Source organism: Nonomuraea sp. IBHARD001, from assembly GCF_056106265.1.
Genome location: NZ_JBWBBW010000002.1, coordinates 8985402 through 9035473 on the forward strand (window position 1 = coordinate 8985402; position 50072 = coordinate 9035473).

The following is a 50072-nucleotide window of genomic DNA, read 5'->3' on the forward strand; positions in this document are numbered from 1 at the left end:
GCCGACCATCTGGCCGCCCCTGCTGCCGATGGCCTCCAGCTCGTCGAGCGCGCCGGGCATGATGTCGGCCAGCGGCGCGTAGTCCTCGGACGTGCGGCGCTCGGTGACCTTGTAGATCTCGGCCTGTGCCCTGTCGACGAGGTCGTCGACCTCTTCGCTCTGCCCGCCGTAGCCGAAGCCGACGATCCTGGTGCCGGCCTCGATGAGGCGGCGCAGGATGGCCTGCTCCCTGACGATCTTGGCGTAGTAACCGGCGTTGGCCGCGGTGGGGACGACGGCGGTCAGCGTGTGCAGGTAGGCGCCGCCGCCAACGCGTGCCGCCTCGCCCCGCTTCTGCAGCTCGTCGAAGACCGTGACGGCGTCGGCGGGCTCGCCCCTGCCGTAGAGATCGGTGATGATCTCGAAGACGATCTGATGGGCGGGCCGGTAGAAGTCGTCGGAGCGAATGAGCTCCACGACGTCGGCGATGGCGTCCTTGGACAGCAGCATGCCGCCCAGCACCGACTGCTCCGCCTCGATGTTGTTGGGCGGTGTGCGCTCGAACCCCGGGCCCGCGCCCGACTCGTCATCCATGCTCACGCCGCACCTCTCACCTAGCAGGCGGTCGCATACCCCCGTTTGTAGTCGACCGGGCTGACAGTTTCCCCGGTATCCCGCCCGAACGGCAACGCGGCCTGAGGACAAGGCTGTGGACAAGCTGTGCAGGAACCCCCCGAACATGTGGGGAGCCTGGGGACGAAGCTGTGGACAACTCCTGTGCACAACTTACGATCATGGCTTGACCTGCGGAAACTTCATCCACTGCCTGTGGAAGAAAGAAAGTTCGGGCGACACGCCGAAGGACCCCCACGTAAGTAGCAAAATAGACCTGTGCCACTTACCATCCAAGACCGGGAGATTCTGCGGCTGGCCGTGCCCGCTTTCGGGGCCTTGGTCGCCGAGCCGCTGTTCCTGCTGGCCGACTACGCGATCGTCGGACACGGCCTGGGGACCGACGCCGTCGGGGCGCTGGGGGTGGCGGGAGCCGTACTCGGCACGGTGATCAGCCTGTGTGTGTTCCTCGCCTACGGCACCACGGCGTCGGTGGCCAGGCAGATCGGCGCGGGCAACGCCGAGCGGGCCATGCGCAGCGGCGTGGACGGCATGTGGCTGGCCGCCGGGCTCGGCGTGCTGCTGATCGTGTGCTGCTGGCCGTTCGCGCCGATGATCGTGGAGTGGTTCGGCGCCACTCCGGCCCTGAGCGCCGAGGCCGTGACGTATCTGCGGATCAGTCTGGTCGGCACGCCCGCGATGCTGGTCGTGCTGGCGGGCACGGGAGTGCTGCGCGGGCTGCAGGACACCGCGACGCCGCTGCTGGTCGCGGTCGGGTCGTTCGCTCTCAACGCGGTGCTGAACGCCTGGTTCGTCCTCGGGCTGGACTTCGGCATCGCCGGGTCGGCATGGGGCACCGTACTGGCCCAGACGCTCGGCGCGGCCGTCTACCTCGCGGTCGTGGTCAGGGGGGCGCGCAGGCTCGGCGTCGGGCTCGGGCCGGATCTGGCCGGGGTCAGGAGCGCGGGCACGGCGGGCCTGGCCCTGCTCGTGCGGACGTTGTCGATGCGCGTGGTGCTGATCGTGGCGACGGTGGCGGCCACCAGGATGGGCTCGGCGCAGCTCGCCGCGTTCGCCATCGCCACCCAGGTATGGTCGTTGCTGGCCTTCGCGCTCGACGCCATCGCGATCGCCGGACAGGCCATCACCGGGCGTGCGCTCGGCGCCGGAGAGGTCGAGGCGGCCCGCTCGGCGACCCGGCGGATGGTGTGGTGGGGTGTGTGGTCCGGCGTGGTGCTCGGATTGGCCGTGCTGGCGAGCCGGCCATATCTTCCCGGCATTTTCGGCGCGGATACCCTGGTTTCGGAGCACTTGGTGGCGGTGTTGTGGCCGGTCGCCTTGCTCCAACCGCTGTCCGGTGTCGTGTTCGTGCTCGACGGCGTGCTGATCGGCGCGGGCGATCAGAAGTACCTCGCGTGGGCGTCGGTGCTGGCCACGCTCGCCTACCTGCCCGCGGCGGCCCTGGCCACCGGGTTCGGCCTGGTGGCGCTGTGGTGGGCGCTCGGCGTGTGGATGCTCGCACGCATGATCACCTTGGTGCTGCGGGCCCGGGGTTCGGCCTGGTTGGTCACCGGCGCATGACACCCATAACACCGAGACGCATGATCAGCGTCATGCCCGCGTGATCAGGTCTTAACGGCGGCGTGCTTGTCGGGATTGCCGGTGTTCATGCACTGTGGGGTCCCCTCCAGCGATTGGTACACCGTCGTGTCGATCCTGCGCCGCTTACCCCCCGAAGCCACAGGTCCACCCATCGGAGCTCGTCACCGCCTGGCACAGGTCTACCGTCCCGCCGATCTCATCGTCCTGGGTCTGGGCGTGATGATCGGGGCGGGCATCTTCACCGTCGCGGGCCGTCAGGCCGCGACGACGGCAGGACCCGGCGTCATCCTGTCGTTCATGATCGCCGGAATCGCGTGCCTGCTGGCCGCACTCTGCTACGGCGAACTGTCCTCGCTGATGCCGACCGCGGGAAGCGCCTACACGTTCGCGTACGTCATCTTCGGCGAGGTCTGGGCCTGGATCATCGGCTGGGCGCTGATCCTGGAGATGCAGCTGGCCGCGGCCGTGGTGTCCAGGGCCTGGTCGCTCTACGCCCAGCAGGCGCTCACCGACTTCGGCGTGCACGTGCCGATGCTGTCGGACCCGCTCACCCTGGCCATCCTCGTCCTGGTGACCGGCGTGGTCGCGATGGGGGCGCGGGTCGGCCTCCGCGTGCTGTGGGTCATCGTGGTGGCCAAGGTCCTGGCCATCGGCGCGGTGATCGTGGTCGGCGCCGGGCACTTCAACGAGGCCTACGTACGCGACCTGCCGCCGCCGCGCCCGCCCGCCGCCTCCGACGGCGGCGACACCGTGCTCGGGCTGTTCATCGGGCAGAGCGACGTGTTCGGCTGGTTCGGCGTGTTCGCGGCGGCGCCCGCGATCGCGTTCGCCTACATCGGCTTCGACATCCTGGCCACGGCGGCTGAGGAGACCGTCGACGCCCAGCGCAACGTGCCCCGGGGCATGATCAGGAGCCTGGTCATCGCCACCGTGCTCTACATCGCCGCCGCCGTCGTCATGGTGGGCATGGTCAGCTACACCGAGATCTCGCTCGACGCCCCCCTGGCCAGCGCGTTCAGGGCGGCGGGCGAAGGGGTCATGGTGCACGTCGTCAACATCGGCGCCGTGCTCGGCCTGACCACGGTCATCCTCGTGCTGGTCGTCGGCCAGACGCGCGTGCTGTTCTCCATGGCCAGGGACGGCCTGCTGCCGCGTTCGCTGGCCCACATCAGCCGCAGGTACGACAGCCCGACCCGGGTCACGCTGGTGATCGGCGTGGTCGGCGTGCTGCTGGCCGAGTTCGTGCCGGTGTTCACGCTGGAGCCGCTCGTGGTGATCGGGACGCTGTTCGCGTTCGTGTTCGTCGCGGCCGGGGTCATCGTGCTGCGCCGATCGCGTCCCGACCTGCCGCGTGGCTTCCGGGTGCCGCTCTCGCCCTCGGTGCCGCTGCTGTCGATCGTCGCCACGCTGTGGCTCATGGTCAACCTCAAGGTCGAGACCTGGGCGTACTTCGCCCTGTGGATGGTGGCGGGCCTGGCCGTCTACCTCGTGTACGGCAGGCGGCACAGCCTGCTGGCCGCCTCCGAGTCCGCCCCCATGACCGGCAGGGGCCGCCACCGCCGCTGAGCGCCCGCTACGGCCGCAGCCCCAGGTACGGGAAGGCCGAGGTGACAGGCACCGAGGGCCCCGTCACCTTGTCCTGCTGCCCTGCGACCAGCGCGGGCGCGCCCGGACCTGCGGGCTCGCCCATCAGCATCCTGAGCTGGATCGTGTGGATGTCGTCACCCAGCCTGCGACCGTTCGGATACCCCTGCGGATCGCCGCCGAGCAGGCCGAACCTGCTGGGCACGCGGGAGGGCGCGATGTCCATGTTCAGCCGCAGCTCGTCGCTCGGCACGACGGCCGCGGGATCGGCGTCCCTGTTCAGCACATGCGCGTTGAGGTCGTCGCGCACCGTGCCCCTGATCGGGCCCGTGGCCTTGGCGATGCCGGTGAAGTACACCTGCCACAGGTCCGCACGCGGGACGGGCGGCACCCGGAACGCCCAGTTCTGCAGCTTGATCAGCGCCGGGGCCGTCGGATAGCGCACGGCGCCCGTCAGCCAGATGTTGCCCCTGTCCTCGGTCGGCGTGCTCGTGTTCAGCCGCTCGCCCAGGGTGAACGACGTCAGCACGTCCATCGCCGGACCGGCCAGCCTCGACATCTGCGGATAGGAGGAGCCGAAGAGCGATTTACGGCCCGCCGTGGCCCAGATGCCGACGACCGGGTTGCGCACGGCGTCGCCGTTCAGGGCCAGCGCGCTCTTCGGCACCTGCAGCACGGTCGCGCTGACCTGGCCGTTGAGCACCTTGACCAGCTCGATCGGCGGAATGATCGGACTGCCGGTGAGCGTCATGCCGACGATCCTGGCGTTGCTGTAGAACGGGTCGGCAGCCTTCGTCACGAGGGTACGGCCGCCGCCCGGCAGTGCGGCCGTGGCCCGGACGCGCTCCTGGGCGAGTCCGGCGCGCGACAGCGCCGCCACGCCGTCCTTGACCAGCACCTTGCCCGCCACACCCGGACGCAGCTCCTCCAGCACGTACCTCTGCACGCCCGCCGCGTCCGGCCTGGCGAACGTCCAGCGGTAGGTGAGGTCCGGCGTGCCGGTGCCGCGCTGGTCGACGTGGATCTCGTACCTGGCGTCATGGGCGAAGCCCTTGCCCGCCGCGAGCAGGGTCGGCGCGTAGTCGGCGATCAGGCAGACCAGGGCCGGGTCGTCCGGGCAGACGAAGGCGTAGAGGTCGGAGCCGTCCATCTGGGGGTCGAGGATCAGCCTCGGCGCGTCGACATGGCTGGCGGCGCGTACCGTGCCCGTCGTGGGACCGGCCAGCAGTCCCGTGGTCAGCAGCCCGGCCGTCACGACAGCCGTCGAGGCGGCCAGGACGGCCGTCCTACGCGGAACTCTCATCTCTCCCCGATTCTTCACAACTCGACCATGGCCGTTCGGGCCTGGGCGACTCTGAGGGGGGAGAAATACGGATTGGCGGCCAGCGCCGCCGTCATGCGCGTGCGGAAGGCCGCCTCCCTGCCGAGCGAGCGTTCGATCTGCGCCCGGTGGAACTCGCGCAACGCGTCGACACCGCCCAGGCGTGCCGCCCTGCGCGCATAGACCAGGGCCTCGGCCGATCGGCCGGTCCGGTGCAGGGCCCAGGCCAGGGCGTCGGCCACCTCCACGCTCGATCGCGAACGCCACTCGGCCCGCAGCAGCCCGAGGCCCTTCGCGGGGTCGCCGTGGTCGCTTTCGTAGCGGCCGACCGCCAGGCGGTCGCCTGTGGCCTTGAGCAGGTCGAAGCTGGCACGGGCGGCCTGGCGCTCGCCGAGGTACAGCTGCAGCTCGCCCAGCTCCAGGATCGTCTGCGGCATGGGCAGTCTGGCGATCGCCGTCGCGTAGCGGGCCTTGGCCTCGCCGTACCTGCCGAGTGCGGCCTCGGCCCGGGCCAGGCCCGCCAGGGCGGGAACGTAGCCGCCGTCGGCCGCGAGGGCGCGTTCGAAGGCGTCGAGCGCCTCCTGAGGGTGGCCCGCCTGCCAGTGCGACTCGCCCATGCGGTGGTGGCAGTACGCCAGGTCGGCGGGGTCGGCGGCGGCGTCGGCCGCCCTGCGCAGGGCGTGCTCGGCCGCCTGACGGTTGCCGCGCAGCTCCAGCAGGTGTGCCGCTCGGGTGAAGGAGGCCACGTCGGGACGCATCGCCAGCATCCGGGCGAGCGCGCGGTCGGCCGTGCGGTAGTCGCCCAGCTCGACGGCGGCGTCGACCTGCATGCCGTACCCGGACGAGCGGTAGGGGTCGGCGCGCAGGGCGCGGCCCGCCCAGCGCAGGGCGTCGGCGAACTCGTGTCTGAGATTGGCCAGGGCGGCCAGGCCGAGCAGGGCGTCGGCATTGGCCTCGGGCCGCTCGGCCAGCGAGCGTTCGAGCGCGCCCTGCGCCTTGAGCTGGTAGGCGGGGTCGCCGGTGCGGCGCGCACGCTCGACATACGTGTTGCCGAGCGCGGCCCAGGCGCGGGCGTCCCTGGGGAAGGCGGTGACCGCCGTCGCCGGGGTCGGCCACTCCTCGGCCAGACCGCCGGGACCCGACAACGCCAGCACCAGCGCGGCTGTGGCGCCGAACGCCAGAACATGGACCTGCCTCACCGGTCGATCATGATCGTCTCGATCATGCCGATGCAATCGACACAGGTCAGCAAGGGGTAATAAGTACACAGCCCGGGGCACGTCGCTCGGCTTTCGGCTGCGGCTCGGTGCCAGGATCCTGGCGGTGAAGGTTCTCGTACTGGCCCTGCTGATGTTCCATCCGCTGGGCGACTTCTCGGTCAATCACTACCACGGGCTGGCCTTCCATCCCGATCGCCTCGAAGACACCGCGATCGTGGAGAGCGCCGAGATACCCACGCTTCAGGAACGGCCGCTCGCCGACACCGACGGCGACGGCGCCATCACCCCCGCCGAGGCCGCCGCCAGGAGCACCGCACGCTGCGGCGAACTCGTCTCGGGCATGCGCGCCCAGGCTGGCCGCTCGCCCCTGGAGTGGCAGGTCAAGGCCAGCACCCTGGAGTACGGCACCGGCAACGCTGGCCTGGCCACCAGCAGGCTCACCTGCCGCCTGGCCGCCGCGCTGCGCGTCGAAGGGCCGGTGTCCATCACGTTCGCCGACCACAACGCCGCTCAGCGCATCGGCTGGCGTGAGATCACCGCGACCGGCCACGGGGTACGGCTCACGCGCTCGGACGTGCCGTCCGCCAGTGTGTCCAAGCAGCTCACCGCCTACCCGGACGACCTGCTCACCTCGCCTCTCGACCAGCGCAGCGCCACCATCGAGGCGGCGCCGGGCGAAGGCACCGCGATAGGGTCGGCCCTGGCCAGGCTGCCGCTGCCCACGTCGTGGCTGACCGGTCTGGAGTCCACGCTCGGCGGCCTGGCCACCTCGGCGACGCTCACGCTGCCCGTCGGTCTGCTGGCCGTCCTGCTCGCCCTGGTCCTGGGCGCGGCGCACGCGGCACTGCCCGGGCACGGCAAGACGGTGATGGCCGCCTACCTCGCCGGACGGCAGGGCGACGCCCGCGACGCCGTACTGGTCGGCGCGACCGTCACGCTGACGCACACCGCCGGGGTGCTGGCGCTCGGCCTGCTGCTGACCGTGTCGTCGTCACTGGCCGGTGAGACGGCGATGGGGTGGCTCGGGGTGGCCAGCGGGGTCCTCGTGACCGGCATCGGGGTATGGCTGCTGGTACGCCGCGCCCGCACCGGAGCTGCTTCCGCCTCTGTTGGTCATGGTCACGGGCATGGTCACGGGCATGGTCACGGGCATGGTCACGGACATGGGCACGGACATGGGCACGGGCACGGACATGGGCACGGGCACGTGTTCGGGCGGCGGGGGCTGGTGGGGCTTGGGGTGGCCGGGGGGTTGGTGCCCAGTCCTTCGGCGCTGGTGGTGCTGCTGGGAGCCGTCGCGCTCGGGCGTACCGCCTATGGCGTGGCGCTCGTCGTCTGCTACGGGCTCGGGATGGCCGCGGCCCTGACCGTCGCCGGACTCCTCCTGGTACGGCTCGGGCATCGCGTCACGTTGCCGCGCTGGACCGATCGGGTGCGCCCCTGGGTACCGGTGCTCACCGCCACGCTCATCGCCGGGGTCGGCGTACTGCTGATGCTCCGCGGGGTGACCCAGCTCGGGTGAGTCACGCGTCGTGGGATCTCACGCGGTCAGAGGCGGCCCGCCTGGAGGACGCTGTGGAGGAAGGCCTGGGTTCTGGGGTGCTGGGGGTCGGTGAAGATCTGTTCGGGGGTGCCCTTCTCCAGGAGGACGCCGCCGTCGAGGAAGCACACCGTGTCGGCGATGTCGCGGCAGAAGCCCATCTCGTGCGTGGTGAGGATCATCGTCATCCCGCTCTCCTTGAGCTCCCTGATGACGCCGAGCACCTCGGTGACGAGGGCGGGATCCAGTGCCGACGTCACCTCGTCGAGCAGCATCAGCCTCGGCTGGGTGGCCATCGCCCTGATGATCGCCACCCGCTGCTGCTGGCCGCCGGACAGCTGGTCGGGATAGGCCTTCGCCTTGTCCGACAGGCCGAACCTGGCCAGCAGTTCCCTCGCGTGCGCCTCGGCCTTCGCCTTGCCGACCTTGTGCACCTGGCGAGGGGCGAGGGTGATGTTGTCCAGCACGCTCATGTGCGGGAACAGATTGAACGCCTGGAACACGATGCCGAGCCGCTTGCGTACGTCGTCGACGTCGGCACGCGGGTCGGTGATCTCCCTGCCGTCCAGGTGGATGGCGCCGTCGTCGACCGTCTCCAGCAGGTTCACGCAGCGCAGCAGGGTGGACTTGCCCGAGCCCGATGCGCCGATCAGGCAGACCACCTCGTGCGAGGACACCTCCAGGTCGATGCCGCGCAGGACATGATGACCGTGGAAGTTCTTCCACACGCCGTCGATCGTCAGCACGCTCATCGCGTCTCCTCCCGCCGTCATGCCCCGCGCCGCCGCTGCGACCGTGCGGCCAGGTAGTCGGTGAACCTGGCCATGGGAATCGTCAGCAGGATGAACAGCAGCGCCGCCACCAGGTACGGCGTGTAGTTGAACGTGCTGGTCGCATGGATCTGCGCCTGGCGCAACGCCTCCAGCGGCCCGATCGTCGCCACCAGGGCCGTGTCCTTCTGCAGCGAGACGAAGTCGTTCAGCAACGGCGGTACGACCCTGCGGGTGGCCTGCGGCAGGACGACGAACCTCATCGTCTTGCCGTGGCTCAGCCCGAGCGACCTGGCCGCCGCCACCTGACTGGGATGCACCGACTCGATCCCCGACCTGAACACCTCGGCCACGTACGCGCCGTACGACAGCGTCAGGGCGATGATGCCCAGGGTCGCGAGGTCGGTCGGCATGCCCTGCAACTCCAGCGCCGGAAGGCCGAACCCGATCAGGTAGATCACCAGGATGGTGGGGACGCCGCGGAAGATGTCGGTGTACAGCGTCGCGAGCGCCCTGACCGGGAAGAAGATCGGCGCCTTCAGTCCCCTGGCCAACGCGACCAGCAGCCCGACGATCAGGATGAGCGGCTCCGCGATCAGGAAGATCTTGACATTGAGCAGGAAGCCGTTCAGCACGTCGGGCAGCGCCGCCATGAACTGCTCAGGGTCGAAGAACGTCTCCTGCACCCGGTCCCAGCCCGGGGAGCTCGTCACCCCCCAGACCAGCAACACCAGGAACACGACCGTCGACGCCGTCGCGATCGAGGCGGCCCGAGTGCCCCGAGACCTCCGCACCTTCTCCCGATCGAGCTGCCGCTTGCTCTTCACCCAGCCGTCGGCGGCGGGCACCCCCTCCGGAAAGGCCACGAAATGGGTGCTGGGCCGCGCTTCGGGGGTGGTGGTTTCACGGGAAACGGAGGTGGTGGCGTCCGGCGCGGCGGGTGGCCCGTCGTGCTCGTTCGGCATGGGGGTGGCCTACTTCAGCTCGGGCGCGCCCGCGGCCGAGCCGAGCCACTGCGTCTCGATCTTCGCCAGTTCGCCGTTGGACTTCAGGGCCTCGACGGCCTTGTCCACACACGTCTTCAGCGGGCTGTCCTTCTGCAGGACGAGTCCGAACTCCTCGGGCGTGTCGCCCGTCGCGGCGAACTGTCCGACAATCTTGGAGCCTTCGACCTGCGCGGCGGTGACGTAGAAGGCCGTCGGCAGGTCCACGACCAGGGCGTCGACCTGCTTGTTCTTGAGGGCGTTGACCGCGTCGATCTGCTCGTTGTAGACGTTCAGCTCCTGCGTGGGCTGGATGACGCTCTTGACCGCGCTGAGCGCCGTCGTGCCGACCTGGACGCCGATCTTGGCATCCTTGAGCCCGGCCAGGTCGGTGGCGCTTGCGATCTTGGAGCCGTTCAGCGCGACGACGGCCTGCTTGACCGTGTAGTAGCCCTTGCTGAAGTCGACGGCCTTTTCCCTGGCGGGCGTGATCGAGACCTGGTTGATGTCGAAGTCGAACTGCTTGGCGCCCGGCGCGAAGGCCGAGTCGAACTTGACGACGTTCCAGGCGACCTCACTGCGGTCGAAGCCCATCTCGCCCGCCACGGCGAACGCCACCGCGCTCTCGAATCCCTGCCCATTGCTCGGGTCGTCGTCCTTGAACCAGGGCTCGTAGGCCGGCTTGTCGGTGCCGATGGTCAGCTTGCCCGCCGTCGTGAGCTTGAGCTGGTCCTTCGTGCAGGCCGTTGTGGCACCTGCGGCAGGCGTGGCGGAGGACGTCGTCTCGGACTCCGGCGCACACGCCACCGTAGCCGTCGCCAGCACCCCAAGCGCGAGCAGCACAGCGGGACGAACCATGACCAAGCCTCCAGCCAAACAACGAGAGCAGAACGTCCAAATTCTACGCGTCCGAAAAGACGAATAGATCCCGGCCCAATGAGGGAGGCGGGAGGGGCGACGGGGGCGGCGTTTCGGGGCTGGGGCGGGGCGGGCGAGCGGGCGGGATGGGAGGGCAGGGGCCGAGCGGGCGAGTGGGGTGGGTGGAGAGGGCAGGGGGCCAAGCGGGCGAGTGGGGGGAGCGCCTCCCGACTCCGCCTCCCGACCAGCCCACCCGCCCCTTCCTGCCCGTCCTGCCTGCCCGCCTTCTCGCCCGCGCGGCCCTCGGCGGGAGGCAGAAGGTGGGAGACGGTGCCGGGAGGGCTGCGAGGGAGGCGGGAGTGGGAGGGCCTTGAGGGGCGATCGAGCTGACGTTCCAACACGATCGAAGACACCGCCCGCGAAACGCTCAAGGACGACTCGCGACACGATCACGGGCGTCCTGTGGCGTTGCGATGGCGGCGCGGAGATGCTCCGCACGCCGTCGCACGCTTTGGTCGCCGGTACGTTGCGGCGGGCAGGCGAAGTCCTGCTATGGACGCGTGAGTGATGGAGCCCGGCCACGTGCGGACGGAGGCGCCAAGGAGGCTTGCCGTAAGGGAAGGCGAAAGAGGCTTGCCGCATAGGAAGCACGGGCGGGCTTGCGCAAGGAGCAGGCTTGCCGCGAGCGAAGCAAGGGGCTTGACCTATGGGGCTTGTCGTCGAAGACGAAAGCGCGGGCCTGTCCTTGCGGAAATCCCCCGGGGAAGCCGAAAGCCCCCCAGAGCCGGAGCTCCAGGGGGCCGAAGACGAACGGAGGGGTCGCCTAGCTGGCGATGACCTCCACGTCGACCGAGGCCGAGACCTCGGGGTGCAGCTTGACGCTGACCTTGTGGCTGCCGACGCTCTTGATCGCGTTGACGATCTCGATGCGGCGGCGGTCGAGGACGGGGCCGCCGGCGGCCTTGACCGCGTCGGCGATGTCGCCCGTCGTGATGGAGCCGAACAGGCGGCCGGTGTCACCGGCGCGCGTCTTCAGCTTGACCTTGAGTGCGCCGAGCTGGCCGGCGACCTCCTTGGCCGTGCCCAGGTCGCGGATCTCGCGGGCGTCGCGCGCCTTCTTGATCGAGGCGATCTGCTTCTCGCCGCCGCGCGTCCAGAGGATCGCGTAGCCGCGGGGCAGGAGGTAGTTACGGCCGTAGCCGTCCTTGACCTCGACGACGTCGCCAGGAGCGCCGAGGCCCGAGACCTCGGTGGTGAGGATGATCTTCATATCGCCAGGCTCCTTAGCGCGCGGTGCTCGTGTAGGGCAGCAGAGCCACCTCACGGGCATTCTTGATCGCGGTCGCAACGTCGCGCTGGTGCTGGGTGCAGTTGCCCGTCACCCGGCGGGCACGGATCTTGCCGCGGTCGGAAATGAACTTCCGCAGCAGCGCCGTGTCCTTGTAGTCGACGTAGGAGATCTTGTCGTGGCAGAACAGGCAAACCTTCTTCTTGGGCTTGCGCAGTGCCGGCTTAGCCATCGTGGTGCTCCTTTCAGAGCCCCGCAGTGATGCGGGAATGGACTCGGGCTATGGACAGATGGATCGGAAGACTAGAAGGGGGGCTCGTCGCTGAAGTCGCCGCCGCCGCCGAAGCCGCCGCCGCCACCCTGCTGCTGCTGGCCGCCACCGTAGTTGCCGCCACCACCGCCGCCGCCGCCGAAGTTGCCGCCGCCACCACCGCCGCCGTAGTTGCCGCCGCCGCCCTGGGAAGGGGCGGGCGAGGCAGAGGCCCACGGGTCGTCGGCGGGGCCGCCGCCGAAGCCGCCGCCACCACCGCCGCCCTGACGGGAGGTGCGGTTGACCTTGGCGGTCGCGTTGCGCAGAGACGGGCCGATCTCATCGACCTCGACCTCGTAGACGGTCCGCTTCTCGCCTTCCTTGGTCTCGTAAGACCTTTGCTTGAGCCGCCCCTGCACGATGACCCGCATGCCGCGCTGCAGGCTCTCGGCGACGTTCTCGGCCGCCTGACGCCATACGTTGCAGGTCAGGAAGAGGCTTTCGCCGTCCTTCCACTCATTGGTCTGGCGGTCCATGAACCGCGGAGTGGAAGCGATACGGAACTGGGCCACGGCTTGCCCCGTTGGGGTGAAGCGCAGCTCCGGGTCGTTGACGAGGTTGCCAACGACGGTGATTACGGTGTCGCCTGCTGCCATGGCTAACGATCGCCTTCCTGCACGTCTTCGCTTGGGTTACGGCTCAGCGTACGGCTCGCCCCCGACAGAACGCCGGGGATCGGCCTAGTGCGCGTCGGGACGCAGGACCTTGGTGCGCAGGATGCCCTCGTTGAGGTTCATCTGGCGGTCGAGCTCCTTGACCGTCGCGGGCTCCGCGGCCAGGTCGATGACGGCGTAGATGCCTTCCGACTTCTTGTCGATGTCGTAGGCGAGGCGACGGCGGCCCCAGACGTCGACCTTCTCCACAGTGCCGCCGTCGTTGCGCACGACGGTGAGGAACTGGTCGAGGGACGGCGCCACAGTGCGCTCATCGAGCGAAGGGTCCAGAATGACCATTACTTCGTAACGACGCATGCGGACTCCAACCTCCTCTGGACTCTTGCGGTCACGACGATCTGCCGTGACAGGAGGACGCTGACGTGTCGAATGGAGCCACCCCTGATCGGCGCTCCACCCGCGCCATCGGTGAGATGGTCACAACGCAGCTGTGCCAGGTTACCAGCCGCCCGAGGATGGGAACGCCTGAAGGAAACGAGGGGGTGGTTGTAGTGCCACACGTACTTCGTCCCACCGGCGACCAGACGTCCCCGTGGGCGCTCAACGGAGACGGCAGATCCCATCCGCTGCAGAACGCCCTGGCCATCGGCACGCTGGTCTGCGGCGTCGTGGCCTTCGTCGCGGCGTACTTCTTCGCGCCCGAAGGCCACGTCGTCGCCTCATGGGTGGGTGCGCTCGGCTTCGGCGGCGGGCTCTACTCGCAGTTCGTCTCCGACACCACGGGCGAGCGCGTTTTCAACATCGTGGGCATCGTGGCGTCCTTCGTCGGCGTCGCACTCGGCATCGCCCAGGGCGGCTTCCTGCCCTGAAGCCATGCCGACCCGCTGGCGGGAGGCTCGTTTTAGCCGCCCAGGCGCAGGTCGACGCCCAGCAGGATCAGGAACCAGAGGAAGACCGCCAGCAACGCCTCGGCGATGTCCTTGAGCAGCGCCGGGGTGATGTACTCGTGCACCCAGGCGACGTAGATACCGATCAGGATGTAGATCAGGAAGACCAGGCTGATACCACGGCGGTAGTAGGCCATCGTATTCTCCTCGTATCGGGGGGCACCCCGCGACTGCCCTTCTGCCCTGCCGCCAAACAAAAGCGAGGCGAGCACCCCGAAGCCCCGATGCGTCTAGGCTCGACGGCATGGTTCGCATCGGAGCACACGTCGACCAGGACGACCCCGCGGCCCACGCCGCCGCACGTGACGCGGAGGTGGTGCAGTTCTTCCTCGGCGACCCCCAGGGCTGGAAGGGCCCGGTCCTGCCCGGCAAGCCGATAGAAGGCGTCGACGTCTACATCCACGCCCCTTACGTGATCAATGTGGCGACGGCCAACAACCGCGTCCGCATCCCGAGCAGGAAGCTGCTCACCCAGCACCTCCAGGCAGCCGCCGGCCTCGGCGCCAAGGGCCTGGTCGTGCACGGCGGCCACGTCGGCAAGGACGACGACCCGCAGCTCGGCTTCGACAACTGGCGCAAGGTGTTCGAGCGCATGGAGCAGCCGATCCCCGTGCTGATCGAGAACACCGCGGGCGGCGGCAACGCGATGGCCCGCAAGCTGGAGCGCATCGCCAGGCTGTGGGACGCGGTGGGCGAGTTCGGCGTCGGCTTCTGCCTGGACACCTGCCACGCCCACGCGGGCGGCGAGGAGCTCGCCGACGTCGTGGAGCGCGTCCTGGCCATCACCGGCAGGATCGACCTGGTGCACTGCAACGACTCGCGCGATTCCTTCGACTCGGGCGCCGACCGGCATGCCAACATCGGCCAGGGCCAGATCGACGCCGAGCTCATCCTGGGTGTCTGCCGGGCCGCTGGAGCCCCGATCGTGGTCGAAACACCGTTCGAAGGCCAGGCCGAGGACATCGCCTACCTGCGCAAACACCTCTGACCCCAGTTACACACAGCCTGTGGATAACTTTTCTGGATTACGCAGACGAAAAGCCGGGTAGAGAGTTCTACCCGGCTTTTCCGATGAAGGATGAAGCTAGACCGCGGGAGCAGGCAGCGGCTCGTCGTCGGTCTTGGCGACGGGCTCGGTCCGGTTGAGCATCTTCAGCGGCAACCGGTCGGGCGCGTCGGCGAACACACCGCCCGAAGGATCGTCGGCCCCGCCCTTGCGCACGACGTCCTTGTCCGGCTTGAGGATGTCGCGTACGACGAGTGCCATGAGCAGCAGCACGGTCAGCGCCCGCGCCCACACGGCGGCGAAGTAGGCCCCGTCGCCGATCCCCAGATGCTTGGTCTCCTCCGAGATGCCGACCAGATAGAGCCAGATCGCGAAGAAGTACCACACCTCCGCGGCCTGCCACAGCGCCAGCGCCTTCCAGTTCGGCCTGGCCAGCACCGCGAACGGCACCAGCCACAGCACGAACTGCGGCGACCACACCTTGTTGGTCAGCATGAACGCGGCCAGGGCCAGGAACATCAGCTGCACCAGCCTCGGCCGCCTGGGCGCCAGCCACGTCAGCAACGCGATCCCCAGGCACAGCAGCGCGAGCACGGCCACGCCGAGGAAGCTGAGCTGCTCGGCGTCACCCAGGATCGGCACCTGCTTGACCTGGAAGAAGAACCAGAGCGACCCCCAGTCGGCGCCGCGCTCCTGACTGAAGACGTAGAAACGGCTCCAGCCCTCGAACGCGCCGATCATCACCGGCAGGTTCACCGCGACCCAGGCGATGACGGTGGCCGCCATCGTGACGCCGAAGGCCCGCCACTTGGCCGTACGGACGGTCAGCAGGAACAGCGCCCCGACGAACATCAGCGGATAGAACTTCGTCGCGATCGCCAGCCCGAGCAGCAAACCGGCCCAGATGTGGCGACCACGCGACCAGGCCAGCAACATGCCGAGCGACAGCGCGCCCGCCACCAGGTCCCAGTTGATGTAGGCGGCCAGGATGACCCCGGGGGCCAGCGCGTACCAGAGCGCGTCCCACCTGCGCCCGGGACCGGCCAGCATGCCCATGAGCACCACACCGGCGATCAGCGAGAGTGCCATCAGCACGACGGTCAGGTCGTAGAAGCTCTCGGGCGGCAGGCCGAACGTCCTGGTCACCCACGAGATGAAGTTCATCACCTCGCCGAGCACCACCGGGTACTCGACCTGCTTGTCGTAGGGCACGTCCGCGAAGTACGGGATCATGCCCTCGTTGAGCCTGCGGTCGAAGTACAGCGGATAGATGTCGGTGTAGCAGAAGTTGGTGAACTGGGCGGTGCCGCTGTTCCACGCTCCGCCGAACCGGCACGGCCACTTCCACAGATAGGCCAGCACCGCCCCCAGCCAGGCCAGCAGGGCCAGGGGCAGGTAGACCTGGACGCGCAGCGCGCGCCGGTGGTCGAGCCCGGTCATCGCTCGTCGCGCTTCGTGGCGTCGGGAGCCGGGACGGAGGCCCCGCCCGAGCCCGGCCCACCGGCGGGGATGTCGCCGAGCTGGTCGGTCTCGGTGGGCTCCTGCGCCGGGTCGCAGTTCTCCAGCAGCGGCTGGCACTCGCCGTCGTCGTCGGGAATGCCGTCGTCGATGGTGCCGTCGTCGTCGAACGGATCGCTCGGGTCGTACGGCGTGGTCGGGTCGACGCTGTCGGTCGCGGTGGGCGACGGGGTCGGCTTCGGCGCGAGGTTCTCGGGCGTGCCCGCGTCGGCCTTGGCCGGGAACTGCTCGACGTCCTTGTTGGCCATGGCCGCCGCCATGAAGTCGTGCCAGACCTCGGTCGGCTTGCCGCCACCGCCGATCTCGCCGGGCAGCGACTCCTCCTTCCACAGGACCGGGTACTTGGGGTCCTTCTCGAGGATGGCCAGCGTGCCCGCCTTGTTGTACTTCAGCGGCTTGGTGCCGTCCTTGTTGTAGGCGACTTCCTTGTACATGCCGACCGCCGTGGACAGCTGCGGGGTGAAGCCGACGAACCAGGCGTCCTTGGAGTCGTTGTTCGTGCCGGTCTTGCCGGCGACGGGACGGCCGAAGTTGGCCGCGCCGCCGGTGCCGCCCTTGACCACGGCCTGCATGGCGAACGTGGCGTCGGCGGCGGCCTCCTCGCTGATCACCTGGCGCTCGATCTTCTGCTCGGGCAGCACCTCGAGGCCGTCGAACTCCTTGACGGAGATGACGGTGTGCCAGTCGGTGTGCTTGCCGGCGTTGGCGAAGATGGAGTACCCGGCCGCCTGCTCGACGGCGGTGACGGTGGCCGAGCCGATCGTGACGGCGTACTTGTGCTCGTCGATCGCCCAGTCGACCGAGTTCTTGCCGAGGTCGCGCGAGGCCTGCTCGCCGACTCCCGCCTCCTTGGCGATCCTGGCCACCTCTTCGAGGCCGACCTTCTCCCCCATCTGCACGAAGACCGTGTTGACGGAGCTCGCGGTGGCCTTGACGAGGTTGATCGCACCGAAGGGCTGCATGCCCGCGTTGCTGATCGGCTTGGTGCCCGGCGCCTCGTAGGTCTTCTTGCCCTCGATGTAGCTGTTGAGCGACCAGCCCTTCTCCAGCCAGGCGGCCAGCACGTAGGGCTTGAACGCCGATGCGGCCTGCTTGGCCGCGTGGAAGGCGCGGTTGTTGAAGTCCTTGAGGTAGTCGTCACCGCTGTAGAAGGCGACGACCCGGCCGTTCTTCGGGTTCACGGCTGCGAGGCTGGTGTGCACCTGCTTGCCGTACTGGGCGGTTCTGCCGTTGACGGCCTTCTTGGCGGCGAGCATCAGGTCGCGGTTGAAGGTGGTGATCACCTTGAGGCCGCGGCTGTTGAGGTCGGCCTCGCTGATGCCGCGCTTGGCCAGTTCGAGCTCGACGATATTGAGCATGTAGCCGCGCAGGCCCTGGTACTTGTCACGGCTCTTGGTCGGGGCGAACTTGAGCTTCTCGAAGGGCGCGCCCACGAACTTGGCGTACTCGGGGATCTTCGTCAGCTCACGCATGACGTAGTCGTAGCGCTCCTTGGTGGGAGCGAAGTTCTTGTTCGCCTCGGCCTTGTCGAACGTGCCCGGGTTCTGGATACGGCCGGCGAGGTAGGCGGCCTCGGGCACGGTCAGGTTGGTGACGTGCTTCTTGGGGCCGAAGTAGGCCTGCGCCGCCGCCTCGATGCCGTAGGCGCCGCGGCCGAAGTAAATGGTGTTGAGGTAGTTGGCGAGGATCCAGTCCTTGTCCTTCTCCTTGGACAGCTTGACCGAGACGAAGATCTCCTTGACCTTGCGGCTGATCGAGACGTCCTTGGACAGGCCCTCGTAGTAGTTGCGCGACATCTGCTGGGTGATGGTCGAGGCGCCCTGGATCTGCTGGCCGGTGACCGTCATATAGACCGAACGGCCGAGGCCCTTGAAGTCGATGCCGGAGTTGTCCCAGAAGCTACGGTCCTCTGCGGTGATCACCGCGTCCTGGACGTGCTTCGGGATGTCCTTGAACTCGACGATCCTGCGCTTGGTGCCCAGCTCGGCGATCTTCGTCTTGCCGTCGCTGTAGTAGATGACGCTGCCCTGGGCCACCGCCTCGTTCTGGGTGGTCTCGGGGATGGGCGTGTTGGCGTAGGCCACGGCGATCATGCCGAAGCCGCCCGCGGTGAGGACCACGAAGCCGACCAAGACGATCTTCCAGCTCGGCACGAACCGCTTCCAGCCGCGCCGCCTGCCGCCGCCGTCGTCGTCCCCGCCGTCGTCGGAGGCGCGTGCGCTCTCACGCGGGCCGCGGGGAGGAGGCGCACCACGCCTGCCACGACCGCTCCGCCCACCGGACGTCGGCGCTTCTTCCCCGAACGAGCCGGACGCACCGGATGCGCCGGACGCGCCCGACGCGCCGGAGGAAACGGACGAGCCCCGGCCGCCTGGCGGCCGGTCGAGGCGCTGGGTGCTGTGCTGGGGGTCGGGGGCCTGGGCGCCCTCCATGGCCGAGCGCGTCACCGGCGCGGGACCCGACTGGATCGCCATCGTGCCGGTGTCCTCGTAGGCGGCCTCGGGCCTGCGCCCCTGAGGACCGCTGGGCCGGCGCGCCGAGCCGTATGTGGAGCCCTGGTAGCCGTCGGGCGCGTAGGCCGAGTCGGCGTAGCCGCCCTGGCGCGGCTGCGGGCCGGGCGCGGCGTAGGGAGAAGGCGCGTTGTAGGGGGAGGCAGGCTGCTGGGCCGTCGGCTCACCCCAGGTTTGCGGCGCCTGTGGTGGGGGGACGGAACGTCCTGAGCCAGAGCGACGCCGACGCCCAGGGCGCTCGGGGCGTCCGGCTTGCTCGGAGCCATTGCTGCTGTTACTCACACGTCCTCGCATCGTCATCGGGTGGCGCGGGCGGGCGTGGGGCACCGCCCTCGGTTCACGGGTTGCCGACGAGGTCGGGTGGTCCGTTGCCAAGGACGAACGAGACCGTCAGGTGGTTCCACGAACAACCCTGACAGACCTCGACGACATGGACCCGGAACTCCTCGTAATCATGGGCCATCGCGGCGAGCTCTGACGCGGCCTTTGCCCGACCGGCATGACGTCCTAGGGAATCCCCGTAGACATAGGTCACGTTGGTGACGTTCTCCCTCTCGCATACCGGGCAGAGGCGCCTCGTCGCCTCTCCGAAGTGCTTGGCGGCGCGAAGGAGGTACCGCTGTGCGTCACAGGCCTCACGCGTGGAGGCATGACCGGATCGCAGCGAGCGCACTGCGGCCCGCTTCGCCAGTCCGTAGTCCACCACCCCGCGCTGTGACCACATGAGCGTCAGACTACGGCTTTTTACCGATTGCTCCCAACCTCTTGGGAAAGTCATTAATTGCGTACATATAGCGGAGCGACGTATCCTCAAGATGTATCGGCTCGATACATCGACCTGAGAGGGAGGCGGGGGACCATGGCTGCAGCGAAGAGCAACGTCCTGGAACTCGCCGTCCTCGGGTCGCTCCACGAGACTCCGCTTCATGGGTATGAGCTGCGCAAACGTCTCAATTCCCTGCTCGGCATGCTCCGCGCCATCTCCTACGGCTCGCTCTATCCCTGCCTGCGCTCCCTGCTCACGGCAGGGCTCATCGTGGAGGAGCAGCCGACGCCGCCCACTCTGGTCGGCGGCCGGTCGAAGATCGTCTACAAGCTGACCGCCGAGGGCAAGGAGCGGCTCCAGGACCTGCTGACGCAGGCCGGGCCTTCCGCATGGGAGGACGAGAGCTTCGGTGTGCACTTCGCTTTCTTCAGGCACACCGAGGCCGAGGTGCGCCTGCGCATCCTCGAAGGGCGCCGCAGCCGTCTCGAAGAGCGCCTCGACGGCGTCCGCACCGCACTGGCAAGGACGAGAGAGAAGCTCGACGCCTACACGCTGGAACTGCAGCGCCACGGGCTGGAATCGGTCGAGCGCGAAGTGCGCTGGCTGAACGAGCTGATCGCCACGGAACGACGGGCCAACGAGCCCGCGAAGGATAGAACATCACCTGATGAGTAAGGGAGCGAGTGCGATGGGTTCGGTTCGCGTTGCCATTGTCGGTGTCGGCAACTGCGCGTCGTCGCTGGTCCAGGGCGTGCACTACTACAAGGACGCAGACCCGGACGTGCGTGTGCCGGGCCTGATGCACGTCAAGTTCGGCGAGTACCACGTCGGCGACGTGGAGTTCGTCGCGGCCTTCGACGTCGACGCCAAGAAGGTCGGGCGCGACCTGTCCGAGGCCATCGTCGCCTCGGAGAACAACACGATCAAGATCTGCGACGTGCCGCCGTCCGGCGTGATCGTGCAGCGGGGTCACACCTACGACGGTCTCGGCGAGTTCTACCGCGAGATGGTCGAGGAGTCCGACGAGGTCCCCGTCGACGTCGTCCAGGTGCTCAAGGACAAGCAGGTCGACGTCCTGGTCTCCTACCTGCCCGTGGGTTCGGAGGACGCCGACCGCTTCTACGCGCAGTGCGCGATCGACGCCAAGGTCGCCTTCGTCAACGCGCTGCCGGTCTTCATCGCCTCCGACCCCGAGTGGGCCGAGAAGTTCACCGAGGCCGGTGTCCCGATCGTCGGCGACGACATCAAGTCGCAGGTCGGCGCCACCATCACGCACCGCGTCATGGCCAAGCTGTTCGAGGACCGCGGCGTCGAGCTGCTGCGCACGTACCAGCTCAACTTCGGCGGCAACATGGACTTCATGAACATGCTGGAGCGCAAGCGCCTGCAGTCCAAGAAGATCTCCAAGACCCAGTCGGTCACCTCGCAGATCCCGCGCGAGATGGGCAAGGGCGATGTGCACATCGGCCCTTCGGACCACGTGCCGTGGCTCGACGACCGCAAGTGGGCCTATGTCCGCCTTGAGGGCCGCTCGTTCGGCGACACCCCGCTCAACCTGGAGTACAAGCTGGAGGTCTGGGACTCCCCCAACTCCGCCGGCATCATCATCGACGCCGTGCGCGCCGCCAAGATCGCCAAGGACCGCGGCATCGGCGGCCCGATCCTGTCGGCCTCGTCGTACTTCATGAAGTCCCCGCCCGTCCAGCACTCCGACGACGAGGCCAGGGAGTACGTCGAGAAGTTCATCCGCGGCGAGGTGGACCGCTAACCCCCACGAAGTACGGCGAAGCACAGGCCGGGCCACCGCGTGGACTCCGGCCGGGCTCCGTCCATCACGCATGCTCCAGCAGGACTCCGGCCGGGCGACGCGACGTCGCCCGGCCGCGTGCGTCTAGCGGGCGGCGGGCGGCAGCTCGGAGTCGGGAGCGGGCTCCCAGCCCAGCGGATCGGCGCCCAGCTCGTCCAGCAGCGGCACCTGCTCGCGGCACCAGGGCGAGATGGCCAGCAGATCGCTCATGACCCCGTCGGTGAACTCCTTCCACGGCATCCAGTGCACCTCGCGCACCTCCAGCGGATTGGGCGCGACGGGCCCGGAGACGACCACCCGGTAGACCGGGCACAGCTCGTTCTCCACGATGCCGTTGCCCATGACGGCACGGTAGGCGAAACGCGGCAGCATCAGATCGGCCCGCTCGACCCGCAGCCCGAGCTCGTAGCCCAGCCTGCGCAGCACCGCCAGGTCGAGCCGCTCGCCGGGCAACGGGTGCCCGCAGCAGCTGTTGGTCCAGACGTCCGGCCAGGTGATTTTGTGGGAGGCGCGGCGGGTCAGCAGCACGCGCCCGGTGTCGTCGAAGACATAGCTCGAGAAGGCCAGATGAAGAGGCGTGTCGGAGCCGTGCACTGACATCTTGGGCGCAGTGCCGATGGCCTGGCCCTCGCCGTCGATCAGCACTACGTGTTCATCAGAGGTCACGCAATGAGATTACGTGATCATGTCGAGATCACCGATACCTCTTTACCACCTGTCACACCAACCTCCTGCCCGAACGCGCCTTCGTAGCCCGCCGACTAGGCTGACCGGGTGTCTTACGTCGCCGATCTCAGGGCCGTCCTCGAAGGTCGGAACTTCAGACGCCTGTTCAGCACCCGCCTGGTCTCGCAGTTCAGCGACGGCATCTTCCAGTTCGGGGTGGCCGGGTTCGCCTTCTTCTCGCCGGAGAAGCAGACCAGCGCACTGCAGGTGGCGCTCGGTTTCGCCGTGCTGCTGCTGCCGTACAGCGTGCTCGGGCCCTTCGTCGGGGTGTTCATCGACCGGTGGTCGCGGCGGCAGATCCTGGTGATCGCGCCGCTGGTGCGGGGGGCGTTGCTGCTGCTGGCCGCGCTCATCGTGGGCACGGGGCAGCCGGACGAGGTGTTCTACGTGGCGGCGCTGGCGGTGCTCGGCGTCAACAGGTTCTTCCTGGCCGCGCTCGGCGCCTCGCTGCCGCACGTGGTGCCGCGCGAGAAGCTCATGATGGCCAACGCGGTGACGCCGACGTCGGGCACGGTGGCGACGTTCGCGGGCGCGGGGGTCGGCTTCCTGCTGCGCGCGGTGTTCGGCGGCGACGACAGCGGGGTGGCGCTGCTGCTGGTCACCTCGGGCGTGGTGTTCGGGCTGAGCGCGCTCATCGCCCGCACGATGGACCGCGCGCTGCTCGGCCCCGACCTCGACCCGGCCAGACCGCAGGCCCGCCAGGCCGTCGGCCATGTCGTACGCGGCCTGGTCGAGGGCGCGAGGCACCTGGCGCACCGCCGCCGCGCCGCCGCCGGCATGGGCGCCATGGCCACCCACCGCTTCATGTACGGCATGGCCACCGCCCAGTCGATCATCCTCTACCGCTACTACTTCACCTCGGGTGACGCCGACGCCGCGCTGGCCGGGCTCAGCCTGGTGATCGCCTCGTCGGCCGCGGGCTACGCGCTGGCCGTCCTGGTGACGCCGTGGGCGACCGAGCGCTTCACGATCGAGCGGTGGGTGCCCGCGATGCTGGCCGCCTCCGGTGTGCTGTCGGTGGCCCTGCTGGCGCCCTTCCACGAGTGGGGGGTCATCCTGGGGGGGTTCGTCCTGGGAGTGGCCGGGCAGAGTGTGAAGATCTGCGCCGACACCGCCGTGCAGCGCGATGTCGAGGACGCCTATCTCGGCCGGGCCTTCTCCCTCTACGACATGCTGTTCAACGGTGTGTTCGTGGCGGCTGCCGCGCTTTCGGTGGCGATCCTGCCCGCCAACGGCAGGTCGCTGCTCGCCGTACTGATCGTCGGGCTGGGATATGTGGCGGGCGCCGTGCTCTATCGGGTGGCGATCAGGGAGCGTGCCGTCGCCTCAGGCTGACGTCGCCGCCACCATCGCCTGGGTGATCATGGCGAGCTCGGCCGGTCCGGTGATGTAGGGCGGCATCGTGTAGACGAGCCGCCCGAAGGGCCGCAGCCACACGCCGTGGCCGACGGCGATCTCGGTCACCTTCGCCACGTCGACGGGCTCGTGCGTCTCGATCACGCCGATCGCGCCCAGCACCCGCACGTCCTTGACGCCCGGGTGCCCGGCCGCCGGGGCCAGTCCCTCGATGAGCGCCGCCTCGATGCCCTTGACCTCCGCCCGCCACGGCCGCTCGGCCAGCAGGTCGAGGCCGGCGTTGGCGACCGCCGCGGCCAGCGGGTTGCCCATGTACGTGGGGCCGTGCATGAGGGTGCCGATCGCGGCCGCGACCTCGTCGGTGCACAGAGTGGCCGCCATCGTGAGGTACCCGCCGGTCAGCGCCTTGCCCAGGCACATGATGTCGGGCCTGATCCCCGCGTGGTCGCAGCCGAACAGCTCGCCGGTGCGGCCGAACCCGGTCGCGATCTCGTCGGCGATCAGCAGCACGCCGTGCCGTGCGGTCAGCTCGCGCAGCCGCCGCAGGTAGGCGGGCGGGTAGAAGTGCATGCCTCCGGCGCCCTGGACGATCGGCTCGACGATCACCGCGGCCAGCTCGCCCGCGTGCGCCGCGATCAGCGTGTCCAGGTCGTCGCCGCCCGCTTCCTCGACCGATGCGGCATGCCAGCCGTAGCCGCCGGGCGGCCTCGCGGCGAAGACGTGCTGGGGCAGCGCGCCGCTGAACAGATGGTGCATGCCGTTGACCGGGTCGCAGACGGCCATCGCGCCGAACGTGTCGCCGTGGTAGCCGCCGCGCACGGTCAGCAGCCGGTGCCTGCCCGTCGCCTGCATCGCCATCTTGATCGCGACCTCGACGGCCACCGACCCGGAGTCGGCGAGGAACACCTTGCCCAGCCCGGTCAGCTCGGCCAGCCTGGCCGCCAGGCGCACGGCGGGCTCGTGGGTCAGCCCGCCGAACATCACGTGCGCCATCCGCGACAGCTGCCCGGTGACGGCGGCGTTGAGCCGAGGGTGGTCGTAGCCGTGGATGGCCGCCCACCACGACGACATGCCGTCGACCAGCACACTCCCGTCGGCCAGCGTCAACCGTACGCCGGAGGCCGAGACGACCTCGCGCACGGGGGCGCCGGGCGCGGCGTAGGGGTGCCAGACGTGGGCGGCGTCCAGGTCAGGCGTCGAGGACACCCAGCTCCTTCGCCCAGGCCAGCAGCGCCTCCGTGGCCGCCTCCTTGCCGAGCACGCCCTGGTCCAGGCGCAGGTCGAGCAGGAACTTGTACGCCTTGCCGATCACCGGGCCCGCCGGGACGCCCAGGACGGCCTGGATGTCGTTGCCGTCGAGCTCCGGCCGGATCTTGGCCAGCTCCTCCTCGTCGGCCAGCCGTGCGATGCGCTCTTCGAGCTGGTCGTAGGTGGCCGACAGCATGGCCGCCTTACGCCTGTTGCGCGTGGTGCAGTCGGCCCGGGTCAGCTTGTGCAGACGCGCGAGCAGCGGCCCGGCGTCACGCACGTAACGCCGCACCGCACTGTCGGTCCACTCGCCCGTGCCGTAGCCGTGGAAACGCAGATGCAACTCGACCAGACGCGAGACGTCGGCCACGACGTCCTTGGGGAAGCGGAGCTCGGCCATGCGCTTCTTGGTCATCTGGGCGCCGACCACCTCGTGGTGGTGGAAGGAGACCCGGCCCGCCGCCTCGTGCCTGCGCGTCTTGGGCTTGCCGACGTCGTGCATGAGCGCGGCCCAGCGCAGGGTGCGGTCGGGCGTGCCGTCCTCCTCCTGGGCGATGGCCTGCTCCAGCACGATCAGCGAGTGCTCGTAGACGTCCTTGTGCCGGTGGTGCTCGTCGATCTCCAGCCTGAGCTTGGGCAGCTCGGGCAGCACGCGGTCGGCGAGCCCGGTGTCGACCAGGATGCGCAGGCCCTCGCGCGGATGGGCGCCGCACAGCAGCTTGTCCAGCTCGTCGCGGATGCGCTCGGCCGAGACGATCTCGATCCGCTCGGCCATCGCGCTCATCGCGGCCAGCACACCGGGCGCGACCGTGAAGCCGAGCTGCGAGGCGAAACGCGCGGCGCGCAACATGCGCAGCGGGTCGTCGTCGAACGAGCTCTCCGGCGTGCCCGGCGTGCGCAGCACCTTGGCCTGCAGATCGGCCATGCCGCCGTAGGGGTCGACGAACTCATGGCCCGGCAGCCGTACGGCCATCGCATTGACGGCGAAGTCGCGGCGCTCCAGGTCGGCGTCGAGGGTCTCGCCGTAGACGACCTCCGGCTTGCGCGACTTGGGGTCGTAGGACTCGCTGCGGTAGGTGGTGATCTCCAGCAGCCAGCCGCCCTTGCGCACCCCGACGGTGCCGAAGTCGATGCCGATCGTCCAGATCGAGTCGGCCCAGTCGCGGACGATGTCGAGGACCCGCTCGGGCCTGGCGTCCGTCGTCAGGTCGAGGTCGTTGCCGATCCTGCCGAGGAAGACGTCGCGCACCGAGCCGCCCACGAGGGCCAGTTCGTGGCCCTTGGCGGCGAACAGGTCACCGAGCTCGTCGGCGACCGGGGCGATCTTCCTGAACAGGTCGGTGACCGCCTGCTGCTGGCTCTGGGTCAGATTTGAGTCGGACAAGCTGGGTAGGTCCTTCGATTCCGGAACATATCCCCCGAGCCATACCTGGTCCGGGTTACCGTCGGAAGACCGACGGGGGCCGTGCGACGAGGCAAGGAGCGCTTGTATGAAGGACGCCCTCGCGATCCACCGCTGGCTCCTCGCCCACCAGGTCCACCATGAGATCGTACGCCTTCCCCGCCCCATGACGTGCGTGGCGCAACTGCCCCAGGCGCTGGCCGAGCCGCCCGGCCGATGCGTGGCCGTGGACGTCTTCGAGGTCAGCGCGGCCGGATCCCGCGAGGCCGTCGCCGTCGTCTCCCTCCTGTCCGCCCGCCCGGGCCCCGCCGCCGTCGCCGCCGCCCTCGACACCCACCGGGTACGGCAGGCGCCCGCCTTCCTGGTCAATGCGGCGACCGACTACGCCGACGGGCTGGTGGCCCCGTTCCTGCTGCCCGACGACCTGCCCGTCCTCGTGGACGAACGGCTGCACGCCGACGAGGAGATCGTTTTCACGGCCACCGGGGAGCGGCACACCGCACTCGCCCTGCGCGCCCTCGACCTGGTCACCCTCGTGTCAGGAAAGACCGTGGACCTGACGATCACGCGACCAAGGCGTGCCCGCCAGGCGGTCGCGCTTCCCCACTGAGCCCGTACCATTGCGGGCGTGTGCCGTACTCCGCCCCGGGCAGACACGTGATCAGGAAGACCGCGCTGCTCGCCGCCCTCTCCGCCGCGCTGCTCGCCCCCGCGGTGGTGGCGACGACGGCCGGCACCGCGACGGCGAGCACACCCGCCCAGGTCAGCGCCACCCAGAGCAGTGTCGCTCGGGCCGGCGCCAGGCTGACGATCGAGTCGATCACGCCGGACGCGCCGCGTGAGGCCACCACCGAGATCAAGATCTCCGGTTCCTTCGCCAACACCGCGACGGCCCCGCTGTCCAGCCTGCGCATCCGCGTGCGTTTCTCCAACCAGCCGCTGACCGACCGCACCCAGATCGCCGGGTATCTTGCCGGCCAGGGCCCCTGGGACGCCGCCTGGGAGAGCACGACGACGCCCGTCCCGCTGGTCGAGGCGTCGGGCAGCGTGCCCTTCACCTTCGCCCTCACCCCCGCGCAGCTGCAGATGTGGGCGTTCGGCGCCTACCCGCTCGCGGTCGAGGTCGTCGACTCCTTCGGCAACCAGCTGGCCATCCAGCGCACGTTCCTGTCCTATGCGCCGAAGACCGCCGAGGTGCAGCGGACCAAGGTGGCATTCGTCCTGCCGATGGTCGACCAGCCACGCAGGTCCGACGACGCCAGCTTCGTCGACGACGCCCTGCGCACCTCGCTCATCGGCAACGGCCGGCTGGCCGACCTGCTGAAGGTCGCCAAGCTGAAGCATAAGGACGTCACCTGGTACGTCGATCCCGCCCTGCTCGACGACGTCAGGGCGATGACCAGGCCGTACTCCGTCAAGGGCAAGACCGACAAGCGCCCGGCCGACGCCAGCGCCACCGCCTGGCTGGACGAGGTACGCGCCGCGCTCACCGGGGTGCCGCTGTTCGCCTCGCCCTACGCCGATCCCGATGTCACCGCGCTGGCCCATCAGGGGCTCGACGCGCTGCCCGCCCAGGCGCTCGCCAAGGGGGCCGCAGCCGCCAGGGCCGCACTCGGCCGTGACGCGCCCACCACGACGCAGTGGCCGGTCGGTGGCCAGATCGACGCCGACGGGCTCGACCTGCTGGCCGTGGGCAAGGTCGACACCGTGCTGCTCAGCCCCGACGCGCTGGCGCCGCTGCAGCCGCTGACCTACACGCCCGACGCCGCCGCCACGCTCGACACCGTCATGGGCCCGGTCACCGCGCTCACCGCCGACATCGCGCTCAGCCGTACCCTTGAGGTCGAGGCCAAGGTGGTGGGCTCGGCCGTGCTGCAGAAGCAGCGCTTCATCGCCGAGACCGCGGTGATCGCGGCCGAGCGGCAGCCGGTGCCCCAGGTGCGTTCGCTGGTGATCGCGCCCTCGCGGTACTGGAATCCCGATCCGGCCCATGTCAGCGCCCTGCTCAAGACGGCCGCCGAGCTGCCCTGGCTGACCTCGGCGCCGCTCAGCACGGTCAAGCCGGGCAAGGCGTCGGTGCCGCGGGCCGCGCTGAGCTACACCGACCAGGAGCGCAAGGTCGAGCTCGGCAGGAAGTACCTCGACGGCGTGGCCAAGATCCAGGCCCGTTCCGTCCTGACCTCGTCGGTGACGCGGGCGGCCGAGCCCTCGCCGTTCGCCACCTCGGTGCTGCGCCTGACCTCGTCGGCCTGGCGCGGGCGCACCGGCATGGCCACCCGGGTCGCCAAGCAGGTCGACGAGTCGGTCGACAAGCGCATCAAGCAGGTCTGGATCACCGGCGTCGACCCCGAGGTGCCCAGGCAGCTCGCCGGAGAGCGCGGCGCGGTGCCGATCAGTGTGCGCAACGGCCTCGACCAGGAGATCGTCGTCGACGTCGAGGTGACGTCCAACCAGCAGAAGCTCCTGCAGATCGGCGACTACAGCAAGCAGAAGCGGCTGAAGATCGGCCCAGGGCAGAGCGGCACCGTCCAGGTGCCCATGTCGACCACCACCAACGGCGACGCGGCCGTGACCGTTCAGCTCTTCACCGCCGACGGCCACGCCTACGGCCCGGCGAGCAGGTTGGTGGTGCGCACGACCGGCTACACCGGCATCGCCCTGGTGATCGTCGGCGCCGCCCTGACCGTGATGCTGGCCGCCGTGGTCATGCGTGTGCTTCGCCGCAGGACCACCCGCAAGCCCGCGCGCTCAGCGCCCGCGGCTAAGGAGAGCGAAAAGGTATGACCACCGAGCGCGACGCGGCCACGCACGCCTGTGAGCGGGGTGCGCGGCTGTCATGAGTCGACTGTTGCGGGCCAGTGCGATCATGGCCGCCGGGACCCTGGTCTCCAGGGTCACCGGGTTCATCCGCTCGATCATCCTCGCCTCGGCCATCGGCGTCTCGCTGCTCGGCGACGCCTACCAGGTGGCCTACACCATTCCCTTCGTCCTGCTCGACCTGCTGATCACCGGTGTGCTCAGCAGTGTGGTCGTGCCGATGATCGTGCGCGCCCAGCAGCACGACGCCGACGGCGGCCGGGCCTACGAACAGCGGCTGCTGACGATCACCACGGTCGCGCTGACCCTGGTCGCGGCGGTCGCGGTGGTGTGCGCGCCGTTCCTGGTCGGGCTCTACACCACCAAGTGGGACGCCTCCGCGCGTCAGGTCGCCATCGATCTGGCCAGGCTGATCCTGCCGCAGCTGGCCTTCTTCGGCATCGGCGCCATCGCCGGGGCCATCCTCAACACGCGTGACAGGTTCGCCGCGCCCATGTGGGCGCCCGTGTTCAACAACCTGGTCATGATCACCGTCGGCCTGATCTACATGGCCGTCGGGCACCAAGGGCTCGACCAGGTCACCGCGTCCGACAAGCTGCTGCTCGGGCTCGGCACGACGGCGGGCATCGTGGTCCAGGCCGGAGTGCTGATCTTCGCACTCAAGCGGGCCGGTTTCCGTTTCGTCCCCCGGTTCGACCTGCGCAACGCACGCCTCGGCGAGATGGGCAAGGCGGGCGTGTGGACGCTGGCCTATGTCGGCATCACACAGGCCGGTCTCGTGCTCACCACCAACCTGGCCACCTCCGCGGGCCTCGCCGCCGTGCAGGAGGACGTCGGCTACGGCGCGGGCATCACGGTCTACAACTTCGCCTTCCAGCTCCTGCAGCTGCCGTACGGGATCATCGCCGTCTCGGTCATCACCGCGATGCTGCCGAGGATGAGCAGGTCGGCGCACGAGGGCAGGTTCGACGAGATCCGCGAGGAGTTCTCCTCCGGGGTGCGGATGGTCTGCTCGATCATGGTTCCGGCCTCGCTGCTGCTGATGGTGCTCGGTCCGGCGATCATGGTGCCGATCTTCTCGCACGGGGCCTCGTCGGTCGCCGATGCCATCTACATGGGCAATGTGCTGCAGGTCTTCGGGCTGGCGCTGGTGCCGTACTCCGTCTTCCAGTTGTTGTTGCGGGTTTTCTACAGCTTCAGGGACACGCGCACGCCGGTGTTCGTCGCGGCGGGCACGACGGCGGTCAACGCGGTGCTCAGCCTGGTGCTGTACTGGGTGCTGCCCGCGCAGTACGTCGTGATGGGGCTGGCCTTCGCCTTCGCCATGGCCTATGTGATCGGCGCGGCCCTCACCTGGATGCTGGCGGCCAGGCGGGTCGGCGGGCTCAACGGCTGGGCGGTGGGGGCCGGGCTGACCAGGATGTACTTCGCCGCACTGCCGACGGCCGTGGTCGCGCTGGTGGCCGTTTTCGCCGTCACGCAGCTCGCCGGAGGCCTCACGATGCTGACCTCGTTGATCATTCTGGCGATCGGCGGGGGGCTCGGCGGGGCGCTGTACCTGTTCGTCGCGCACCGCATGCGTATCCCGGAGGTGAACTCGATCGTTGGAATGGTCGCGGGAAGGGTAGGCAGGTAAAGGCGAGTGTCGCCGACCCAGGACCGGTGTCTGTCTGACAACGAGAACGCGGACGGAACTCGCACGGCACTACCATGGTGCGCGACACGCGGCGAATGGAAGCAGGAGGGGCGTGGGCGAATCCACCCGGCATAGCGTGCCTGTGTGGCATTGCCTCACGCAGGTGATCGAGTTATGAGCGCGGCCGAGCCAAGCGAGGCCATGAGCACCACGGTGGAGCCGGGCAAACGGCTCGCCGACCGATTCCGGCTCGAAGACCGGGTCACCGAGTCGGGCGGAGCGACCCTGTGGAAAGCCATCGACGAGATCCTGGCCCGGCCGGTCGCCGTTCATACCTTCAGCGATGACTTCCCCAGGGTCGAAGAGGTCGTCACCGCCGCCAGAGCCGCGAGCCGGCTCACCGATCCCCGGCTGACCCAGGTCTTCGACGCGGCCGAAGAGGACGGCCACGCCTATGTCGTCAGCGAGTGGGTTGCGGGCGAGACGCTCGTCGACCTGCTGGCCAACGGCCCGATGGACCCCGAACGCGCCGCCGCGCTGGTCGCGGAGGCCGCCGAGGCGCTCGCCCATGCCCACGAGGCGGGCATCCACCACCTGTGCCTGCGTCCCGAGCACCTCGTCTGGACCACCGGCAACACGGTCAAGGTGCTCGGCGTCGCCATCGAGGCGGCACTGGCCGAGATCACCGTCGACGATCCGGCCCGCGAGGACGCCGAAGGGCTGGGCCGTCTGCTCTACGCCGGGCTGACCGGCCACTGGCCGGGCGACGAGCAGGAGGGCGGGCTGCCCGCGGCCCCGCTCGACGACGGTCGTTTCTGCACGCCTCGCCAGGTCACCGCCGGAGTGCCCGGCTTCCTCGACACCATCACCTGCCGTGCGCTGCTGCCCGAGGCGCGCAAGGGGCAGCAGCCGCTGCAGTCGCCCGCCGACATCGCCGACGCGCTGGCCGACGTGGCCAGGCCGGTCCCCGTGTCCTACACACCGCCCGCGACCATGCTGGCCGCCTCCCGCACCGAAGGCGTCGACACCGCCTCGCACCCGCCGCCCCCGCCGCCGCAGCGGATGCCGCAGCAGCACCAGCCGCATCACCATCCGCAGCCCAGGCCCGACAACGGCAGCACGCTCAACCGCGTGCTGATGACGGTGGTCGTGCTGCTGGTGATCGCGGCGGTCGGGTTCGGCGCGTGGACGCTCGGGCGCAGCATCGGCACGCCGTCCTCGACCACGGCGCAGAGCACGCCGACGCCCACCGCCTCGACGCCGCCGCCGGTGACGCTCAAGCCGCTCAGCGCGGCCGGTTTCGACCCGCTGGGCGACGACCAGGAGGAGCACCCCGAGAGCGCGCACCTGGCGATCGACAGCAAGCAGGACACGTTCTGGAACACCACCACCTACAACAGCGCCGAGCTCGGCCGCCTCAAGGAGGGCGTCGGCCTGCTGCTGGACATGGGCAAGTCCACCCAGATCGCCGACGTCATCGCGAAGATCGCGGACGCGCCCGGCGCGAGCGTCGAGCTGAAGGTCGGCGACAGCCCTGAGCTGGGCGCACTCAAGACCGTCGCCAAGCAGAAGAACGTGTCGGGAAAGATCACCCTGGTCCCCGACAAGGCGGCAAGCGGCCAGTACGTTTTGATCTGGTTTACGCGTCTTCCGGCGGATGCTGGCAAGTTTCGTGGCACCATCTATGACGTAGTGGTACATAGTCCCGGATCAGCCTAATCAGGAACCCCTTTGTGAACTCCCCACCCGAGCCACCGTCCCCAGCGGCTGTTACCGACGCCGAGCTGCTGACCCGGCACATCGGCGGGGATCCGCATGCCTTCGGTGAGATCGTCAAACGCCACCGAGACCGCATGTGGGCGGTCGCCCTGCGCACGCTCGGCGACCCCGACGAAGCCGCCGACGCCGTACAGGACGCCTTCGTCTCCGCCTACCGCAAGGCCGAGAGCTTCCGCGGCGAGGCCGCCGTCACGACCTGGTTGCACCGGATCGTGGTCAACGCCTGCCTGGACCGCATGCGCCGCAAATCCGTGCGTCCCATCGCCGACGACGAGCTCATCGAGGCCGCCGAACGCGACACCCCCGGGCCCGACCAGACCGCCGAGCGCGAGGTCTCCATGGAGGTCACGGCCGCGCTCAAGCTGCTGCCCGCCGACCAGCGGGCCGCACTCGTCCTGGTCGACATGATGGGCTACTCCGTCGAAGACGCAGCTCAGGTGCTGTCCGTCCCCGCAGGCACGGTGAAAAGCCGCTGTGCGCGGGGCCGCGCGAAACTTGCCCCAATTCTTTCGCATCTGCGGAACCGAACAGACCTCAGTCGCGTCTCATCCGCGAAGGGAGCAGAACTTCGTGACGGGTGATACGCACTACGACCTGGAGATCTTGGCCGAGTTGGCCGAAGGTCTCCTTGACGCCGGCACGGCCCGCCAGGTCCGCGAACATCTCGCGGTATGCGACCCCTGTGGGGAGCTCCTGGCCGACCTGGCAGCGGTTCGAGAGGTGCTCGCGGCGACCCCCACACCGGCCATGCCGATGGGAGTCGCTCTGCGCATCGACAAGGCATTGGCCGCAGAGGCCGGGTCCACAGCTGTCCGCCACGGCGGGCTGGCCGTGGTCCCCGACTGGGACGAGCTGATGCGCGACTCCCCCTGGGAGCAGCCCTCCCCGCAGGAGCAGGCGCCCGAGCCGCTACGGCTCGGCGTGGTCGCGGGCGACGGCACCGTGGTGCCCGCGAGGCGACGCAGCGCCAGGCGCCGCACGTGGGCCATGCCCGCCGTGGCCGCCGCCGCTGCCGCCGCCATCGTGGGTACGGCCGCGCTGTCCTCCGGACTGCTCACGGCCGGAGGCGGGCAGGCGCCCGCACCTCAGCAGGTGGTCGCCGAGCCCTCTCCGTCGAAGGAACCGCAGGTCTCACGCGGGTACTTCATGGCGCAGAGCGACTACATCTACGGCGACGAGGACCTTCGCAAGCCGATGGTCAACTACTTCGGCGCCGCGCCGATCATCCAGCAGCTGGACGGATCGGTCGACGCGCTCGTTGCCGCCTGCGTGCAGAAGGTGTCCGACCGGATCAACGCCAAGCCACTGGCCGTGGACCATGCCGCCTACAACGGCCAGGAGGCGACCATCATGGTCTCCTGGAAGGACCAGGCCAAGAACAAGGTCCGCATCGACGTCCTCGACCTGAAGTGCAAGAACCTTCGCAAGCCCAGCGTGGGGAGCTGGAACTAGGCTTTCTTGCTGTGAGGCTTTGATCTTTCGTGATCTTTCGTCGATCTTTCGTCGTGGCCCGGGTCCTTTCTTAGGAGCCGGGCTTCGTCGTTGTTGCGCCGTTGCGCCGTTGCGCCGTTGCGCCGTTGCGCCGTTGCGCCGTTGCGCCGTTGCGCCGTTGCGCCGTTGCGCCGTTGCGCCGTTGCGCCGTTGCGCCGTTGCGCCGTTGCGCCGTTGCGCCGTTGCGCCGTTGCGCCGTTGCGCCGTTGCGCCGTTGCGCCGTTGCGCCCTTGCGCCCTTGCGCCCTTGCGCCCTTGCGCCCTTGCGCCCTTGCGCCCTTGCGCCCTTGCGCCCTTGCGCCCTTGCGCCCTTGCGCCCTTGCGCCCTTGCGCCCTTGCGCCCTTGCGCCCTTGCGCCCTTGCGCCCTTGCGCCCTTGCGCCCTTGCGCCCTTGCGCCCTTGCGCCCTTGCGCCCTTGCGCCCTTGCGCCCTTGCGCCCTTGCGCCCTTGCGCCCTTGCGCCCTTGCGCCCTTGCGCCCTTGCGCCCTTGCGCCCTTGCGCCCTTGCGCCCTTGCGCCCTTGCGCCCTTGCGCCCTTGCGCCCTTGCGCCCTTGCGCCCTTGCGCCCTTGCGCCCTTGCGCCCTTGCGCCCTTGCGCCCTTGCGCCCTTGCGCCCTTGCGCCCTTGCGCCCTTGCGCCCTTGCGCCCTTGCGCCCTTGCGCCCTTGCGCCCTTGCGCCCTTGCGCCCTTGCGCCCTTGCGCCCTTGCGCCCTTGCGCCCTTGCGCCCTTGCGCCTGCGGGATGGTACGGGCGTATCGCCCTTCGGCGGGCATTCGGCGGGTTCTTTTGTGTGCCGTGGCTCATCCGGGTAGGTGAGGGAATCAGGGCGGCCTAGGATCTGTTGTCGCCACTGGCATCGAGCAGATCGGAAAGGCGCAGAGACGTGAGCGACGTCCGTAACGTGATCATCATCGGGTCAGGCCCCGCCGGCTACACCGCAGCCGTCTACTCCGCACGGGCCGAACTCAAGCCCCTCGTCTTCGAGGGCTCGGTCACCGCGGGCGGCGCCCTGATGAACACGACCGAGGTGGAGAACTTCCCCGGCTTCCCCGACGGCATCATGGGCCCCGAGCTCATGGAGAGCCTCCGCAAGCAGGCGGAGCGCTTCGGAGCCGAGCTGGTCGCCGACGACATCGTCGAGGTCGACCTGAAGGCCACGCCCAAGGTCGTGAAGACCGCCACCGACACCTACCTCGCGCATTCGGTCATCCTCGCCACCGGCTCCGGCTACCGCGAGCTCGGCATCCCCAACGAGAAGCGCCTGTCCGGACACGGCGTCTCCTGGTGTGCCACCTGTGACGGCTTCTTCTTCCGCAACAAGGACATCGTGGTCGTAGGCGGCGGCGACACCGCGATGGAGGAGGCGACCTTCCTGACGCGCTTCGGCCGCATGGTCACGGTCGTACACCGCCGCGACGAGCTCCGCGCCAGCAAGATCATGCAGGAGCGCGCCTTCGCCAACGACAAGATCCGCTTCGTCTGGGACACCGAGGTCGTCGACGTACTCGGCGACTCCCGCGTCGAAGCCGTGAAGCTGCGTAACCTCAAGACCGGCGAGGAGAGCGAGCTGGCCGCCGACGGCCTGTTCATCGCGATCGGCCACGACCCGCGCACCGAGCTGGTCAAGGGCCAGATCGACCTCGACGACGAGGGCTACGTCAAGGTCGCCCACCCCAACACCAACACCAACATCGACGGCGTGTTCGCCTGCGGCGACGTCGTCGACCACATCTACCGCCAGGCCATCACGGCCGCCGGCACCGGCTGCGCCGCCTCGCTCGACTCCGAGCGCTGGCTCGCCACCAACGAGAAGTAAGAGGAGATCCAGACCTTGGGCGCCATCAAGCACGTGACCGACAAGTCGTTCGAGGCCGACGTTCTCAAGAGCGACAAGCCCGTACTCGTCGACTTCTGGGCCGAGTGGTGCGGCCCGTGCCGCCAGGTCGCGCCGATCCTCGAAGAGATCGCGGCCGAGCACGCCGACAAGCTCACCATCGTCAAGCTCAACATCGACGAAAACCCCGAGACCCCCCGCTCGTACGGCGTCCTCCAGATCCCGACCATGAACGTCTACAAAAACGGCGAGGTCGTCAAGCAAATCATCGGCGCCAAGCCGAAGGCCATGCTCCTCCGCGAACTGGACGGCGTCCTCTAACCACCCACGCCTCCCCAAAGAGCCTCCACATCCGTGTGGAGGCTCTTTGCATTCCAAAGCCCCCCAACAGGTACGGCAAGCCCCCTCACGCCAAACCACACCCTCCAGGGGCCCACAAAGCCCTAGAAGGGGCCACAGCCGCCCGACCAATCTCCACCCACCCCGGAATGCCCATTCCCACCCCACACCCCCCTACGACCACACCAGCCCCTCCTCCACCCCCACCCAACCCCAATAACCCCAACCCCAACCCCAACCCCAACAACCGCCACCCCCACCACTCCGCCCACCGCCCCTCCCTCTTCCCCACACCCACACCCACACCCACACCCAAGTCTCACAACCGACAACCGAGCTTCACTTCCCCCCGCAGCCAGCCGCCGCGATTCCCCCTCACTGGGGCAACCCCACCCCACCACCTCCACCAGCTAGCCCCACCAGCACCACAAAGCCCACATAAGCCCACATAAGCCCTCAAATACCCCCAAAAGCACACCAGACCCACCACCATGCAGGCCGTACAGCTCTACGCCCACCGCAGAGCCCTTACACCGGCCGCAAAGCCCGCTCCGGCGTCATAGACCCCAAAAGCCGCTCAAGAGCCACCTCCACATCCTCCCGCCAGGAGACAGCCGTCTTCAGCTCCAGCCGAAGCCGCGGAAACCGCAAATGCGGCCGAACCGTCTTGAACCCCACCGACAGCAGATACTCCGCCGGCACCACGCAACTCGGCTCCTCCCACTTGAGATCGCCGAACGCCTCAATCGCACGTACCCCCCGCCGAGTGAGATCCTTCGCAACCCCCTGAATGAGCATGCGCCCCAGCCCACCCCCGGAGAACTCCGGAATGATGTGCGCAGTCATCAGCAACACCGCATCAGCACTGACCGGCGATGTAGGAAACGCAATCGACCGAGGCGTGTACAACGGCGGCGCATACAGTACGAACCCGGCAGGCACCCCGTCGACATAGGCGACCTTCCCGCAGCTACCCCACTCGAGCAGCGTGCCGGACAGCCAGGCTTCCTTCTCCAGCGCCGGATCCCCGGCCGCCGCAGCGCGCTCGCCACCGACCGGATCGAGCTCCCAGAACACACACCGCCTACACCGGCGCGGCAGATCATCGAGGTTGTCGAGAGTGATGTTTGCCAGCCGACGCGACAACTGCGGCCCCAATCGTGACGAGAGGCGTGGTGGAAAAGCGAGCGAATACCGCGTTCCCAGCTGGCATCGTAGCCCAGGGAACGCGGTATTCGCGGGGATCATGCCCGGTCGCAAGATGCTCGTGAGGCTGACGTACTCTGGTTGCTCGGCTCTAAAACGCCCAAACTCCTAGGAGGTGGACCGTGCCGCAAGAGACGGATCACGGTCGGACGCCCGCGACTCAAGGGTCGCGCATCGACGCCTATGTCGATCGGTACGCCGCACGAGCTACCGGGATGGTCGCCTCCGAGGTCCGAGCTCTGTTCGCCGTCGCATCGAGGCCCGAGGTGGTCTCGCTCGCGGGCGGCATGCCGTACGTCACCGCCCTTCCGCTTGACGTCGTCGGTGAGCTCGTCGCCGACCTGGTCGCCAAGCGTGGTCCTGTCGCCCTGCAGTACGGCTCCGGCCAGGGCGATCCGCATCTGCGGGAGCAGATCTGCGATGTGATGCGGCTTGAGGGCATCGAGGCTGGCGCCGACGACGTGGTCGTCACCGTCGGTTCGCAGCAGGCGCTCGACCTGATCACCCGGATCTTCATCGATCCCGGCGACGTGATCCTGGCCGAGGGTCCTTCGTATGTAGGAGCCCTGGGTACATTCTCCGCATACCAGGCCAAAGTCGTACATATCGCTATGGACGATCAAGGCATCGTGCCCGAGTCGCTGGCGCAGACCATCTACGCCCTCAAGGCCGCCGGAAGCAGGATCAAGTTCCTCTACACGATCCCGACCTTCCAGAACCCGGCCGGCGTCACGCTGAACCTCGCCCGCCGCCAGCAGGTCCTCGACATCTGCCAACGCGCAGGCGTACTGATCGTCGAGGACAACCCCTACGGCCTGCTCGGGTTCGACGGTGAGCCCATGCGTGCGCTACGCGCCGACAACGCCGAGGGCGTCGTGTACCTGGGTTCGTTCTCCAAGACGCTGGCGCCCGGCTTCCGCGTCGGCTGGGCCCTCGCCCCGCACGCCATTCGCGACAAACTCGTCCTGGCCATGGAGTCGGCCGTACTCTCGCACTCGTCGTTCACCCAGCTGGCCGTCGGGCAGTACCTCGCCACCCAGCCGTGGCGCGAGCAGATCAAGACGTTCAAGGAGCTCTACCGCGAGCGCCGCGACGCCATGCTCACCTCACTCGAATCCCTCATGCCCGCAGGTGTCACCTGGACCAGGCCGAGCGGCGGCTTCTTCGTCTGGGCCACCCTGCCCGAGGGCCTCGACTCGAAGGCGATCCTGCCCCGAGCCGTCGCCGAGCGCGTCGCATTCGTCCCCGGCCCCGGCTTCTACGCCGACGGCTCCGGCGCCCGCAACATGCGCCTGTCGTTCTGCTTCCCCGAGCCGGACCGCATCCGCGAAGGCGTACGCCGCCTGGCCGGCGTCATCGAACAAGACCTCCAACTCCGCGACACCTTCGGCGCCGCCCCCTCGCCCGACCACATCGGCGTCGACACCCCCGGCCCCGACCTGGCCTAGCCTCACCCCAACCACCCGTACGACCGACGCCCAACCGCGTCGGTCGTACGCTTTCTAGTCGTGCAACCGGCGACGCGGAGACGACACGACGCCAACCCCAAACCCCAGGCACGTACGACCAGCACCTCCGGCCACCGCCCCACACAGCTCCGGACAGGCACCCACACCACCACGTACGCCCATGTCCCCTCACCCCTCGACACGTCGACGTGCGGCACGCCCACCCGCCCGTCCACGACCAGCCCCTCACGCCGGTACGGTGGGACTTCGTGTGCGGCGCCCGCACAGCCATTCTGCGGAGGAATTCTGATGAGCGATCTCGGCCACGTGCTCGTCCTTGCGGGCGGTCTGTCCTACGAGCGTGAGGTCTCGCTGCGCTCGGGCCGCCGAGTGAGCGAGGTGCTGCGTGCCGTCGGCATCGACGTCGAGACCCGCGACACCGACGCCGCCCTCGTACCCGCCGTACTCGCCGACCGCCCCGACGCCGTCTTCGTCACCCTGCACGGCGGCGCCGGAGAGGACGGCGCCATCCGCTCGGTCCTGGAGCTGCTCGGCGTGCCGTACGTCGGCGCCGACCCCGACGCCTGCCGCGTCGCCTTCGACAAGCCCACGGCCAAGGCCGTCGTCCGCTCGCACGGCATCCGTACCCCCGAGTCCGTCACCCTCCCCAAGGAGACGTTCCACGACCTCGGCGCCTCGGTCGTCCTCACCCGTATCGTCGAACACCTCGGTCTCCCCCTGTTCGTCAAGCCGTCCCGCGGCGGCTCGGCACTCGGCGCCTCCATCGTCCGTACAGCCGAGGAACTCCCCGCCGCCATGGTCGGCTGCTTCGCCTACGGTGACACCGCACTCGTCGAGCGCTACATCGACGGCATCGAGGTCGCGGTATCCGTCGTCGACCTCGGCGACGGCCCCGTCGCCCTGCCCGCCGTGGAAATCGTCCCCGACGAAGGCGTCTACGACTACGCCGCCCGCTACACCGCCGGACACACCGAGTTCTTCGCCCCCGCCCGCCTCTCCCCCGAGGCCGCCGCCGCCTGCGCCGAAATGGCCGTCACCGCCCACACCGCCCTGGGTCTCCGCGACGTCTCCCGCACCGACCTCATCGTCGACGCCCACGACAACCCCCACTTCCTGGAAGTGAACGTCGCACCCGGCATGACCGAGACCTCCCTCCTCCCCATGGCCGTAGAAGCCGCCGGCCAAGACCTCGGCACCCTCTGCAGGGGCCTCCTGGAGTCAGCCGCCAAGAGAGGCTGAAAACGTAGCGCGCCAACACGGGCACCATCGCCCCTGAGGCGCTTCCTACCGCACAAGCGCCTCGCCGTATCGGCCCGCGTGCGCACGTCCGTGACGCCAACTCTCTGCTCTCTGCGCGGCCCTTGTCGCACGCATGAAGCGAGCGGGATACGCCGCGCGCTGTCGTCATGGGACCACAGCACCCGTACGTACACGCACGCCACAGATCGAGCCCCTGACTCCAAGAGCACCTACTCCTTCCCCCTCTGCCCCTCCAGCCCACCGACTCTCCAGCTCACAGAAGCACCCGCCCCACAGAAGGATGCGCGTCCCCCTCAACTGCGCTCACAGGCAGCTCCCCCCACACAGCGAGCCCCGACCCCAGAGCCAAGCGCCAAGCGCCGACACCGACACCGACACCGACACCGACACCAGCTTGGCTCCCCTCCCCCTCATCGATCAGTCCTCGCCGCAATGGCGTCGGCCGGTCAGTAGCCTGGCCGCGTGCCGATCGATGCGATGTACCCCAAGAGCTTCGCCAGCGACAACCATGCGGGCGTGCACCCCGCAATCCTCGACGCCATCGCCGACGCCAATCAGGGCGACGCCCCGGCCTACGGTGGCGACCGATGGACCCTCGCCTTCGAGGAACAGATCCGAGAACACTTCGGCGACAACGCCCAAGGCTTCCCCGTACTCAACGGCGCAGGCGCGAACATGGTGGCCCTGGCCCTCCCGCTCGGCCGCTTCGACGCCATCGTCTGCCCCGAGAGTGCCCACATCGCCACCCACGAGTTGGGCGCGGCCGAACGCCTCCTGGGCGTCAAGCTCCTGATCGCCCCCACAGCAGACGGCAAGCTCACCCCGGAAGCCCTCACCGACCGACTCCATGCCATCGGCAACCCGATGGAAGTACAGCCGCGCGTCGTCTCCATCTCCCAGGTGACCGAGCTGGGCACGACCTACACACCCGACGAGATCAGCACCCTCGCCGAGATCGCCCATCAGGCCGGCCTCCTCCTCCACGTCGACGGCGCCCGCCTGTCCAACGCGGCGGCCTTCCTCAACTGCTCTCTCCGTGCAATCACCACGGACGCCGATGTCGACCTCTTCAGCTTCGGCGCCACCAAGAACGGCGCCCTGGCCGCCGAGGCGGTCGTCGTCCTCCGACCTTCCCTCAACGCCGCCGTGCCGTACCTCCGCCGCCAGTCACTCCAACTCGCCTCGAAGATGCGCTTCGTATCGGCCCAACTCTCAGCCCTCCTGACCAACGACCTCTGGCGTACGAACGCCCACCACGCCAACACGATGACCCGCCGCCTGGCCGACGGAATCGGCGACCTCCCCGGCATCACCATCGTCCACCCCGTCGAGTCGAACGCCCTCTTCGTCTCCCTCCCCGACAAAGCCGCCGCCGCCCTGCAAGAGCACTACCTCTTCCATATGTGGGACGAGCCCACCGGCGTAGCCAGATGGATGACCGCCTTCGACACAACCGAAGAACACGTCGACACCTTCCTGGCCGACATCCACAAACACCTCACCGCCTAGAAGCCGCCACATCACCACCCGCCGTTTCACGTGAAACAGAGCTCCACGTCACCCCGTACGGCAGCGCCACCGTTTCACGTGAAACAGCGAGGACGAGGTTTCACGTGAAACACGAACACCCCAACGCCACGGCTGATCCGAATCTAGGGGCGACTCTCGGAGTCGACATGGGCGGCGCGCCAGGCAGGGGGATAGAGCGAGCAGAGCAGTTCGCCAGGACGCCCCAGGAGCACGAAAGGTGAGCTCCCAGGCTGGCTGGACACGGAGCAAAGAAGCCCGGTTGGGCTAGTGCAGCCAGGGGCCGGTCGCTGTCGAGCGTCGAGCGTCGAGCGCTAGACACACCGACGCGGGGAGACGGAAGACCGGACGGCAAGAAGGAGGGAGAGGCAGGAGGAACGGGGGGAGAGGAGAGAGGGGTGCGCGCAAGGAAGAGCAGACGGCAGAAGTAGTAGAGGGTGAACGCTCGGCGCGACAAGACGGAGTCGAGGGTCTAGCAGAATGCAGTAAGTGCCTGCCCATTCGTCACGCGTTTCCACAGGCCGCGCGAGGAGGAGCCAGAAGGTCCCTTGAAGGGCAGCTCACTCTGCTAAACGCTCGTACGCACCGACAAGGTACTCCCAGCGCCTCGCACGCATCGCTGCTCGTTCGGCCTGTTCCACGCGTCTCCATCCGGCGCGCCCCCTCAATCGCTCCCAACAGTGGCAACTGCCTTGTCGCCAGCCGCCAGGCCACACTCACCCGCGCCCCGCCTCACAGTCCCCCGGCACGCACCAGGCCGCCAATCGGCGGACCTGCGCGACATACCCATCCAGGCGGCGACCGGCCTCACCTCACCACCCCGGCCTCCGCCCGCCCCTACTCGCAGCCCGTCCACTACCTAGCCCACCAACGCCCGCCCCCTCACTCCTCCCCTTCGCGAATGGCGTTGGCCGCGTCCGGGGCCATGGCGCTGATGATGCGTTCGAGGTCGTCGATCGTGGCGAACTCCACCACGATGCGGCCCTTCCTCCGCCCAAGGTCGACCTTCACCTTCGTCTCGAAGTGATCGGAGAGCCGATCGGCGAGGTGAGTGAGGCCCGGCATGGACGGCTTCTTCGTGACACGGTCGCGTGGGGCGGCTCCGGCGGCCTTGGCGTCGCCCATCGAGACGATCTCCTCGACCGTACGCACGGACAGCCCCTCAGCCACAATGCGCTTGGCGAGATGCTCCTGGGCGAACGGGTCCTCCAACGTCACCAGCGCACGCGCATGACCAGCGCTGAGCAGTCCGGCCGCCACCCGAATCTGTACCTCCGGCGTGAGGGACAGCAGGCGAAGAGTGTTGGAGATGTGTGGCCGCGACCGCCCGACGCGCTGAGCGAGCTGCTCATGCGTAGCGCCGAAGTCGTCGAGCAACTGCCGATACGCCGCCGCCTCTTCCAGTGGATTGAGCTGCTCGCGCTGCAGGTTCTCGATGAGCGCGTCCCGCAGCAGTTCGTCGTCCTGCGTGTTGCGTACGATCGCCGGCACCACGTCGAGCCCGGCCAGCTTGCAGGCACGCCAGCGCCGCTCGCCCATGATCAGCTCGTAGCGCCCGCCACCCACCGACCGCACCACAATGGGCTGCAGCAACCCGACCTCACGGATGGAGGCCGACAACTCCTCCAGCCGCTCCTGGTCGAACACATCACGCGGCTGCCGAGGGTTGGGCACGATCGCAGTGAGCGCGACCTCCCTGAAGTACGCCCCCGCGACCGGCTGCAGCCCGGTGGACGACTCCCCGGACTGCTCGGGGGCCCCAGGCGCGGCGACCGCGCCCGAGCCGTCCACGATAGGACCGGTCGGGATGAGCGCCCCGAGTCCCTTGCCCAGTCCCCGCCGCTGCTGACTCACTGCGTCTCCTCATCGGCCCGCCGCTTACCGGTCACTCCAGGAGAGGTTACCGTCGCACGCACGCTTGGGTGCCTGGTCGCCACACAGGAACATCGCAACGTTCCACCTTTCCTCCCGCGAACCGCAATCACCCCCACGAAGCCCCCCGAACACCGACAGACACCCACACCCCAAGCACCACCAATCCCCCCAAACCGAATACCGCCCACCCCTCAACCTCACCACCAAAGAATCCGAACTTCTTTCAGCCCAAACCACGCCGCAGGCCGAAGGCCGCACGCCAACCGGACTGTCCCCGTCCTCCCCCATCTGCTCCACCTACTGAGCCCCGGCCCCGGCCGCTCAATCAGCCGCCCACCCGCATACCAACCAACCCACCCCAGAAACGCAATAGACCCTCACCCACGACGTCGATGCGATCAACGCCTCAAGTGAGGGCCTTAACAGCCAAACAGTTCAGCAGCCAAACAGACAGCCCGCCCGGACAGCCGCTTCCAGCAGAAGCAACCCCAGCCCCCCCTCAGCACCAAGAGCTGAACCAGAGGCAGAGCCGCCAACCCGGCCCCCAGCGGCGAACCCGACGTCCCTCGACGCAGCATCGCCCGCGTACGCGACCGCAACCGCGACCGTGGCCGCGTCAGACAGCGGCGCCGCGGTACGCGATCTCGCGAGCGGCGTCCATGTACGCCATCGCCCCACTGGACCCCGGATCGTACGTCATGACGGACTGCCCGTAGCTGGGCGCCTCCGAGAGCCGGACGCTGCGCGGGATGACTGTGTTCAGCACCGTGTCGCCGAAGTGTGAGCGAACCTCGTCGGCTACCTGTGACGCCAGGCGGGTACGCCCGTCGTACATGGTCAGCAGAATCGTCGACAGGTCCAGCGTCGGATTGAGGTGCGCCTTGATCAGGTCAACGTTGCGCAGCAGCTGACCCAGTCCTTCCAGTGCGTAGTACTCGCACTGGATCGGAATCATCACCTCGTCGGCCGCCACCAACGCGTTGACCGTCAGCAGCCCCAGCGACGGCGGGCAGTCGATGATGATGTAGTCGAACTCGACCGCGTCATATGCCTGTAGCGCCCGCCTCAAGCGAGCCTCGCGGGCTACCAGCGAGACAAGCTCGATCTCCGCACCGGCGAGATCAATGGTCGCTGGCGCGCAGTACAGGCCCGGCATGTCGGGCACTTCCTTGACGATCTCAGCCATCGCCAGGTCGTCCACCAGAACCTGGTAGACGTCCGGCACGTCTCCCCTGTGATCGGTGGCCAGCGCCGTGGACGCGTTTCCCTGGGGGTCGAGGTCGACAACGAGTACACGCTGATCGTGCATCGAGAGCGCGGCGGCGATATTGACCGACGTGGTCGTCTTGCCGACGCCGCCCTTCTGGTTCGCGACGCCGATCACCCGCGTCTTGGGCGGACGCGGCCAAGCGCCGTCTCCCCCACGGGCCGAGTTGCCCGCCACAGGTACGGCGGCCGTCGGGGTAGCAGATGTTTCACGTGAAACCACGGAGCTGAGTGCCTCTCGTACCAGCGGCGAATCGCCTGGATTAAGGGGGGTCTGGGTCACGGACGCCATCCTTTCAACCGGCGGCCTCGTGGTGGGAGGAGCCGGGTGCTGCGACACGCCTACTACCGGCCAGCCAAGACCGGCGCGAACATCGTCGGCGCGACTACCGGGCCAACCGAGACCGCTTGGAGTGCCCGGCACAACCGTCACCTCTTTCGTCGGCGCCGACCCCGCTCGGGCGCGCGACCCGCTACTACCCGAACCAAAGTTGCAGGCGGCTCGACTTTACCGTGCCCGACCGAGACAAGCTCGGCGGTCTGTGCCCCACTCGCCGACAATTGTGCCTTTGCTTCAGCTAGCTCCTCGGCAGCCCGCTCGCCCTTCATCGCCAGGAGCTCGCCGCCTTCACGCAGCAACGGCATCGACCACTGCAACAACCGATCGAGCGGTGCCACGGCACGAGCGCTGGCCACATCGAACTCGCGCTTGCCCCTGATCTCTTCCGCCCGCCCGCGCAGCACCTCGACATTGTCGAGCTTCAGCACCTCGACACATTCCTCAAGGAACACCGTACGGCGAAGCAGCGGTTCCAGCAGCGTAACCGTGATGTCCTGCCGAACGATGGCCAGAACCAGGCCCGGCAGCCCCGCCCCCGACCCGATGTCGACCAGCCGTACATCAGCCGGGATCGCCTCGGCGACCACAGCACAGTTCAACAGATGCCGATCCCAAATTCGCGGCACCTCCCGCGGACCGAGCAACCCACGTACAACACCCGGTCCGGCGAGCAAATCCGCAAATGCCTCGGCGCGCCCCCACGCCTCTCCGGTGAACACTTCACGTGCAATCTGCGGTGGAGCCGGCAGCTCGTCGCTCACTGATCGCTTGCCTTTCATTTTCGGCGATACGGACGAAGACTAGTCGTTCTTCGGCGAGCCCCTCCAAGAGGCGCGCGTCGCCCCTACCCCCGGTACGGCTTGGCATCGCCGCACCCGCTGGTCGGAGCCGTGCTGGTGAGGTGAGAGGAAGAGGGGCATCGGAGGGGCGGCGTGCCGGACGAAACGCGGTCGTGTTGGGTAACGCCATGAGCAATTGGATCGGGACAACTGCAAGGTATCCGGAGACGAGCCAACGCGAGACGCAGAGGTCACAGGTCGTCCAAGGGCGGCGACCGGAACCCGGAGGCCGGTCGTAGGTTGCGAGCACTCGCAAGCGAACCAGGTCCAGCGTGGACGAGCGCGGCGAGATCAGGATGGACGAGAGAAGCAGAAGTTCGCAGCGCAACAGGGCGTCAGCAGGGAGCGCCAGGCGGCAATAGGAAGCAGCGGACCCCGGAGGGAAGCAACAAGACGTAGCGCAAACAGAGCAGCACAACTACCGCCCCAGCGCGATCAAGAAAGCGAGACCAACCAGGCCCCAGCAACACCCAACACCGAAACGCCAGATCCTGGAGGGGCGAGGCTCGTGGAGCGTGGAGCGTGGAGCGAGGAGCGAGGAGCGAGGAGTGATGTTGGGCGTTGAGAGGTGAGGTTCGAGAGGCGAGGTTTGGGGTTGAGGGGTGAGGGTGGGGCGTGGGGCTGGAGCTTGGGCGTTGGAGGCTGGGTGTGGGGGGCAGGTGTCGGGGCCGCGCGTTGAGGGGTTGGCGGTTGTTGAGGGGGTGAGCGCTGGGTGTTGGGCGCTGGACGCTGGAGGTTGGGTGTTGGAGGTTGAGGGGTTGGGCGTTGGGAGTCTGGCATGGAGGTTGGGGAGTCAGGCGTTGGAGGTTAGGCGTTGGAGGGTGGAGGTTGGAAGTTTGGGCTGATCTGGTGGTGCCGGGCTTCCGCTGCTTTGCAGGGAGACATCGCCGAAACCCAGCCTCAAAACCTCGGCCCCCAGGGCTCAGTCCTCAGATCCCAACCCAAGTTCCCAACCCCAACCCCAGCGCCAGCCCCAGAACCTCAACACCCTCGAACCCCCACCCACCAGACCCCACCCAGCCCCTACTCCTGGCCGAGTTGCAGCGCCTGCAGCTGCTCAGGCCGATCCCACCAGACCCCACCCAGCCCCTGTTCCGCCCCCTTCTCCCCCACCCGTCACCCTCCACCCCACCAACCAAGCCCCCAACCTCAAAGCCCCAAACACAAAACGGCCCCCAGACGAAGTCCGAGGGCCGTACAACAACCATCACCCAGCCAACAAGCCACCCGCCACCCTAAGCGGGCAGCACCACAACGTACCGCTGTGGCTCCTCCCCCTCCGACTCGCTCCGCAGCCCGGCCGCCGCGACAGCGTCGTGGACGATCTTGCGTTCGAAGGGTGTCATCGGGTTGAGGGCCTTGGCTTCGCCGTTCTGTTTGACCTGGTCGGAGATTTCGTTTCCGAGCTTGGTCAGGTCCGCGCGGCGGCGCTCGCGGTACCCGGCGACGTCGAGCATCAGCCGGGAGCGCTCGCCGGTCTGCCGGTGTACGGCCAGGCGGGTGAGCTCCTGGAGGGCTTCGAGGATCTCGCCGCCGGGGCCGACGAGGTCGATGCCCTTGATGCCGACGACGGAGACCATCGCCCTGTCGCCTTCGACGTCCATATCGATGTCGCCGTCGATGTCCGCGATGTCCAGCAGGCCTTCGACGTAGTCCGCCGCGATCTCGCCCTCCTGCTCAAGGGCGGCGAGGGTCGGAGCGGCGGGCGCCTTCTCCTGCTCGGCCTCAGTCACGTCCGGTGTCTCCTTCGTGCTGTCAGGGTCTGATAAGCGAGTGGGGGTCGTCAACGCCCTGTGGAGGGGGGCACCCGTACCGCTGGAGAGGCTTCGGACCTGCGATCCTGCTTCCCTGGTCCCCCCGGGATGCCGGTGTCGCCCCTCCGTCGTCTCCCCCGTGCGGGTGCCGGTTGTTACGACTAACGCTGTGCTGGTTGTCACAACTAACGCTGTTCGGGTGCCTTGTCGTTACATCCGCCTGCGTCGTTACATCCGCCTGCCCGGATGCCCCTGCTGGAGGCGAGGAGAGGCGGTACGGAGCGGACTCCGACGGTGACACGACATGGCACCCGAAGGTGAGCACGTACTCTTACGACTTCTTGCTGCCGGTGCGCTTGCTGCGGGTCTGGCGCTGCGGCTGCTGCCTGATGACCTTGGGCTCGGGCGCGGCGGGCGGGGCCTCCTCGACGGCGGGCTCGCTCTTCCGGAGTTTGCCGAGCAGGCCGGGCTTCGGCGTGGCCGGGATGACATTGCCCTTGGCGTCGAACTCCGGCATCGGGTGCCTGCTGTAGAACCAGTGCTGCTGGCCGAGCGTCCACAGGTTGGTGGTGACCCAGTAGAGGATCAGGCCGAGCGGGAAGTTCAAGCTGAAGATCGCGAACAGCGGCGAGATGTACATCAGGATCTTCTGCTGCTGCGCCATCGGGTTGTCCGGCATCTGCGCCATCGAGCGGGTGACGCTCTGCCGGACGGTCAGGAAGGTCGTCAGCGAGCTGACCGCGACGAAGATGGCCAGCACGATCTTCGTCTGGATGACGCCGGCGTCGAACGCCTCGATCTGCTCGCCGGACATCCAGAAGCTGGCGGGAAGCGGCGCACCGAGGATGTGCGCCGAACGGGCGCTGTCGACGAGCTCCTTGGTCATCCCGAACTTGGTCTCACCGTGTGCCATGGCGTTGAGCACGGTGAACATCGAGATGAAGATCGGGAACTGCGCCAGCACCGGCAGACATCCGCCGAGCGGGTTCGCACCCTGCCCCTGGTACAGCGCCATGACCTCCTGGTTCATGCGCTGCTTGTCGTTCTTATACCGCTTGCGCAGTTCCTGAACCTTGGGCGCGAGCTCCTGCATCTTCTTGGAGGAGCGCATCTGCTTGAGGAACAGCGGGAAGATCAGGATTCGCATCAGCACAGTGATCGTGATGATGGTCAGCGCCCACGTCAGCCCGCTGTCCGGGTTGAGGAAAGTGCTGTAGCCCTGGTGAACCCAGGTGATGACTTGAGCAACGGCCGTATAAAGCCAGTTCAGCCAGGACAGCTCCACCGAGCTAGCTCCCTTGCATGTCGTGAGATGGGCCCGAGTGGGACCGGACCGGGCGTGGGGGCACGGGGTCGATGCCTCCGGGATGGAACGGATGGCAACGCCCGATGCGCCGAATTGTCAGCCATATGCCCCGCAATGCACCGTGTACGGCTATCGCCTCGAGACCATATGCACTACACGACGGGTAAAAACGGCAGCGCGGACCCAGCATCGGGCTGATGAAGGCCCGATAGAACCGGATCGGGGCCATCAGGACCCGGGCAGCGGGTCCAGGAGGCGGCCCTTGCGGCTGCTCCGTCATCTACGTCCATCCATGGGGACCTGCCGCCTCGACAGACGATCAAGCGCGATATCGAGATCGGCGGCAAGGTGCTCGCTTCGCGCGGACGCGGCCGATGGGTTGGCGCGTACCACAAGCAGGCTACCTCTTGGGAGGCGATGAAGACGGTCGCGGATCAGGTGTCGGAGGCGACGTTTCACCCGGTTGCGCACCACGGCACCCCCCACGGCCCGACTTACGACAAATCCCACCAAAGGTAGTTCGTCGACATCCGGGCGCAGGCGCAGGTGCGCGACGAGGGCCGGACGTCCCGCGCGGTGGCCCTTCTTGACCGCCGCGGAGAACTCCTCGCCCCGCCGCATGCGGGACTCGCTAGAGAGCACGTCAGGACCTTGTAGAGACGCCTATCGCCCGCCGGTCGGGACCGGCGGGCGACGGAGCGATCAGTCGATAGGTCAGGCCGACAGCTTCTCGCGGCCCTTGCGACGACGGGCGGCCAGAATCGCGCGGCCGGCCCGCGTGCGCATGCGCAGCCGGAAGCCGTGGGTCTTCGCGCGACGGCGGTTGTTCGGCTGGAAAGTACGCTTGCTCACGAGTGGACTCCAGGCTTCATGGTGCGCCCTTGCCACCTGCAAGAACGCTGTAACACGTAGGGCTGACTCATCAGGATACGTGAGGGCATGCGAAATAGCCGTCACGCGACAAGCCGACCGTCGTACGTTACGGGCCAAGCATGCTCCAGGTCAAACCGAAGCTACCTGCCGAACCGGTTATCCACTTTTCCACAAGTGGGTTATCCACCGACGATCGGGCATCCACAGTATGTGTACGCAGCTGCCACTAGGCTGTGGACAACGTCTTGAACACAGCTGTGCACAGAGATACGGTCGGCCCTTCGGCCCCGCCCCTCCACCAGGTGGATGTTCGCGAACACCGCTGTGCACAACCTGTGGATGAGTTGTGGATTTCCCGTGGACAACCTGGGGAGACCGCACAGCTGCCACGCTGTGGACAACGAGCTTTCCTGCCGTACGCGGCAGCCGATCGGCACCGTCCGGTGTGGATAACGATCGCGGGGGGCCGCGAAGAGGAAGGAGGGGGAGCCGAACC

The 50072-nt window shown here is 68.4% G+C and carries 45 protein-coding genes (1 of these 45 only partly in view); 19 read left to right on the forward strand and 26 right to left on the reverse strand.

What is annotated here, in order from left to right:
* Window positions 1-573, reverse strand: partial view of a replicative DNA helicase gene (dnaB, locus tag ACTWNK_RS42330; RefSeq protein WP_474311145.1) — the start only. The gene continues 2688 nt to the left of window position 1, outside the view; 573 of the gene's 3261 nt are visible here — the first part of the coding sequence; the start codon lies at window positions 571-573; its stop codon lies beyond the left edge, outside the window.
* A gap of 297 nt (window positions 574-870) precedes the next feature.
* Here dnaB and ACTWNK_RS42335 point away from each other — a divergent pair, with 297 nt between their 5' ends.
* Together ACTWNK_RS42335 and ACTWNK_RS42340 are read left to right on the forward strand one after the other, a co-directional pair.
* Window positions 871-2172 carry an MATE family efflux transporter gene (locus tag ACTWNK_RS42335; protein WP_474310751.1) on the forward strand — a complete coding sequence of 434 codons (1302 nt, stop codon included), beginning with the start codon at window positions 871-873 and terminating at the stop codon, window positions 2170-2172.
* An 87-nt stretch (window positions 2173-2259) separates the two neighbouring features.
* Window positions 2260-3759, forward strand: a complete 1500-nt coding sequence (locus ACTWNK_RS42340; protein WP_474310753.1) for an APC family permease — start codon at window positions 2260-2262, stop codon at window positions 3757-3759.
* Between the two features lie 7 nt (window positions 3760-3766).
* Here ACTWNK_RS42340 and ACTWNK_RS42345 read toward each other — a convergent pair whose 3' ends face one another.
* Window positions 3767-5080, reverse strand: a complete 1314-nt coding sequence (locus tag ACTWNK_RS42345) for a DUF4331 domain-containing protein (protein ID WP_474310755.1) — start codon at window positions 5078-5080, stop codon at window positions 3767-3769.
* Window positions 5081-5094: 14 nt separating this feature from the next.
* Window positions 5095-6297 carry a tetratricopeptide repeat protein gene (locus ACTWNK_RS42350; protein WP_474310757.1) on the reverse strand — a complete coding sequence of 401 codons (1203 nt, stop codon included), beginning with the start codon at window positions 6295-6297 and terminating at the stop codon, window positions 5095-5097.
* A 124-nt stretch (window positions 6298-6421) separates the two neighbouring features.
* Here ACTWNK_RS42350 and ACTWNK_RS42355 point away from each other — a divergent pair, with 124 nt between their 5' ends.
* Window positions 6422-7840, forward strand: a complete 1419-nt coding sequence (locus tag ACTWNK_RS42355) for a HoxN/HupN/NixA family nickel/cobalt transporter (protein ID WP_474310758.1) — start codon at window positions 6422-6424, stop codon at window positions 7838-7840.
* Window positions 7841-7866: 26 nt separating this feature from the next.
* On the opposite strand, the gene ACTWNK_RS42360 is transcribed toward ACTWNK_RS42355, so the two are convergent.
* From ACTWNK_RS42360 to rpsF, 7 genes are all read right to left on the reverse strand, one after another.
* Window positions 7867-8610: an amino acid ABC transporter ATP-binding protein gene (locus tag ACTWNK_RS42360; RefSeq protein ID WP_474310759.1), complete on the reverse strand. Its 744-nt coding sequence runs from the start codon at window positions 8608-8610 to the stop codon at window positions 7867-7869.
* A 17-nt stretch (window positions 8611-8627) separates the two neighbouring features.
* Window positions 8628-9593 carry an amino acid ABC transporter permease gene (locus ACTWNK_RS42365; RefSeq protein WP_474310761.1) on the reverse strand — a complete coding sequence of 322 codons (966 nt, stop codon included), beginning with the start codon at window positions 9591-9593 and terminating at the stop codon, window positions 8628-8630.
* Between the two features lie 9 nt (window positions 9594-9602).
* Window positions 9603-10469 (reverse strand): ABC transporter substrate-binding protein, encoded by an 867-nt coding sequence (locus ACTWNK_RS42370; RefSeq protein ID WP_474310762.1) that lies wholly within the window; start codon window positions 10467-10469, stop codon window positions 9603-9605.
* 823 nt (window positions 10470-11292) lie between these two features.
* Window positions 11293-11739, reverse strand: coding sequence for a 50S ribosomal protein L9 (gene rplI / locus ACTWNK_RS42375; RefSeq protein WP_474310763.1), 447 nt, complete (start codon window positions 11737-11739; stop codon window positions 11293-11295).
* A gap of 13 nt (window positions 11740-11752) precedes the next feature.
* Window positions 11753-11989 (reverse strand): 30S ribosomal protein S18, encoded by a 237-nt coding sequence (gene rpsR, locus ACTWNK_RS42380; protein WP_020543048.1) that lies wholly within the window; start codon window positions 11987-11989, stop codon window positions 11753-11755.
* A 71-nt stretch (window positions 11990-12060) separates the two neighbouring features.
* Window positions 12061-12663: a single-stranded DNA-binding protein gene (locus tag ACTWNK_RS42385; RefSeq protein ID WP_474310765.1), complete on the reverse strand. Its 603-nt coding sequence runs from the start codon at window positions 12661-12663 to the stop codon at window positions 12061-12063.
* An 84-nt stretch (window positions 12664-12747) separates the two neighbouring features.
* Window positions 12748-13038, reverse strand: a complete 291-nt coding sequence (rpsF, locus tag ACTWNK_RS42390) for a 30S ribosomal protein S6 (protein WP_474310766.1) — start codon at window positions 13036-13038, stop codon at window positions 12748-12750.
* A 194-nt stretch (window positions 13039-13232) separates the two neighbouring features.
* Here rpsF and ACTWNK_RS42395 point away from each other — a divergent pair, with 194 nt between their 5' ends.
* Window positions 13233-13550, forward strand: coding sequence for a hypothetical protein (locus tag ACTWNK_RS42395; protein WP_474310767.1), 318 nt, complete (start codon window positions 13233-13235; stop codon window positions 13548-13550).
* A 32-nt stretch (window positions 13551-13582) separates the two neighbouring features.
* On the opposite strand, the gene ACTWNK_RS42400 is transcribed toward ACTWNK_RS42395, so the two are convergent.
* Window positions 13583-13765, reverse strand: coding sequence for a hypothetical protein (locus ACTWNK_RS42400; RefSeq protein ID WP_474310769.1), 183 nt, complete (start codon window positions 13763-13765; stop codon window positions 13583-13585).
* 107 nt (window positions 13766-13872) lie between these two features.
* On the opposite strand from ACTWNK_RS42400, the gene ACTWNK_RS42405 reads away from it, so the two are divergent.
* Window positions 13873-14616 (forward strand): deoxyribonuclease IV, encoded by a 744-nt coding sequence (locus ACTWNK_RS42405; RefSeq protein ID WP_474310770.1) that lies wholly within the window; start codon window positions 13873-13875, stop codon window positions 14614-14616.
* Window positions 14617-14712: 96 nt separating this feature from the next.
* Here the strand turns inward: ACTWNK_RS42405 and ACTWNK_RS42410 are convergent, their stop codons facing one another.
* Genes ACTWNK_RS42410 through ACTWNK_RS42420 form a run of 3 tightly spaced genes read right to left on the reverse strand, consistent with a single transcriptional unit; the run spans window position 14713 to window position 19386 of the window.
* Entirely contained in the window at window positions 14713-16074 is a 1362-nt protein-coding gene (locus tag ACTWNK_RS42410; protein ID WP_474310772.1) for a glycosyltransferase family 87 protein, read from the reverse strand.
* Complete coding sequence (locus ACTWNK_RS42415) at window positions 16071-18944, reverse strand: transglycosylase domain-containing protein (RefSeq protein WP_474310773.1); 2874 nt, start codon at window positions 18942-18944, stop codon at window positions 16071-16073. Before ACTWNK_RS42415 ends, ACTWNK_RS42410 begins: the two co-directional genes overlap by 4 nt.
* Window positions 18945-18999: 55 nt before the next feature.
* Entirely contained in the window at window positions 19000-19386 is a 387-nt protein-coding gene (locus tag ACTWNK_RS42420) for a DUF5318 family protein (protein WP_474310775.1), read from the reverse strand.
* A 135-nt stretch (window positions 19387-19521) separates the two neighbouring features.
* On the opposite strand from ACTWNK_RS42420, the gene ACTWNK_RS42425 reads away from it, so the two are divergent.
* Window positions 19522-20103, forward strand: coding sequence for a PadR family transcriptional regulator (locus ACTWNK_RS42425; protein WP_474310776.1), 582 nt, complete (start codon window positions 19522-19524; stop codon window positions 20101-20103).
* 13 nt (window positions 20104-20116) lie between these two features.
* The gene (locus ACTWNK_RS42430) at window positions 20117-21196 is read left to right on the forward strand and encodes an inositol-3-phosphate synthase (protein WP_474310779.1); all 1080 of its coding nucleotides are present in this window, start codon (window positions 20117-20119) and stop codon (window positions 21194-21196) included.
* A gap of 123 nt (window positions 21197-21319) precedes the next feature.
* Here ACTWNK_RS42430 and idi read toward each other — a convergent pair whose 3' ends face one another.
* Window positions 21320-21901, reverse strand: coding sequence for an isopentenyl-diphosphate Delta-isomerase (gene idi, locus ACTWNK_RS42435; protein WP_474310781.1), 582 nt, complete (start codon window positions 21899-21901; stop codon window positions 21320-21322).
* A gap of 108 nt (window positions 21902-22009) precedes the next feature.
* Here idi and ACTWNK_RS42440 point away from each other — a divergent pair, with 108 nt between their 5' ends.
* Window positions 22010-23296 (forward strand): MFS transporter, encoded by a 1287-nt coding sequence (locus ACTWNK_RS42440; RefSeq protein ID WP_474310782.1) that lies wholly within the window; start codon window positions 22010-22012, stop codon window positions 23294-23296.
* Here ACTWNK_RS42440 and ACTWNK_RS42445 read toward each other — a convergent pair.
* Window positions 23288-24523: an adenosylmethionine--8-amino-7-oxononanoate transaminase gene (locus tag ACTWNK_RS42445; protein ID WP_474310784.1), complete on the reverse strand. Its 1236-nt coding sequence runs from the start codon at window positions 24521-24523 to the stop codon at window positions 23288-23290. The genes ACTWNK_RS42440 and ACTWNK_RS42445 overlap by 9 nt on opposite strands.
* On the reverse strand, window positions 24507-25949 hold the full coding sequence (locus tag ACTWNK_RS42450; protein WP_474310786.1) for a CCA tRNA nucleotidyltransferase: 1443 nt from the start codon (window positions 25947-25949) through the stop codon (window positions 24507-24509). Before ACTWNK_RS42450 ends, ACTWNK_RS42445 begins: the two co-directional genes overlap by 17 nt.
* Before the next feature lie 106 nt (window positions 25950-26055).
* Here ACTWNK_RS42450 and ACTWNK_RS42455 point away from each other — a divergent pair, with 106 nt between their 5' ends.
* From ACTWNK_RS42455 to trxA, 8 genes are all read left to right on the forward strand, one after another.
* Complete coding sequence (locus ACTWNK_RS42455; RefSeq protein ID WP_474310787.1) at window positions 26056-26577, forward strand: aminoacyl-tRNA deacylase; 522 nt, start codon at window positions 26056-26058, stop codon at window positions 26575-26577.
* Between the two features lie 20 nt (window positions 26578-26597).
* Window positions 26598-28751, forward strand: a complete 2154-nt coding sequence (locus ACTWNK_RS42460) for a DUF6049 family protein (RefSeq protein WP_474310788.1) — start codon at window positions 26598-26600, stop codon at window positions 28749-28751.
* Window positions 28752-28803: 52 nt separating this feature from the next.
* On the forward strand, window positions 28804-30420 hold the full coding sequence (murJ, locus tag ACTWNK_RS42465; protein ID WP_474310790.1) for a murein biosynthesis integral membrane protein MurJ: 1617 nt from the start codon (window positions 28804-28806) through the stop codon (window positions 30418-30420).
* A gap of 201 nt (window positions 30421-30621) precedes the next feature.
* On the forward strand, window positions 30622-32139 hold the full coding sequence (locus ACTWNK_RS42470; protein ID WP_474310791.1) for a protein kinase family protein: 1518 nt from the start codon (window positions 30622-30624) through the stop codon (window positions 32137-32139).
* 14 nt (window positions 32140-32153) lie between these two features.
* On the forward strand, window positions 32154-32780 hold the full coding sequence (sigM, locus tag ACTWNK_RS42475; RefSeq protein WP_474310793.1) for an RNA polymerase sigma factor SigM: 627 nt from the start codon (window positions 32154-32156) through the stop codon (window positions 32778-32780).
* Window positions 32770-33651 carry an anti-sigma factor family protein gene (locus tag ACTWNK_RS42480; protein WP_474310794.1) on the forward strand — a complete coding sequence of 294 codons (882 nt, stop codon included), beginning with the start codon at window positions 32770-32772 and terminating at the stop codon, window positions 33649-33651. The genes sigM and ACTWNK_RS42480 overlap by 11 nt, the downstream gene beginning before the upstream one ends.
* A gap of 920 nt (window positions 33652-34571) precedes the next feature.
* Window positions 34572-35504 carry a thioredoxin-disulfide reductase gene (gene trxB, locus ACTWNK_RS42485; protein ID WP_474310795.1) on the forward strand — a complete coding sequence of 311 codons (933 nt, stop codon included), beginning with the start codon at window positions 34572-34574 and terminating at the stop codon, window positions 35502-35504.
* A gap of 15 nt (window positions 35505-35519) precedes the next feature.
* Window positions 35520-35843 (forward strand): thioredoxin, encoded by a 324-nt coding sequence (gene trxA / locus ACTWNK_RS42490; RefSeq protein ID WP_474310797.1) that lies wholly within the window; start codon window positions 35520-35522, stop codon window positions 35841-35843.
* Between the two features lie 546 nt (window positions 35844-36389).
* On the opposite strand, the gene ACTWNK_RS42495 is transcribed toward trxA, so the two are convergent.
* Window positions 36390-36938: a GNAT family N-acetyltransferase gene (locus ACTWNK_RS42495; RefSeq protein WP_474310798.1), complete on the reverse strand. Its 549-nt coding sequence runs from the start codon at window positions 36936-36938 to the stop codon at window positions 36390-36392.
* Between the two features lie 344 nt (window positions 36939-37282).
* Here ACTWNK_RS42495 and ACTWNK_RS42500 point away from each other — a divergent pair, with 344 nt between their 5' ends.
* The 3 genes from ACTWNK_RS42500 to ACTWNK_RS42510 all read left to right on the forward strand — a co-directional run bounded on the left by ACTWNK_RS42500 (window position 37283) and on the right by ACTWNK_RS42510 (window position 41305).
* A complete protein-coding gene (locus ACTWNK_RS42500; protein ID WP_474311146.1) occupies window positions 37283-38515 on the forward strand; it encodes an aminotransferase-like domain-containing protein in 1233 nt (410 codons plus the stop codon).
* 309 nt (window positions 38516-38824) lie between these two features.
* A complete protein-coding gene (locus ACTWNK_RS42505; RefSeq protein ID WP_474310799.1) occupies window positions 38825-39775 on the forward strand; it encodes a D-alanine--D-alanine ligase family protein in 951 nt (316 codons plus the stop codon).
* A gap of 483 nt (window positions 39776-40258) precedes the next feature.
* The gene (locus ACTWNK_RS42510) at window positions 40259-41305 is read left to right on the forward strand and encodes a threonine aldolase family protein (protein WP_474310800.1); all 1047 of its coding nucleotides are present in this window, start codon (window positions 40259-40261) and stop codon (window positions 41303-41305) included.
* Between the two features lie 900 nt (window positions 41306-42205).
* Here the strand turns inward: ACTWNK_RS42510 and ACTWNK_RS42515 are convergent.
* From ACTWNK_RS42515 to rpmH, 8 genes are all read right to left on the reverse strand, one after another.
* Window positions 42206-43177, reverse strand: a complete 972-nt coding sequence (locus ACTWNK_RS42515; protein WP_474310801.1) for a ParB/RepB/Spo0J family partition protein — start codon at window positions 43175-43177, stop codon at window positions 42206-42208.
* 637 nt (window positions 43178-43814) lie between these two features.
* The gene (locus ACTWNK_RS42520) at window positions 43815-44756 is read right to left on the reverse strand and encodes a ParA family protein (protein WP_474310803.1); all 942 of its coding nucleotides are present in this window, start codon (window positions 44754-44756) and stop codon (window positions 43815-43817) included.
* Between the two features lie 137 nt (window positions 44757-44893).
* The gene (gene rsmG / locus ACTWNK_RS42525; RefSeq protein WP_474310805.1) at window positions 44894-45583 is read right to left on the reverse strand and encodes a 16S rRNA (guanine(527)-N(7))-methyltransferase RsmG; all 690 of its coding nucleotides are present in this window, start codon (window positions 45581-45583) and stop codon (window positions 44894-44896) included.
* A gap of 1295 nt (window positions 45584-46878) precedes the next feature.
* Complete coding sequence (locus tag ACTWNK_RS42530; protein ID WP_474310807.1) at window positions 46879-47376, reverse strand: Jag family protein; 498 nt, start codon at window positions 47374-47376, stop codon at window positions 46879-46881.
* A gap of 352 nt (window positions 47377-47728) precedes the next feature.
* Window positions 47729-48682 (reverse strand): membrane protein insertase YidC, encoded by a 954-nt coding sequence (yidC, locus tag ACTWNK_RS42535; protein WP_474310809.1) that lies wholly within the window; start codon window positions 48680-48682, stop codon window positions 47729-47731.
* A gap of 4 nt (window positions 48683-48686) precedes the next feature.
* Window positions 48687-48983 carry a membrane protein insertion efficiency factor YidD gene (gene yidD / locus ACTWNK_RS42540; protein WP_474310811.1) on the reverse strand — a complete coding sequence of 99 codons (297 nt, stop codon included), beginning with the start codon at window positions 48981-48983 and terminating at the stop codon, window positions 48687-48689.
* A complete protein-coding gene (gene rnpA / locus ACTWNK_RS42545) occupies window positions 48980-49345 on the reverse strand; it encodes a ribonuclease P protein component (RefSeq protein WP_474310812.1) in 366 nt (121 codons plus the stop codon). Before rnpA ends, yidD begins: the two co-directional genes overlap by 4 nt.
* Window positions 49346-49417: 72 nt before the next feature.
* Complete coding sequence (gene rpmH, locus ACTWNK_RS42550; RefSeq protein ID WP_043614899.1) at window positions 49418-49555, reverse strand: 50S ribosomal protein L34; 138 nt, start codon at window positions 49553-49555, stop codon at window positions 49418-49420.
* Between the last annotated feature and the right edge of the window lie 517 nt (window positions 49556-50072).

Excerpts from the sequence above, each read along its gene's own strand:
- ACTWNK_RS42340 (WP_474310753.1), top strand. The coding sequence starts at position 2,260 with ATGCACTGTGGGGTCCCCTCCAGCGATTGGTACACCGTCGTGTCGATC.
- ACTWNK_RS42345 (WP_474310755.1), bottom strand. The coding sequence starts at position 5,080 with ATGAGAGTTCCGCGTAGGACGGCCGTCCTGGCCGCCTCGACGGCTGTC.
- ACTWNK_RS42360 (WP_474310759.1), bottom strand. The coding sequence starts at position 8,610 with ATGAGCGTGCTGACGATCGACGGCGTGTGGAAGAACTTCCACGGTCAT.
- ACTWNK_RS42365 (WP_474310761.1), bottom strand. The coding sequence starts at position 9,593 with ATGCCGAACGAGCACGACGGGCCACCCGCCGCGCCGGACGCCACCACC.
- ACTWNK_RS42370 (WP_474310762.1), bottom strand. The coding sequence starts at position 10,469 with ATGGTTCGTCCCGCTGTGCTGCTCGCGCTTGGGGTGCTGGCGACGGCT.
- rplI (WP_474310763.1), bottom strand. The coding sequence starts at position 11,739 with ATGAAGATCATCCTCACCACCGAGGTCTCGGGCCTCGGCGCTCCTGGC.
- rpsR (WP_020543048.1), bottom strand. The coding sequence starts at position 11,989 with ATGGCTAAGCCGGCACTGCGCAAGCCCAAGAAGAAGGTTTGCCTGTTC.
- ACTWNK_RS42385 (WP_474310765.1), bottom strand. The coding sequence starts at position 12,663 with ATGGCAGCAGGCGACACCGTAATCACCGTCGTTGGCAACCTCGTCAAC.
- rpsF (WP_474310766.1), bottom strand. The coding sequence starts at position 13,038 with ATGCGTCGTTACGAAGTAATGGTCATTCTGGACCCTTCGCTCGATGAG.
- ACTWNK_RS42400 (WP_474310769.1), bottom strand. The coding sequence starts at position 13,765 with ATGGCCTACTACCGCCGTGGTATCAGCCTGGTCTTCCTGATCTACATC.
- ACTWNK_RS42405 (WP_474310770.1), top strand. The coding sequence starts at position 13,873 with ATGGTTCGCATCGGAGCACACGTCGACCAGGACGACCCCGCGGCCCAC.
- ACTWNK_RS42410 (WP_474310772.1), bottom strand. The coding sequence starts at position 16,074 with ATGACCGGGCTCGACCACCGGCGCGCGCTGCGCGTCCAGGTCTACCTG.
- ACTWNK_RS42420 (WP_474310775.1), bottom strand. The coding sequence starts at position 19,386 with ATGTGGTCACAGCGCGGGGTGGTGGACTACGGACTGGCGAAGCGGGCC.
- ACTWNK_RS42425 (WP_474310776.1), top strand. The coding sequence starts at position 19,522 with ATGGCTGCAGCGAAGAGCAACGTCCTGGAACTCGCCGTCCTCGGGTCG.
- ACTWNK_RS42430 (WP_474310779.1), top strand. The coding sequence starts at position 20,117 with ATGGGTTCGGTTCGCGTTGCCATTGTCGGTGTCGGCAACTGCGCGTCG.
- ACTWNK_RS42455 (WP_474310787.1), top strand. The coding sequence starts at position 26,056 with ATGAAGGACGCCCTCGCGATCCACCGCTGGCTCCTCGCCCACCAGGTC.
- murJ (WP_474310790.1), top strand. The coding sequence starts at position 28,804 with ATGAGTCGACTGTTGCGGGCCAGTGCGATCATGGCCGCCGGGACCCTG.
- ACTWNK_RS42470 (WP_474310791.1), top strand. The coding sequence starts at position 30,622 with ATGAGCACCACGGTGGAGCCGGGCAAACGGCTCGCCGACCGATTCCGG.
- ACTWNK_RS42500 (WP_474311146.1), top strand. The coding sequence starts at position 37,283 with ATGGTCGCCTCCGAGGTCCGAGCTCTGTTCGCCGTCGCATCGAGGCCC.
- ACTWNK_RS42505 (WP_474310799.1), top strand. The coding sequence starts at position 38,825 with ATGAGCGATCTCGGCCACGTGCTCGTCCTTGCGGGCGGTCTGTCCTAC.
- ACTWNK_RS42520 (WP_474310803.1), bottom strand. The coding sequence starts at position 44,756 with ATGGCGTCCGTGACCCAGACCCCCCTTAATCCAGGCGATTCGCCGCTG.
- rsmG (WP_474310805.1), bottom strand. The coding sequence starts at position 45,583 with ATGAAAGGCAAGCGATCAGTGAGCGACGAGCTGCCGGCTCCACCGCAG.
- yidD (WP_474310811.1), bottom strand. The coding sequence starts at position 48,983 with ATGACGGAGCAGCCGCAAGGGCCGCCTCCTGGACCCGCTGCCCGGGTC.